Origin of the sequence: Cryobacterium melibiosiphilum (assembly GCF_003602235.1) — a bacterium.
Taxonomy (GTDB): Bacteria; Actinomycetota; Actinomycetes; order Actinomycetales; family Microbacteriaceae; genus Cryobacterium; species Cryobacterium melibiosiphilum.
In genome coordinates, this window is sequence record NZ_QZVS01000089.1 from 1 (window position 1) to 57,671 (window position 57,671).

The following is a 57,671-nucleotide window of genomic DNA, read 5'->3' on the forward strand; positions in this document are numbered from 1 at the left end:
ATAATCAGGAAAGCCACCCCTCACGGGGTGGCTTTCCTGCGTTAAGGCCACCCGCACGGGTGGCCTTTTCTGGTTTAACTAGCTGTTGGACCGGGTGGTGACTCGCCGTGTGGTCACTCACCGTGTGGTGACTCACCGTGTGGGAGCGTGCGGCTCGCTCCTCAGCTCAAACAATGGGTGGTCTGGGGGATGCCCCGCATGTGTCTGCGTGGTCACCAAACGAGGCGCGGGGCATCCCCCAGACCACCCATAACTCGACACCCCGCGAACCGCACGCACCCACACTCCACCCGCGGGGGCGGCGCTGCGCGCGCCCGTTAGGCAGGGCTGCTGGGCAGGGTGCGGGTGGCGCGAGAGGGGAACGGGTGAGGGGCGGCTAGCGGGTGGGGAAGCCGTGGGGGAGGCCCATGAGCACGGGGTCGAGGCGGGCCAGGCGCTCACGCTCGAGGAGCAGGGCGGCGTACTCGCGGTCACGGCGCACGGCGGTGACGGCCAGCAGAAATGCGATGGCCGGTGCGTGGGGCAGGGGGGAGACGAAGTGGGAGACCTCGGCGACGAGGCCGTCGGCGATGCGGGTGCGGGACTCCGGGGACAGCTTGGCTGCCTGGCCGAGGAACTGGGAAACACGGCGGGAAAGAGCATCCGGCAGACGCACGATGTCGACCGTCTCGGCCCACTGGGTCAGCTCGACCGGAACGCTGTGCACGGCCGGTGAGTGCTTGGAGACGCGCTCGTTCTGGCTGTACGTGCCGGCCAGGAGGTCGCCGAGGCGTTTGGAGCGGTTGTTGAGGAGGCCGACGGTCACGGCGATGCCGCCGAAGGTCATGTAGATCTCGAGGAGTCCGACGAGCGAGCGGATGAAGGCGTGGCGCAATTGGATGGCGCCGCCGTCGTCGCGCACGATTCGCGCGCCGATCGCGAGGCGCCCCAGGGAACGTCCGCCGGTGGCGACCTCGACGATCATCGGCACGATCAACACGGAGAGCACGAGGCCGACGATCATCAAGGCCTGCGCGAGTGCCGCGTCAAGGTACGGCCCGGCGACGACACCGACCGCGAGTGCCAGCAGCAGATAGAGAAGGAGGTAGGCGATCCAATCGATGATCGTGCCCGCCGCGCGCAAAATGACGCCGGCCGGGCGCACGTCGAGCGCGACCGCCTCTCCGGTGACGAGTTCGTCGTCGGCCTGATAGGTGGAGAATTCGTCGCGGTGATCGGTACGAGGCTCCGTCATGTCTTCCATTGAACCAGATACGATGGGGCCTGATGGATCTCGACGCATACAGTGCGGCGCATCGCGCCGAATGGGAACGCCTGGCCGACCTCGGCGCACGGCGTCGTCTGACGGGCGCAGAAGCGGATGAGCTCATCGCGCTGTACCAGTCCGGCGCGACCGAGTTGTCGGCCATCAAATCAACGTCGGGCTCGACGATCCCGGGCGATCGGCTCTCGGTACGGCTGTCGCGGGCACGGCTGCGTTTCACCGGGGCGAGCGCCAACGTGCTCTCGCAGGTGCCGCGGTTCTTCGGCGCCCAGCTGCCCGCGGCGCTCTACCGTCTGCGGTGGCTGACCCTCGCCGTGGCGCTGGTGACCGTGGTGGTTGCGGGCCTCTACGCCCTGTGGGCTCTGGGCAACCCGCAGGTGCTCGCCAACTTCGGGTCTGACGCCGACCTGACCCAGCTCGCCAACGAAGACTTCGTCGACTATTACTCGTCCAACCCGGCAGCGTCGTTCACGGGCCTGGTGTGGACCAACAACGCCTTCATCGCCGCACAGTGCATCGCCTTCGGCATCGTGGGTGTCTATGTGCCGTACATCATCCTGATGAACGCGCAGAACCTCGGGGTCACGGCCGCGGTCATGTTCTCCTACGACCAGGGCGACGTGTTCTTCCTTTACATCCTGCCCCACGGCTTGCTCGAGCTCACGGCAATCTTCGTGGCGGCGGCGGGCGGCCTGCGCATCTTCTGGTCCTGGATCGCACCGGGCACACGAACGCGCGGTCAGGCCCTTGCCGAAGACGCGCGCGCACTGTTCACGGTGGCGATTGGGCTCGTCTTTGTGCTTTTCGTGTCGGGCATCATCGAGGGTTTCGTGACCCCGCAGCCGTGGCCGTGGCCGGTTAAGATCGGCATCGGCGCGGTGGCCCTGCTCGCGTTCCTGGTGTACATGATCGTCGTCGGGGGCCGCGCCACCCGCGCCGGCGAGACGGGCGACCTTGCAGAGTTCGACGCCGGCAGCACCCGGATCTTCGCGTCCTGACCCATCGCATCCGCCGCCGCCGGCGTGAGCGCGCCTCATACGGGTGGGCGCTACGGCCGTTACCGTAGCAGGCACCCGTGTCGGGCGTGCCCACGGGCGCGACCACGGTTCAGAGGCGGCCGGCGGCCTTCAGCGCGATGTAGCGGTCGGCGAGGGCCGGCGGCAGGTCTGCGGGTGGTGCGGTGACGACATCCGCCCCCAGCTGACGGATGGCGGCCGACACGCGGGCCACGTCGAGCAGCGCCCGTTCGGCCGCCGCGGCCCGGTAGACCTCGTCGAGGGTGGCGGTCTCGCGAGCCGCGCGGGTGAAGACCGGGTCGGTGACGGATGCAACGACCACGGTGTGCCGCTGCGTCAGCTGTGGCAGCACCGACAGCAGCCCGGTGGAGGCGCCGGCCGCGTCGATCGACGTGAGCAGCACCACGAGAGCGCGCTGGCTCGTGATCGCACGCACCTGGGCGGGCACGGCCGCCCAGTCCATCTCGATGAGCTCGGGTTCGATCAGCGCCATCGTGTCGACCATCCGGCTGAGCAGCTCGGCGCCCTGGGCGCCCTGCACCCGGCCGCGCACGCGACGGTCGAAAGCGAGCATGTCGACCCGGTCCCCGGCCGGACCGGCGAGGGCGGCCAGCAGCAGGCTCGCCTCAAATGCGGTATCGAGACGGGGTTCGTCGTCGATCCGGGCCGCAGAGGTGCGCCCGGTGTCGATGAGGATCACGACCCGGCGATCGCGCTCGGGCCGCCAGGTGCGCACCATGACGTCGTTGCGTCGCGCGGTGGCCCGCCAGTCGATCGAGCGGACGTCGTCGCCGCGCACATATTCACGCAGCGAATCGAATTCGGTGCCCGGCCCACGCACCATCACGCTCGTGCGGCCATCGAGCTCTTTGAGCCGGGTGATGCGCGAGGGCAGGTGTTTGCGCGAATTGAAGGGCGGCAGCACGCGGATGTTGCCGGGCGCGGACAGCGTCGCCTGCCGGCACCAGAGACCCAGCGGCCCCGTCGAGCGCACGGTGACCCGGTCCACGCGGCGTTCCCCGCGGCGAAAGGGCGTGAGGGTCAGGGTCACCCGGCGGCGTTCCCGCGGGGGGATCGTCACGGTGCTGCGATTATTGCCGGCCCCGGCGGAGGGCTGCCACGCGTCACGTACGACGCCCCGCAGTGTGCGCTGCCCGGTGTTGGTCAGGAAGAGTTCGCTCGTCACCGATTCACCGAGGCGCACCCGGCGCGGCAGCATCCGTTGCACGGCAAGCTGTCGCGGTGAGGCGGCCAAAACCAGGTCGAGCGACCCGAGTGCCAGCGCCAGCAGCAGCCAGCCCAGCAACACCAGCACGGCGACGCCGGGTTCGTTGCCGAACAACACGATCGGCACGACGCCGAGGGCGACGAGTAAGACGAAACGTCCGGTGACGGTCACGGCGGCCTAGATCGGAACCTGGACCTGCTGCAGCACGCTCCGCAGAATCACATCGACCGAGACGCCTTCGAGCTCCGCCTCGGGGCGCAGCTGAACGCGGTGCCGCCATACCGGCAGCAGCATCGCCTGCACGTGATCGGGCGTGATGGCGTCATAGCCGCTCAGCCAGGCCCACGCCTTGGTCGCGGCGAGCAGCGCGGTCGTGCCGCGGGGGCTGACGCCGAGCTTGACCGAGGGGCTGCTGCGCGTCGCACGGGCAAGGTCGACGATATAGCCGAGCACATCGGCGCTGGCTCCGACGGCGTCGACGGATGCCTGCGCTCGGGCCAGGTCCGCCGCTCCCAGCACCGGGGTGACCCCGGCCCCGGCGAGGTCGCGGGGGTTGAACCCGGCGGCGTGCCGCCTCAGCACCTCGATCTCGTGCGGGCGGTCGGGCACGTCCAGCACGAGCTTGAGCAGGAACCGGTCCAGCTGGGCCTCGGGCAGGGAGTAGGTGCCCTCATATTCGATCGGGTTCATGGTCGCGGCGACGATGAACGGCGCCGGCAGCTCCAGGGAGACACCGTCGACGCTGACCTGGCGTTCTTCCATTGCTTCGAGCAGGGCCGACTGGGTTTTCGGGGGTGTGCGGTTGATCTCATCGGCGAGCATGATGTTGGTGAACACGGGGCCCTGGCGAAAGTCGAACTCTCCCGACTTGGCGTCGTAGACGAGGGACCCGGTCACGTCTCCCGGCATCAGGTCGGGCGTGAACTGGATCCGCTTGGTGTCCAGGCTCAGAGCATGGCTCAGGGTGCGCACGAGCAGCGTCTTGGCAACCCCGGGCACGCCCTCGAGCAGCACGTGGCCGCGGGCCAGCAGGGCGATGATGAGTCCGGTGACGGCCCCGTCCTGGCCGACGACGGCTTTGCCAACCTCGGCCCGCACCCGCGACAAGGCCGCCCGCGGGTCGGAGACGCCGGCGGCGGCATCCGCTGCCGGAGGGAGGTCGGTGGGAGCGTCAACGGATGCCCCGAGCGGGTGAGCGGGAGTGGTCATGGTTCCATTCTTCCTGTTGACGCCGGTTTTGGTGGTATCGAGGCGGGGGTGCTGGCGGTCGTCCCCGGGGCCGTCGCGTGGACGGTGGCGCGTTCGAGTTCGCGCAGCCGGTCGGTCAGGGCGATGAGGTCCCGGTCGGTCGTCGGGTCGGCACCGACGAGCACCGATCTCACTTGGTCGAGGGGGCGCCCGGTCGACGCGGCGACGGCGACCAGAACCTCATCGAGCGTCGCGCTGCGTGCCAGGCCGACCTGGCGGGCCAACCGTGCCACGGTCGCGATGCGCAGGGTGTCGAGGGCACGAAGTCGAGCGTTGCTGCGCGAGTAGAGGCGGGCCCGGCCCTCCATGGTCTCGCTGCCCTTGACCGTCACCGGCAGGTTTTCGGGCACGAGCGCGCCGAAGCGCCGCCCCCGCCAGAGCGCCGCAGTGAGGGTGGTCAGCACGAGCAGCACCAGCACCGGGGTCACCCAGCCCGGAGTGAGCTCGCCGAGCGACGGCGGCCCGGTCACGGCCACGTCCCCGAGCGTCGGCAGGTACCAGATTACGTCGTCGGTCGCTCCGAGCAGGCCCAGCGCGAGTGCGGCGTTGCCGTAGGTCGCGATTTTCTCGTTGCTGAACAGGGTTGCGTCGGCGACCAGGGTCAGCGCCGCCGAATCGTCTGCGTCGCCTTCGGCGGAACCGCTCGTGAGCTGAACGACCGAGAACCGGTCGTCTCCGCTCGGGAAACAGGCCGTGACGCCCGCCGCGCCGGGAAGTGAGCCCAGGTCGTCACCGATCTCGAGGCCGCCGGTGCCGAGGGTGCGCCCGCCGGGTGAGAGCGTCTGCGCGGCCCGGGCCGCGGGCAGCGCGCAGGTGGCGGTGAGTTCATCAGAGGACGACTCGCCCCCGAACCCCACGCCCGGCGCCAGCGCCTGCAGGGCCAGAAAATCGGGGTCGACGAGCACGGTGTTCGGCACGATGTCGGCGAGGTCGCCGTACCGCTCGGCGGTCAGAAGACCGTCGGGGTCGGTCGTGAACAGCGTCGCATCCGGGGCCGCGGATGCCGCCGCCCGAGTCTCCTCCAGGGTGTCGGTGACCGTCACGGTCACCCCCTGCTGCCGCAGCACTTCGGCGAGGGCACGCCCGCCGGCCGGGGCCGCGTTATCGGCGGCGAGTGGGCGGCCGCCGGCGCCGGTTCCGGCGGCAAAAACGGTGGCCAGCACGGCGACGAGCAGGCCGCCGACGACCGCCAGGATCCAGAACAACGAGCGCTTGCCGGCCGCGCGCAGGGTGGGGGTGGTGGCGGGCGCGTTCGCGGGGGGTGGCGCCGATGCGGGCGTGCTGAGGCGGACCGGCGAACCCGACGTCACGGTCGGGGCCGTCACGAAAGCACGCTCGCCGTGGGGGCCTCGAGGCGTGCCGGCGTGGCCACGCTCAGTTCACGTTCCAGGGCGAGCATCTGCCGGTAGCCGGCCTCGGTGCCGGGCCGATCGAGGTAGCGCACCTCGTCAAAGATGCGGGCGGCGGCGTCGAGCCGGTCGTGCGCGGATGGAAAGGCCTGCCCGGCGCGCTGGCCGAAGTCGTGCGCCGTCGTGCCGGGGGAGACGGTGAGTACCGTGCGTTCGGCGAGTCCCCGGGCCAGGGCCCGGAATATCTCGGTGCTGGCGACGCCCCAGTCGGCGCGCGCGGCGGCATCCGCTGCCGCGCGGCGCATGTCCTCGGCGCTGCGCCGGTCGTCGTCGCCGAAGAGCTCCTCGACCAGGCGGCTGCGGCGGTTGAGGCGAGGTGGTCCGAAAATCAGCCAGGCCGCGACAAGCACGGCGATCACGACGACGACCACGATCACGGGCAGCCACGCCCCGAAGGCATCGCCGCCCGGCACGGTCAGCGAGGTGAACCAGTCGATGACGGACTGCGAGAGGCGGTCGAACCACGTCGGCTGGGCGGCCTGGTAGGGCGCTTTGGCGAGCTCGTCGCGCAGCCACCGTTGGGCTTCCGCGGCGTCGGGGTCGAGGGCGCTCCGAAATGCACGCGAGACGACAGCGCCCGCGATCATGCCGTGGGACGGCTGGTCGGCGGCACGAGGTACGGGTCGGCTACCGATCCGCCGGCCTGGGCCGACTCGACGAACCGCTGCAACTCGAGGTCGAGACCCTCGGTGCGCATCCGCAGGTCGAGGTAGATGAGCACGGTCGTGGCCGACTGAACGACGGCGGCGACCGCGCCGAAGATCAGGGCGATGAACAGCGTGAGGATGTAGAGGATGACCGACGGAATATAGGCTTCCATCGCCGCGTTCGGGTCGACCAGGCCGATGGCGTACGTGAAGATGAGGCTGAGCGGCGTGGTCACGATCTGGGCGACGATGCTCACGATCAGGGCGACAAGCAGCTGGATGCCGAGGGTGCGCCAAAAGTAGCCGCGCGTGAGCCGCCACGACCGCAGCACGGCCGACCGAATGCTGAGATGTTCGAGCACGATCAGGCTCGGTACGAGGCTGGTCTTCGTCGACAGCCACAGGCCCAGGGCGAGCAGCCCCAGGCCGCCGAAGATGCCGACGATCACGCCCAGGGCCACGAAACCGTCGCCGAGAAGCACGAGCACGGTCACGAGGCCGGCCAGAACGGCCACCGCGATGAGCAACACGCCCACCAGAATCACCGTCCACAGCACGAGCACCCAGAGCCGCCTGCCGGCGATGCGCCAGAGCGCGCGCAGGGTCAGCTTCTGGCCGAGCGTCGCGCGGGCGACCTCAACGACGATGACACCCTGCAGCAGGGCAGACCCGATCAGCTGCAGGGCCAGCGGAACCAGGACGGACAGGATGATCGTCAGGGTCGCACCGGCGGTGACGGCCTCGACATCGCCGGCCGGGGCGCTGTCGATGCGGCCGAGGGACCACGCCGTCACCAGCCCGACCACGATGACGGTCACGAACGTCAGCACGGACTGGATCAGCAGGGCGCTGCCGAACGTCGCGCGGGGATTGCGGCGCAGCACCTGGAACGGGGCCCAGAGCAGGGTGCCGAAGTTGAGCGGCCGCAGCGGGATCAGTCCCGGTTTGGGCGGGGGTGCCCACGCGGGCGGCGGTCCGCCGGGGCCAGGGTAGTATCCGGCGGGCGCGTAACCGGGCGGCGGACCGTAGCCGGTAGCGGGAGCGTATGCGGGGGGCGGGCCGTAGGCATCCGGTGTCACCGGCGGTGGCGGATTCGCGCCGGGCGCGTTTTCGCCATACTTCGGCGGTGGTGTTTGGCCGGATGCCGGGGGCTGCCAGGGGTCGCTCACGGTTCAATGTTGGCATACCTTGCGCGTCGCTGTTCCGCCGGCAGGCGGATGCCCATCCTTCTCGCGGCGCTCAGCCCCTCGTGGCAGTACCCTCGGCTACGCTGGAGCGAGGGATTACAGCACTCACCGGGAGATCCGGATGATACGCCTGACCTGGAGAGAGACGTATGACTGCACGTATTTTGGTCGTCGACGATGACAACGCCCTGTCCGAAATGATCGGGATCGTCTTGAACAGCGAGGGGTTTGACCCGAGCTTCTGCGCCGACGGATCCCTCGCCCTCGATGCCTTTCGCACCGTGAAGCCCGACCTGGTGCTGCTCGATTTGATGCTGCCCGGGCTGGACGGAATCGAGGTCTGCAGCCTGATTCGCGCCGAATCCGGCACGCCCATCATCATGCTGACCGCGCGCACCGACACCACTGACGTGGTCAAGGGGCTCGAGTCCGGCGCCGATGACTACATGGTCAAGCCGTTCAACCCGAAAGAGCTCGTCGCGCGCATCCGCACCCGACTTCGCCCCACCGTCGCCGGCGGCGGCACCGACCTGCAGATCGGTGACCTCGTCGTCGACGAGGCCGGCCACGAGGTGCGCCGCGGCACGGCCCAGATCAACCTCACGCCGCTGGAATTCGACCTGCTGCTCGCGCTCGCGTCCAAGCCCCAGCAGGTGTTCACCCGAGAGATGCTCCTGGAACAGGTGTGGGGCTACCACTACAAGGCGGATACCCGCCTCGTGAACGTGCACGTTCAGCGGCTGCGTGCCAAGGTCGAGCACGATCCGGACAACCCGCGCATCGTGATGACGGTGCGCGGCGTGGGTTACCGCGCCGGCGCCGTGACTGCGCGCCCGGTCGACTAGCCCTCCGGAGACCACGATGACCCCTGGCCCCGACGGGGTGACCACCGTCCCCGACCGGGTACGCCCGGGCCCCGTTCGAGCGAACACGCACTGGCGCTTGTGGCCCGTGCTGCTCGGAAGCACCTGGCGACGGTCCCTGCAGTTTCGCACCGTGACGATCTCCGTCGTGCTGTCGGGGGTCGCGATCCTGCTGGTTGGGGTCTACATGTCCGTCAGCGTCGGCAACGACCTGTTCCAGTCCCGCCTCAGCCAGGTACTGCTCGATTCCAACCGGGCCACGAGCGCGGCCCAGGGAATCCTCGACTCCTCCGACGCCGTCGACCGGGTGCAGGTGCAGACCCTGCTCGGCGCCGCCCGCACGTCGATCACGACGACCTCATCGAGCCAGATGATCGCCGTGCTGCGGGTTCCCGGCCAGGAGTCGTCGACGGTCGCCCCCCAGGACTCCACGTTCGGGCTCTCCACCAATGTGATCTCCGACGACCTGCGCGCGTCGGTGCAGCAGAACGCCGGCGAACAGTACTGGCAGTCGGTCACCCTGCTCACCGACGACGCCGAGCAGATCCCCGGCGTCGTCGTGGGGTCCCAGATTTCCGTTCCGGTCGCCGGCCGGTACGAGCTGTACATCGGCTACAGCCTCGAAGACTCCGCGGCGACCCTGCTGTTCGTGCAGCAGACCCTGGGCTTTGCCGGGCTGGCCCTGATCGTGTTGATCGGCGCTGTCACCTGGATCGTGGTGCGGTTCGTCGTCACCCCACTCCGGGTCGCCGCGGAGACCAGCGAGAAGCTCGCCTCCGGTGACCTTGAAGTGCGCATTCCCGAAAAGGGCGAAGACGTGATCGCGACGCTGGCCCGGTCGTTCAACGGCATGGCCGACAGCCTGCAGACCCAGATTCGGGAGCTGGCTGAACTGTCGGTGGTGCAGCAGCGCTTCGTTTCGGATGTCTCCCACGAGTTGCGCACGCCCCTCACCACCATCCGCCTCGCCGGTGACGTGCTCTACGACCAGCGCGCGAGCTTCCCGCCCGCGACCGGACGCACCGCGGAACTGCTGCACACGCAGGTCGAGCGCTTCGAACTTCTGCTGAGCGACCTGCTCGAAATCAGCCGCTACGACGCCGGCTCGGTCGAGCTGGAAACCGAGCCGACCAACCTCGTGCACCTGGCCGAGGACGCCATTGACGGCTTGCGCTCGCTCGCCGAGGCCAAGGGCACGCAGTTGCAGCTGGTGGCGCCGGGCGGGTACCTGAACGCGGAGGTCGACCCCCGACGCATCCGTCGTATCGTGCACAACCTGATCGGCAACGCGATCGAGCACGGTGAAGGCAAAACCGTCGTCGTCTCCGTGGACAGCAACGCAACGGCCGTGGCGCTCGCCGTGCGCGACTACGGCATGGGAATGAGCCAGGCCACGGTCGCGCACGTCTTCGACCGGTTCTGGCGGGCCGACCCGTCGCGCCAGCGAACCCTCGGCGGCACCGGCCTGGGGCTCGCCATCGCGCGCGAAGACGCCGCCGCCCACGGTGGCTGGCTGCAGGTCTGGTCGAGCCCCGGCAACGGCTCGTGCTTTCGCCTGACGCTGCCGCGCATCGAGCTGGGCACCCTGACGGCCTCGCCGCTCCCGCTGCCCCCCGACGACGCTCCACCGGCCACGGAACAGTTCGTGGCCATCGTCGACCAGGCGCCTCGGCGGCGCTGGGGAGGACGCAATGCCTAGCCCGTCAGCACGACCTTCTCGAGGGCGCGGCCGTGGACTTCTCGCGCTGGCCGGCGTCCTGGCCCTGCTGCTCAGCGCCTGCACCGGAATTCCGCGGGGCGGCGGCGTGCACGCCGGCCAAGCCGATATCCCCGGTGACGACCCGGCTCCGGTCTTTCTGCCGTCCGGTCCGCAAAACGATGCCGGAATGGAGGACATCCTGCGCGGCTTCATCGACGCGGCGTCGAGCCCCGACGGCAACTACGACATCGCGCGGGACTACCTCACGCCCGCGTACAGCGACGACTGGAACCCGGACACCGGTGTGACCGTCGACGACGGCACCGGTCGGTCGTTCACGGTGCTCGACGAACAGACCATCCAGTTCTCCGTGCGGCCGGTGGCGGAGGTCGACGCGAGCGGCCAGTACCGCGAGATCGATTCGAGCGAGCCGGTTCCGCTGCCCTACAGCTTCGTGCGCGTCGGCGGCCAGTGGCGCATCAGCTCAGCCCCGAACGGCACAGTCATCGACGCGACAACCTTCAGCGACGTCTTCAGCGAGCAGGCGCTGTACTACTTCGATCCGAGCTTCACCTGGCTCGTGCCCGACCTGCGCTGGTTTCCGCGGGGAGCGTCGGCGCCGACGAAGATCGTGCGGGCCGTGCTCGCCGGTCCCAGTTCCTGGCTGGGCACCGCCGTGACGACGGCCTTCCCCCAGGGCACGGCGCTGACAGCGGATGCCGTGCGCGTGGTCGGTCGCGACGCCCAGGTCGACCTCAACAGCCAGGCGCTCGGCGCAGACCGCGTGGACCTGCAACGGATGCAGGCCCAACTGGCCGCGAGCCTGCCGGCCGGAACGAGCGTCACGATCACGATCGACCAGAACTCCCAGGAGATCGGCGATCTCGGGCAGAACGCCCCGATCACGAATCCCCGGGTCGATGCCCGAGCCCTGATCCTGCACGACGGGGAGTTCGGCCTCCTCGCCGCGAGCGGTGACGCCATCACCCCGCTGGCCGACCTGTCGGAGGCCGTGGTCGCCCTGGACCCGACGGCGGTCACGGTTGCCGCCGGGCACCGCCGGGCCGCGGTCCTGACCGCTGCCGGGGTGTACGCCGTGGCGGCCGGGCAGGACCCGGTGCTGCTCGACTCCCGTCCGGGCCTCATCGCGCCGTCGATCGACAGCGAAGATTTCGTCTGGACTGTGCCGGCCGCCCAACCCAACGACATCGTCGTCTACGACAGCGCCGGTGCGGCATCGTCGATCGAGTCTCCCTGGCCGGAAGCTACGGCGATCACTTCCCTCACCGTCTCCCGTGACGGCACCCGGCTCGTGGCCTTGCTGAGCACCGCGACGGAAACCCGATTCGTGGTCGCCGCCATCGAACGCAGCGCAGCGGCCCCCGTCGGCCTGGGCGCCCCGTTGCTGCTGGCCACGAATGACGGGGTACCCCTCGACGCGACCTGGATCGACGAGCTGACCGTGGCCTCGCTCACCCGGCTGCCGAGCGGCGAAGAGCGCATCATGGCCCAGCGCATCGGCGGCGAGAGCATCGATCTCGATGCTCCCGACGACACCCTGACCATCGTGGGCAGCAATTCCGTGCGGGATCTGCGTGCGCTGACCGCCGACGGCAGCCTCACGGTACAGCGCGGGGTCGGATGGCAGGAGCGCCTCGGCGCGGTCGGCCTGCTCGCCACGCAGCAGGGAATCGGCGGCTAGCAGCTCCCGCGAGCCAGTCCATCCCTCCACAGGCTGCGCCTGCGGCAACCTGTGCCCGAGCGGGACGTGGGCCGCGCCGCGACGCGGGCGCCGGGGCACACTGGCCGCATGATCCCCGATGCGGTACCCGCCGGCACCCGCCGCGCCCTGCGGGACGCCTGGGCCGTGCTGGCCCCCACCCAGTGCAGCGGTTGCGGCGCCCCCGACCGGGCGCTGTGTGCTGTCTGCCTCGAGAGCCTCACGGCCCAGCTGCACGCCTGCACCCGCGCTGATCAGACCATCTGGGCCGCCCTGGACTACTCCGGAGTCGTACGCCGGGTGCTGGCAAATTTCAAGGATGGCGGGCGCACGGATGCCGCGGCCGCGCTCGCCGTGCCGTTTCGGCAGGCCATCGTGGCGGCGCTCTCCCACCTCGGTGCGAGCGTGGGTGCGCCGACCGACGGCGGAGTACACCTCGTCACGATTCCCTCGACGGCGGTCGCTTTTCGCACTCGGGGCTACCACCCGGTTGAACTCCTGCTGCGCCGTGCCGGGCTGGTATCCACTCCTGCCCTCGGGCTGGTGACCGACACGACCGACCAGGTTGGCCTCGGCCGCGAAGACCGGGCGCGCAACAAGACCGGATCGCTGCGGGCACGTCAGGACCTGGCGTCTTTCCGGTGCCTGATCGTCGACGACATCCTCACGACCGGCGCGACCGTGCTCGAAGCGCGACGCGCCGTGCGCGCGGCCGGCGGCGAAGTTCTCGGCTTCGCCACACTGGCGGAAACACGGCTCCGGCATCCGACGCGAGACGTTCACACGAAACAGGTTGACAAAATGCGGTGACTTATTCGTGGCGCCCGGCTACGGTTGTCTTATCGGCGCGCAATGATCGCCCAGTCTCGGGCGTTCCGCCAGATCTGGAGGTCGTCATGGAAACTAACATTGTCGGACGAAACCTAGGGATCACTGATCGTTTCCGCGAGTACGCGACGGAGAAGGCCGAGAAAATCGCCGGACTCGCCGACAAGGCACTCGCTCTGGAAATCAAGGTCAGCCGGCACCACGAAAAGAATGGTGCCGCCTCCGGTAACGACCGGGTGGAACTCACACTCATCGGCAAGGGCCCGCTCGTGCGGGCCGAAGCCGACGGCTCAGACAAGTACGCCGCCTTCGATATAGCGCTCGGTCGGCTGCTCGAGCGGGTTCGTCGGGCCAAGGACCGCAAGAAGGTGCACCGCGGCGGTGCCCACCGGCCCACATCGCTGCACGACGCATCTTCCGTCGGTTTCACCGTCGTGGACATCACCCCGGCAACAACCGAGACGATGGAACGTGTGCGTACCGGCACGATTCCGATCGTGGCCACGGCGGCCCCTGAGGAGGCGACCGTGACCGATCTCGATGAGGAGTACTGCCCGGTCGTGATCCGCCGCAAGGTCTTCGCGTCGGCACCGATGACGGTGGATGACGCGCTGTACTTCATGGAACTGGTCGGTCACGACTTCTACCTGTTCCAGGACTCGGAGACCAAGCGTCCCAGCGTGGTCTATCGCCGCAAGGGTTGGGACTACGGCGTGATCGAGCTCGACGACAACGCGGAAGAGCTGCAGGAGGCGGCCACCGTCGCCCGCGAGCGCACCCACGTCGGCCAGGCACACTGACCGGCTGACCCGCTGATGGTCGGCACGGTGATCATCAGGGTGTGACCAAGTAGAATCGTTATAGTTGCTGGCTACGTCGGCGCGCGGGTCTCAACGGCCCGCGCGTCCGGCCGGACGACAGGCGCAGACAAGCGCCGTGACGACTAGTGGAGAACATCCGTGGCCTCAATTCTGGAAAAGGTTCTTCGTGTGGGCGAGGGGCGCGTACTGCGTCGCCTCGAGAACTACGCGAAGGCCATCAACGCGCTGGAGGAAGACTTCAGCCAACTCACCGACGACGAGCTGAAGAACGAAACCGTTCAGCTGCGCGAGCGCTACTCGGCCGGAGAATCGCTCGACGATCTGCTGCCCGAGGCATTCGCCGCCGTGCGTGAAGCGTCCAAGCGCACCCTGGGCCTGCGTCACTTCGACGTGCAGCTCATGGGCGGGGCCGCCCTGCACCTCGGAAACATCGCCGAGATGAAGACCGGTGAGGGCAAGACCCTCGTCGCGACGACGGCCGCGTACCTGAACGCGATCACCAGCCGTGGTGTGCACGTGATCACGGTCAACGACTATCTGGCGAGCTACCAGAGTGAGCTCATGGGCCGTGTCTTCCGAGCGCTCGGCATGACCACCGGCTGCATCGTCAGCGGTCAGACCCCGGCGCAGCGTAAGGAACAGTACGCCTGCGACATCACCTACGGCACCAACAACGAGTTCGGCTTCGACTACCTGCGCGACAACATGGCCTGGCAGACCACCGATATGGTGCAGCGCGGCCACTACTTCGCGATCGTCGACGAGGTCGACTCGATCCTCATCGACGAGGCCCGCACCCCGCTCATCATCTCCGGTCCCGCCTCGGGCGAGGCCAACCGCTGGTTCAACGAGTTTGCGAGCCTCGCCAAGCGCCTCGTACCCGACGAAGACTTCGAAGTCGACGAGAAGAAGCGCACCATCGGCGTGCTCGAGCCCGGTATCGAAAAGGTCGAGGACTACCTCGGCATCGACAACCTCTACGAGTCGGCCAACACGCCGCTGATCTCCTTCCTGAACAACGCCATCAAGGCGAACGCGCTGTTCAAGAAGGACAAGGACTACGTCGTCATGAACGGCGAGGTGCTGATCGTCGACGAACACACCGGCCGCATCCTGATGGGACGCCGGTACAACGAGGGCATCCACCAGGCCATCGAAGCCAAGGAGGGTGTCGCGGTCAAGGCCGAGAACCAGACCCTCGCCACCGTGACGCTGCAGAACTACTTCCGCCTGTACAAGAAGATCTCCGGCATGACCGGTACGGCCGAGACCGAAGCCGCCGAATTCATGAGCACCTACAAGCTCGGTGTGGTGTCCATCCCGACCAACAAGCCGATGAAGCGCATCGACCAGTCCGACCTCATCTACAAGAACGAAGAGGCCAAGTTCAACCAGGTCGTCGAAGACATCGTCGAGCGTCACGAAAACGGCCAGCCCGTGCTCGTGGGCACGACGAGCGTCGAGAAGAGCGAATATCTCTCACGCCTGCTCGCCAAGAAGGGCGTGCGCCATGAGGTCCTGAACGCCAAGAACCATGCCCGGGAGGCCGCGATCGTGGCCCAGGCCGGGCGCCTCGGCTCCGTCACCGTCGCCACCAACATGGCCGGTCGTGGCACCGACGTGATGCTCGGCGGCAACGCCGAGTTCCTCGCCGTCGCCGAGATGAACGCCAAGGGTCTCAGCCCGGTGGAAACCCCCGACGAGTACGAGTCCGCCTGGGACGATGTCTTCGCCGACGTGAAGTCGAAGGTCAACGAGGAAGCCGCCAAGGTCATCGACGCCGGCGGCCTGTATGTGCTCGGGACCGAACGCCACGAGTCCCGCCGCATCGACAACCAGCTGCGCGGCCGCAGTGGCCGTCAGGGAGACCCGGGCGAGAGCCGCTTCTACCTGTCGCTGACCGACGACCTGATGCGCCTCTTCAACGCCGGTGCCGCCGAGAGCCTCATGGGTCGTCAGGGCGTACCCGACGACATGGCGATCGAATCGAAGGTCGTGAGCCGCGCCATCCGCAGCGCCCAGGCCCAGGTCGAGGGCCGTAACGCGGAGATCCGCAAGAACGTGCTCAAGTACGACGATGTTCTCAACCGTCAGCGTGAGGCCATCTACGGTGACCGCCGTCACATTCTCGAGGGCGATGACCTGCACGAACGCACCCAGAAGTTCCTCGAGGACGTCATCGACGAGGTGCTCGACGTGCACACCGGCGAGGGCAACGGCGACGACTGGGACTTCGACGCACTGTGGACCGAGCTGCGCACCCTGTATCCGGTCGGGATCACCATCGACGAGGTCGTCTCCGAAGCGGGGGAGCGCGGGCGCATCAACCGCGACTTCATGCGCCGTGAGATCCTCTCCGACGCCAAGGTGGCCTACCAGCACCGCGAAGAGTCCCTCGGATCCCCGGCCATGCGCGAACTCGAGCGCCGCGTCGTCCTGTCGGTCATCGATCGCCGCTGGCGTGACCACCTCTATGAGATGGACTACCTGAAAGACGGCATCGGCCTGCGCGCGATGGCCCAGCGCGATCCGCTCGTGGAGTACCAGCGTGAGGGCTTCGCGATGTTCCAGCAGATGATGGGGCAGATTCGCGAGGAGACCGTCGGGTTCCTCTTCAACCTCGACGTCGAGGTCACCCAGGGCGCGGGAGCCGTGGCCGGCCCCGTCGTCGCCGCCAAGGGCCTCGCCCCGGCGGCGAGCGGCGCGGAAAAGCTGAGCTACACGGCTCCGAGCGATTCCGGCGGAGTCGAGGTGCGTAACCAGCGCGGCCAGATCCAGCAGGCAGCGACGGATCGGGCCCGCCGCACCGCTACGACGGCCGCCGCCCCCGCGCAGCCCGCAGCGGCGGAAGCGGATGCCGCGGCCCCCGGCCGCGGTGCCTTCGGGCAGAAGAGCCCCGCGTCTGCCCCCGCGGCTCCGGTCAACCGAGCCGAGCGTCGCGCCAAGAAGTAGAAACGCAGCGCCAGCTCACTCGATGCCCAACGGCTCCGTAGACCGGGGTCGCTGGGCATTGTTGTGGGCAGACGCCGGCCTGGATGACGCCGGGCTACATGACATCGATCGAGCTGGCGCGCCAGCGATTTCCCATGCCCTCGAGGCGGCACGGCCACGGCGCGGGTACGCACCCGGCTCTGCACGATCAGGACCGCCTCGATGACTCCCGCGTTGGGTTCGGTGACGATAATCCGCGCGATCGTGGTCGTGGGGATGATCGCTGCACGCTTGGTCACCGCCCGCGCGCGGTTTGCCATCACCACCCGCTTGAGGAGATTCCTGAACGCTGCATCACTGAGCCACCGAGCGAGCTGTTCGGGTTCCCTGACTCCGGCCATAGCCTCCATCACGCCGCGAGTGAGGCTCAGCAGCAGGAGTTCCGGATCAGGTAACGGGTCGTACGGGGATGGCAGACCACCGGCAGTCTTCTGCGATCCGCTCCCGTCAAGCGGAGCCACCAGAGTGAGCGGGTCAGGCGGAGCAACCGGCGGGAGGTCGGGCATAGACGGGGTGGCAGGAGTGGACGAAGATCCTGGATATCCTCGAGGCCCTGAGTAGCCCCGGGCTTTCCCGGTGCCTGATGAATCCGACGGGGGCATGACTTCTCCGATGTCCGTGACGAATGCGGTGTTGTCTGGCGGGGCGGATCGGCCACGCGGGCGGAACAAACAGGGTGATGTCGGAACATGCCGCGTGGCTGCCCCTCTCTTCGGGGGTGTGCCGACACTCAACCATCGGCAGCGCGGCATGTCGAGGGCTTTTACAACATGTGGAAAACGCAGGACCTGTGGAAAACTCGCGCGCAACTCGCCCGCGTCGAGTAGTTTCGGCGTGTGCGCTGGGACAATCTGTTCGATGATCTGGAAGGGCAGCTCGAGTACGAGCGTGATGCCGAGGACTCCAACCTGCGCGCCGAGGAAGAGCGGCTGAGGCTGGGGCGTCTTGCCCTGCGGGGACGACTGGTGAGCATTGTCGCCGATGATGCAGTCGGGGTCGTGCGGCTCGTGCTGGTTTCGGGCGACCGGCTCACGCTGCGTCCCGACGCCTTCGGGCGCGACTGGCTCGCCGCCGACCTTTTGGCGGGCGCGGCTCCCGGAGCCCAGTGTGTGGTGCCGCTGGGCGCGATTGCCGGGGTGCTGCTCCAGCCCGGGCAGGTCGAGGGGTCCCTGGCGCTCGAGGCGGAGTCATCCGCTCGACTATCGGACCGCATCGGGCTGCCGTTCGTGCTGCGCGATCTCTGTCGGCGTCGCACCAGCGTTGAGGTGCAGACCCCCACGGAGCGTCTCTACGGCACGATCGACCGCGTCGGGCGTGATCACCTCGACCTTGCGGTGCACGAGCCCGGTTCGGTGAGGCGAGCCGCAGAGGTCCACGAGGTGCGGATCGTGCCGCTGGCCCACATCGTGCTCGTGCGGCTCGGCCGCCAGGTCTGACCGGGCAGCTTGGGTGACTCCGGTGGTGTGGGCGGTGACTCAGTCGGTCTGGTCTGTGTCGCGCCCGTCGCGCATGTCAACGGGACGCAGGATGCGGCCCCCGGACAGTTCGACGATATTACTGAAATCTGACTGCTCCCACATGGCCAGCCGGCGTGCTTCTTCGTACTTGGCCTCGATATAGGACTCCAGCACGATCCGTTCCACCCGCCAGGTACCGGGGCTGCCGATGCGAATCGCGGGAAGCTCATTGGATCGCACCAGGTCGAGCGCTTCGACCGGGGAAATGGACAGGATCTCGGAGACATCGCCGAGGGTCAGGAATCTGCCCACAGCTGCGGAGTGCCCGAAATCGGTCATGGTCCGATTATGCGTCGATCGGTCTGTTTCGGCCAGTCTCAAAGATTGCCTGTGGATAACTTCCCCATGGCGCCCCGTTCACCGCCATTATGTACCGACGACATCCGCCGTGCCTTCGCGGACGAACCAACACGGACGAACCAGCACGGACGAACCAATACAAACGAAACGATACGGGTTGCACGACTACACGGGCGAGGTGGCGGCATGACGAGACCGGGCAACAGCACACGCAAGCGATTCTGGGTCGACCCGCGCTTCGCCGTCGGGCTGGTTCTTGTCGTCGCCTCCGTGGCCGGGGTATCCGCAGTGGTCGTGCGTGCTGAACGCACCACGACGGTCTACGCGGCCGGAAGCGCCCTGATCGTGGGCGATCGCCTCCACGCCGCCGACCTCGTGCTCCTCGACGTTCGGCTCGACAGCGCGGCCGACCTCTATCTGACTCCCGACCAGCTGCCGGCGGAGGGCGTGCTCGTGACCCGCACGGTAGTCGAAGGCGAGCTCGTGCCAGCATCCGCCGTCGGCGCCGTCGAGGGGGAACTCCTCACCAGCCTCGTGGTCACCCTGCGCGGCCTGCTCTCGGAGTCGGTCACCGCGGGATCCGTCGTCGACGTCTGGGCGGCCCCGCAGGAGGACAACGCGCGATTCGCACCGCCCGGTATCCTCGTGCCCGGTGCCACCGTGGTGCGCCTCGTCGAAAATACCGGCATGCTGACGTCGACGCAGACCCCGATGGTCGAAATCCTGGTGCCCAAGAGCGCGGTGTCGACCGTGCTGGAAGCGATCGCGAACGATGACGCAGTGTCGATCGTGGCCGTCAATACCGACGTCGACGCCACGATCCCCGGGGGCGAGTGACCGTGGCGACCCTCGCCCTGGCCCTCGACCGCCGCACCGAAGACCGACTGCTGGCCGACATCGTCGAGTATGGCCACACGGTGCTCGCCCGGGCGGATACCGCGCAGGCTTTGCTCGACGCGTTCCACCGGGCCGATGACCCGATCAGGCCGCAAATCGTGATCGTGCGGGCACGCCGCATGCTGCTCACCGCCGAGCTGATCGCCGCCTGTGACGAGCGAGGCATCCGTGTGCTCGCCCTGGCTTCGGGCGCCCAGGACCGTCGTCACGCGGCGGCCCTCGGCCTCTACGAGGTGCTCGACGAGAGCACGGCCTGGCCGCAGATCGAGGCCGTCTTGCGGGCGGGAGTGGTTGTGCCGCCGCGGGTGGGCGGGCCCCAGCGCTCGATCGCCGCACCCGGAAGAGTGATCGCCGTTTGGGGGCCGACCGGTGCCCCCGGACGCACGACGCTCGCGATCAACATCGCCGCCGAGATCGCCGCGGCCGGGCACACCGTGGTGCTCGCCGACGCGGACACCTACAGCGGCTCGGTCGCGCCGAGCCTCGGCATGCTCGACGAAGCCCCCGGCTTCGCCGCCGCGTGCCGGCTGGCGGGCTCGGACAGCCTGACCCCCGCGGAACTGGAACGCATCGCCCAGCGGTACAACTCTCCGCGCGGCGCGTTCTGGGTACTGACCGGCATCGGGCGGCCGTCGCGGTGGCCCGAGCTGTCGGCTGAACGAGTGACGCGCACCATCGATTCCCTGCGCCACTTCGCCGATTACACCGTCATCGACGTCGGCTTCAACCTGGAAAGCGACGAAGAGATCTCCAGCGACCTGTTCGCTCCGCGGCGCAATGCGGCGACCCTCACCGCGTTGAAGGCGGCGGATCATGTTGTCGCGTGTGGGCTGGCCGACCCGGTCGGCCTGGCCCGGTTCCTGCGCGCCTGGGTGGATCTGGCCGAGGTCGTCGGTGACGGCCAGGTGAGCGTGATCATGAATCGGGTGCGGGCCAGCGCAATCGGGCTGAATCCGCACGGTCAGGTGTTGGCCGCCCTGCGGCGTTTCGGAGCCATCGACGATCCCGTGCTGGTACCGCACGACCAGGCGGGCACGGATGCCGCGGTACTCACGGGTCGCACCCTGCGCGATGCCGCGCCGAAGTCGCCGGCGCGGGCGAGCATCCGTCGTTTTGTGCAGGCCGAACTGTTGCGCGCGGTGAACCAGACGGCCCCGGTGGCCCGCACGCGTTCGCTGGGCTGGCGGCGTGTCCTCACGGCTCGCGCGAATGCCGCACGATCTTAACAAGCGGCGCCCTGGCGGCTCGCCCGCGGCGCAGGTGGACGCCAGCGGCCCGTTGTGACCTGATCGTGACCGCCCCGAAACATTCGGGCAACATGGGTGACATCGGGGCGAAACCCAATCGACATAATCGCTAACCCGGCTAACTACCGTTTTGACACGGCCCCGCGGGCTGCCCGATACTGCGGATATGAATCCGCTTCGTAGTCGCCTGCTGATCGCATCCTCCCTTGTCGCCCTCACGGTCGTAGCTCTGAGCGGATGCGCCGCCACGGCAACCGACACCGCCAACGAGAACACCACGGTCACCATCGGCACGCTGCGCGGCCAGCCGCACTTCTACCAGCCCTTCCTCTACGAGGACTTCGCGGCCGACGGCGTGACCTACGAGGTCGTCACGCTCGACACCACCCCCGCCCTGAACGACGCCCTGATCAGCGGTGCGGTCGACTTCGCCATCACCGGGGTGACCCCGACGATCTCGTCGATCGCCCAGGGTCGCGAGCTCACAATCGTGGCCGCGGCCGCCGACGGCGGCAGCGGCTTCATCGGCAACGACACCATCGAGACCCTCGACGACCTCGTCGGCAAGACCGTCGGCTACATCCAGGGCAGCGCGCAGGAGGTCGTGATGCGGCTGATCCTGGCCGACGCCGGCATCGACCCCGAGACTCTCGACCTCGTGGTCGTTCCGGTGCCGGACATGGCCAGCGCCTTCGCCACCGGTGATGTCGATGCCTTTTTCGGGGTTGAGATCGGGGCATCCATCGCCGTGCAGAACGGCGGCCACGAACTCGCCGACGTCTACGACACCCCGGTCGGCAAGGTCAACATCGGCCTCGTGACAACGCAGGACCTGATCGACTCCGATCCCGACCTCGTGCAGAGCGTCGTCGACACCCACAGCGAAACGATCGACTACATGGTCGCGAACCAGACCGAGTGGCTCACCGAGATGGTGAACACCTTCGGCGGCGACCAGGCCGTGCTCGAGTCGGCCCTCGACAACTTCTGGATGCGCGCGGACCTGCCGGTCGAGTACCAGGACCAGCTCGAGGTGCTCGCCACCGAAATGCTCGGCCTCGGCCTGATCGAATCAGCGCCGACCGTGGCCGACCTCGTCGACACCACCTTCATCGACGCCGTTCCGGCCGCGTAAGACTGCATGTCGACACGCACGCGCGCGCCGGGCCAGGGTCTGGCCCGCACGATCCTGCTCGGGATCCCGGTGCCGGTGCTCGTCGTCGTGCTCTGGCACTTCGGCGTCACCTACCAGTGGGAGCTGGTCTTCGGCATACGGATGGGGTTTCTGCCCTACCCGGCCGACGTTGCGGTGAGCCTCTGGGACTTCGCCTTTGGTGGCCTGCGCAACGACGCCTTCAGCGGGGAACTGTGGGTCAACCTCGCGGCGAGTGTCGGCCGGGTCGCGGCCGGCTTCGCGCTCGCCGCGGTGCTGGCGATCCCGCTGGGCATCTTCATGGGCCGGTTCTATGTCGTCAACTCGCTCTTCGACGCGCTGATCAACCTGCTGCGTCCGATCCCGGCAACGGCGTGGGTGCCGCTCGTCGCGCTGCTGATCGGCATCGGCGACCAGGCCACGATCTTCCTGATCACCCTCTCCGCCTTCTTCCCGATCGTGCTCGGCACAATCAGCGGTGCCCGCCAGGTGCCGCCACGCCTGATCGAGGGCGCCCAAATGCTGGGGAGTAGCCCGCTGCGGATCCTCTACCAGGTGGTGGTTCCCGCATCCGCTCCCGCGATCATCAACGGGCTGCGCATCGGACTCGGACTCGCCTGGGTTGTGCTCGTGCTCGGGGAGACGGTCGGCGTGCGGGTCGGACTCGGCGCCACGATCAGCCTCGCCCGCGACATCGTGCGCACCGACCTCATCGTGGTCGGCATGATCTGCATCGGCCTGGCCGGATATCTGTCCGATCGCCTGCTCGTCTGGCTGTTCCAGATCGTGTTCCGTGGCCGCCCCCTGATGAAGTGACCCCGGTGTTGACGGGACCCCGGCGTGAGCCGGACCGCATTCATGACGAACCGAAAGGAGCCTGACGTGAGCATCCCCACCGCCGCGACCCTGACCCGCACCGAACGGCAGGCCGACATCCGCATCAACGGCCTGGCCAAGAGCTACGGCCTGCCGGGGCACGAGGTGCTGGCGATGAGCGACGTCACACTCGACGTGGCCTCGGGTGAATTCGTGGCGGTCGTGGGGGCGAGCGGATGCGGCAAGAGCACGCTCCTGCGCATCCTCGCGGGCTTCGAGAAACCCAGCACCGGCTCTGTACTCGTGGGCGGCACCCCGGTCACTGGCCCCGGCTCTGACCGAGGCGTGGTCTTTCAGGACTACGGCCTCTTTCCCTGGCTGACCGTGCGGGAAAATGTCGCCTACGGCCCCCGGCAGCACGGCGTCTCTCGCCGGGCAGCACGCGAGACGGCCGACGAGTTTCTGGCCCTCGTCGGGCTGACGCGCTCGGCCGGGAAGTTCCCCGGCCAGCTCTCGGGCGGGATGCAGCAGCGGGTCGCGATCGCCCGGGTGCTCGCCAACAACCCCGCCGTGCTGCTCATGGACGAACCTTTCGGCGCGCTCGATGCGCTCACCCGCACCGATTTGCAGGCCGAACTGCGTCGCATCCATCGGGCCAATGCCGCGACCGTGCTCTTCGTGACGCACAGCATCGAGGAGGCCGTTTACCTGGCCGACCGGGTCGTGGTGATGACCGGGGGAGCCGCGCACGGCGTTCCCGGCCACATCCGTCAGATCGTGCCGGTGAACCTCGGGGACAATCGCGACCCGTCGTCGTCGGAGTTCAACGCGGTGAAGCGGATGATCGCCGACCTCGTGCACGAGGGCAGCGACCACGTCTGACGAGCCCGATCCGCGTGCCCCGCGGTCGCCACCCGCCCCGCGCGCCCGTAGGCTACTGAGTGTGTCGACTCTCAGTGATCTCGTACTAGCCCAGGGCCGCAGCACCGCCGAAGACGTCGACTGGCTGCACATGCTCGTCGCCGACGGCCAGCTGCTCGCCGACCTCGCCTTCGCCGACATCGTCGTGTGGGTGCCGAACGAAAGCGGCAGCTTCGTCGCCGTGGCGCACGCGCGCCCGTCGAGTGCCGCCACGCTGTTCTACCGCGACTTCGTCGGCCAGAACATCAAGGTCGAGTGGCGCCAACAGGTCACCGAAGCCTTCGAGACGGCCAAGATCGTCGACACCACTGCACCCGACTGGTACGAGGAGACCCCGACCCGGGTGCGTGCGATTCCCGTGCTGCGCCGCCTGAGCTCGGCCGGAGCGCAGGTCGCCGAGGTTCCCGTTGCCGTGCTGACCCGGCACACGAACCTGAGTGAGGCGCGCACCCCCAGTCGTCAGGAAATCACCTTCAACGACTGCGCGAACGACCTGTTCGACATGATCGCGTCGGGGGACTTTCCCGACCTCGGCGCCCCGACCGGCCCGCGCCGCGGCGCGCCCCGTGCCTCCGACGGGCTCATCCGTCTCGACGCCGACGGCATCACGACCTTCGCGAGCCCCAACGCCCTGTCCGCGTTCAACCGCATGGGCTTCGCCGATGAGCTCGAGGGTGAGTCCCTCGCCGAGGTGACGACCGGCCTGCTGACCGGAATGGCCGTTGTCGACGAGTCGCTGCCGCTCGTCGTCACCGGCCGGGCGCCCTGGCGCACGGACATCGAAGCTCGCGGGGTGACCGTGTCGCTGCGCGCGATTCCGATCCGCAACCGCGGGCAGCGCACCGGAGCGATCGTGCTCTCCCGCGACGTGACCGAACTGCGGCACCAGGAACGCGAACTCATCACCAAGGACGCGACCATCCGCGAGATCCACCACCGGGTCAAGAACAACCTGCAGACGGTCGCCTCGCTGCTGCGCATCCAGGCTCGCCGCACCCACTCCGACACCGCCCGCGAGGCCCTCACCCAGGCCATGCGGCGGGTGGCGGCCATTGCCGTGGTGCACGACACCCTGTCTGAGGGCCTCAGCCAGATCGTCGACTTCGACGCCGTCTTCGAACGGGTGCTGTTGCTCACGGTCGAGGTTGCCTCCGCCCACAACACGACCGTGCACCCGAAGTCCTCGGGCAGCTTCGGAACCCTGCCGAGCGCCTATGCGACCCCGCTCGCGCTCGTGCTCACCGAACTCGTCACGAATGCCGTCGAGCACGGCCTCGCCGGCCGTGAGGGCGAGGTGTCCATCGAGGCACACCGCAGCAGCGAGACCCTGACCGTGCTGGTGCGGGATACCGGCGCCGGCCTGCCCGAGGGAAAGGTCGGTTCGGGCCTCGGCACCCAGATCGTGCGCACCCTGATCCAGGGCGAACTCGGCGGCACCATCGACTGGCACACCATGATGGGCAGCGGCACCGAGGTCACGATCGAGATTCCGCTGCGCTTCATGCAGGAAGGGTAACCGCGCGACGAGCGGGCTTGGGGTGGTTCCTGCCCATCCCGAGGTCACCCGGAAACCCGGGCGCGCCGCATCCGCTGCCTCGAGGGTCGGCTGGGTGCTGCGCGGGTGCTGCGCCGTTGCGCGGTAGGCGTGCGTGCCACCCGCGCAGCGGCGCACTACCCGCGCTCGATGTGGGGGGCGGTTTCGAGGCTTGTTCCGGGCCCGCTGCGCGGGTGCTGTGCCTTTGCGCGGGTGCTGCGCCGCTACGCGGTAGGTGCGCCAGTGGCCTCGGGGTCGGCTGGGCGCTGCATGGCAGGTGCCGGCGCGCATGCTCGGTCGGGGTAGTTGGTCGACGGATGCCGCGCCCGGGTACCAAAAAACCAGCCGGCACCGCCCCGTGGGGTGGTTTCGACTGGTTGAGTGGGCGCAGCGCGGGGCTGCGGGGCGGTGCTAGGAGGCGCGGCGGGCGCGGGCGGCGCGGCGCTTGAGGGCGCGGCGCTCGTCTTCGCTGAGGCCACCCCAGACTCCGGAGTCCTGACCGGTTTCGAGGGCGTACTGCAGGCACACCTCGGTGACGTTGCAGCGGGCGCAGACGGACTTTGCCTTTTCGATCTGGTCCACAGCGGGACCGGTGTTGCCGACCGGGAAGAAGAGCTCGGGGTCTGCGGTCAAGCAGGCTGCTTTGTCGCGCCAGTCCATTGAATTGCTCCTTTATTGCGGGGGGTGCACGGCCGAATGGCCAGAGTTGCGGGGTGAGCCCGGTCGGAGGAAAACCGTGAGGATCGGCGCACGAAGAAGCCACTGCAACGACACAGGGTCTGTGGGCCAGAGTTTGTCTCTGGATCAGAGTTTGTGTGGTGTAGTGGCTGTGCTGGTGATCTGCTTACGTCTCTGTGAGCGTCAACCGGGCTATGAATATAGTCCCATAATAGAAGAATCAAATCAATAGTTTTGTATGGGATTTCTCTGTGAACAGCCAGTCACCCCGGCCTCCGGAGGTCGGATCCGCGGCACCGGAACCGCGACGAGCGTTCGGCCTGCGCGTGCTCACCGTCATTCTGGCGCTCGAAGCGCTGCTGCTGTGGGGTGTGACGGCATGGCTCGTCGTGGAGCTGCTCACCGAAACCCCGACGTCCCTCGGCGGGGCCTTCGCCCTGCTCGGGCTCTCCGCGCTCGCGGCGGTGTGGGTCAGCCTCATCGCGGTCAACCTGCCGCGGCGCCGGTCCTGGACCCGCGGCGGTGCGCTCACCTGGCAGCTCGTGCAGATCATGGTCGCCATCGGTGCGTTCCAAGGTATCTACGCCCGTCCCGACGTCGGCTGGGGACTCCTCGCCCCGTCGCTCGTCGTGATCGTGCTGCTGTTCACCCGCGCCGTGGTCGCCGAGACAACCCCGGAGGCGCTGTACCCCGACGACGCTGACGACCGGGCCTGACGCCAGACCGGGCCTGCAGGCCCCCAGGGCCTCAACAGCGGCCGCGCGCCGCCGAATCGTGCCTCAGGCGTCGATGCCGAGCTTCTTGCGCAGGCTGGCCACGTGGCCGGTCGCCTTCACGTTGTACAGGGCGAGCTGCACGATGCCGGCCTCGTCGATGACGAAGGTCGAGCGCAGCACCCCGGTCACGATCTTGCCGTAGAGGTTCTTCTCGCCCCAGGTGCCGTAGGCGTGGTGCACGTCGAGAGCGGTATCACTGAGCAGCGGAAAGTTGACGGCGTCGTGCTCCTGGAATTGCTTGAGTTTGGCGGGGGTGTCCTTCGACAGCCCGAGGACCTGGTAGCCGGCCGAGGCGAGCGAACCGAGGTTGTCGCGAAAGTCGCAGGCCTGCGTCGTGCAGCCGGGGGTCATGGCGGCCGGGTAGAAGTACACCACGACCTTCTGGCCGGCAAAGTCGGCCAGCGAGACGGATGCCCCGTCCTGGTCGGTCAGCGTGAACTGGGGGGCCGTGTCGCCGGCCGAAAGGCGTGTTGAATCCGTCATGACTCCACGGTAGCCGCTCTCGAAGCGAGCGCTCAGCCCGGGCCGGAGTCGGTCAGCTCTACCCGGACTCAGCCATCGGAGGCGATGCACACCGATTCAGCGCCGAGGGAGAGGCCATCGGCGGTGCCGCGGAAGGTGAGCCAGCGCAGGGAATCCGATTCATCCTGCTGGGTATACCTGTCGGTACCCATCGCCCGGTCGGTCGCCACGAACCCCAGGTCGGTCCACGACCGGATGAGGGCGTCGGCGGGGGCCATCGGACTGTCGGTGATCTCGAAGATCGGCAGCACGACGGAACCGCGCACATGCTCGCCCGGCTCGGATTCGCAGGCCGTGATCGCCACCGTAGGCACGCCGCGGATGCCTGCCGTGTCGCCCGCGTCGGCGAGCAGCTCGGTCACCCGCACCACGTCTGCCTGCAGCTGCTGATCGGCCGCGTCGCGGGCGCGGGCGTCGGCTTCGGGGTCGTCGGGGGCAGCATCCGTCGCTTCAGGCTGTGGGGCGTCGACGTAGTCGTCAGGCGTCGGCGAGCCCAACGCCAACCCGATGAAGCCGTCTCGTTCGTAGTCGCTCCCGTTCGTCGGGGCCAGCACCGTGAACGATGCCCGCGGCACGCCCGACCCCGCCGGCTGCGCGGTCTCGAAGTCCGTGAGGAGCTCGGTGATCGCCTGTGCGCTCTGGGGCGTTTGTGCCAGGACCCGCAGCGAGGGCCGCCACGTCGACGCCGCGCCGGGCGCTTCGGGGGAACGTTGGCCGGAGTACGTCAGATCGTCGACGTCGGTCCGAGTGGCCAACTCGCTCAGCAGCGATGACAGTCCCGGTGACGGCGACGCGGCCGTCGTCGTCACGCTGCTCGTGGCGCCCGAGGGCGCCCTCGCCGTCACGGTCACGGCCGACAGCGCGCCGGTTGCGAACTGTGGGAGGGTTCGCAGCTCGGCGATCACGGAGCCCAGTGCGTCCGGCGACTCCACTGTGAGGGTCGTCGGTGTCGCGCCGTCCGCCACGGTGACCCGCGTGGCATGCTCAACCTGCCGCAGCGTGAGGGCGGCATCGGCCAGCTCCCCGGCCCTTGTCTGGGCCGTCGCGCGGGCCATCTCGCGGGTCGTCATCCCCACGGCCTCGCCCGCGTGGAGGGCGAGCACGATGTCGGCGCCAGTGCCGGCGGCCGGCAGGCGCACGATTGCCGTTGCGTCCACGCTTTCTCGAGCGGATGCGACGTGGCCCGCGACCGTCTCCGCCAGCGGAGCGAAGTCGGCGGCATCCGCTTCGATCTTCACCTCGATGGACGCGGTCCAGAAGTCGTTCAGGGCGGAAAACGCCGAGGCCTCGAGCGGTGTGATCTGCGCCGTCGCCGAGGTCACGCCGGCGGTCGCGCGGATCGCCTCGACGGCGTCGTCCACAGCCGTGGTCACGGAATCGGGCGAAGTCGGGGCCAGCAAACTGCAGCCGGAGAGCGCGACGGCCAGCGCGAGCAGGGCTGCGAGGCGTGCCAGAAGCCGCCCAGGCCAACGAAACACGTCGATCAGCGGGCCGGCGCGAACGTGGCGAGCAGACGCTGCAGGGAATCCAGTCGCACCTGACCGACCTCGCCGAGTTCTCCGGCCTCGACCGCCTCGATGATCGCGCAGTCCGGTGAATCCGGCAGGTGCGTGCAGCCGCGCGGGCAGCGCTCGGCGATCGTGGCGAGGTCGGTGAAAGCTTTGAGAATGTTGTCAGTGTTGATGTGCCCCAGACCGAAGGAGCGCACGCCGGGGGTATCGATGACCCAGCCGCGGCCGGCATCCGTTTCGAGGCGCAGCGACACCGTCGACGACGAGGTGTGGCGCCCGCGCCCGGTGACGGTGTTCACGACGCCGATGGCCCGGTTGGTGCCGGGAACGAGCGCGTTCACGAGGGTCGACTTGCCGACCCCCGAGTGGCCGACGAAGACGGTGTCGTGACCGACCAGGGCCGCACTGATCTCCTCGAGCGGGATATGGTCCTCACGGCTGCGGAACACCGGCAGGTCGAGGCCGGCGAAGTTGCTGAGAAACTCCGCCGGGTCGGCGAGGTCGGTCTTGGTGATGCAGAGGATGGGGGAGACCCCGGCGTCATAGGCGGCGACCAGGTAGCGGTCGACGAGGCGGATGCGAGGCTCCGGGTTGGCCGCGGCGACGACGATGAGCATCTGGTCGGCGTTGGCCACGATCACCCGCTCGACGGCGTCTGTGTCGTCGGCGCTGCGACGCAGCAGGGTGCGGCGCTCGACGATGCGTACGATGCGAGCGAGGGTGCCCTCGTCGCCGCTGGTGTTGCCCACGATGTCGACCTGGTCGCCGTTGACGACGGCCTTCTTGCGCAGCTCGCTCGCGCGTGCAACGGTCACCCGGTGCTCGGTCGGAAGGTTCTCGTCGAGCAGTACGGTGTAGCGGCCGCGGTCCACCGTGAGGATGCGCCCGGTCACGGCGTTCTCGTGCTGCGGCCGGGTCTTGGACCGAGGCTTCGTGCCCTTGCGCCCGGGGCGCACGCGCACGTCGGACTCGTCGTACTGCGGTTCGTCCTCGTCGGGCGTCGCCCACCAGGCTTCGGCCTGGTCGCCCGAGTCCCCGGCCGGAGTGTTTCGGCCCGGCATCTAGAGGGTGGCCTCCGGCAACAGGGCGTGCCACAGCTCCGGAAACTGGGGGAGCGTCTTGGCCGTGGTCGCAATGTTCTCCACGAGCACCCCGGGAACCGCGAGGCCGATGAGTGCGCCGGCCGTGGCCATCCGGTGGTCGTCGTAGCTCTTCCATTCGCCGCCGGTGAGCGGTTGCGGCACGATGTGCAGGCCGTCGGGCAGCTCCGTGACGTTGCCGCCGAGGCGGTTGATCTCGGTGGCGAGGGCTTCGAGGCGGTTCGATTCGTGGTGGCGCAGGTGGCCGATGCCGGTGATCGTGCTCGGCGAATCGGCGAGGGCGGCGAGGGCCACGAGCGTCGGTGCGAGCTCGCCGCCGGTCGACAGGTCGAGCTCAACACCATGGATGCCGTCGCCCCCGGTGACCGTGAGGCGATCGCCTTCAAGGGTCACGTGTGCGCCGAACAGGGGCAGCAGGGTGGCGAGGTCGGCGCCGACCTGGGTCGTGCTCGCCGGCCAACCGGCGATGGTGACGCTGCCGCCGGCCACGAGGGCTGCGGCGAGGAACGGGGCCGCGTTGGACAGGTCTGGTTCGATGTCGACGTCGGCGCCACGGATCGGGCCGGGCTGCACAACCCACTCTCCGACGGCGGGACTGGTGACCGTGACGCCGCGGGCGGCAAGGGTGGCGATGGTCATCTCGATGTGCGGCAGGCTCGGCAGACGCTCCCCGGAGTGGGTGAGGTGCAGCCCCTCGTCGAACCGCGCGGCGGCCAGCAGCAGCCCGGAGACGAACTGGCTCGAGGCGCCGGCGTCGATCGTGACGTCGCCGCCGGTGACGGCGCCGCGGCCGTGCACGGTGAAGGGCAGGGCGCGGCGGCCGTCGTCGTTGATGTCGGCACCGAGATCGCGCAGAGCGGTGATCATGGTCGCCATCGGGCGGCGGCGGGCGGCCGCATCGCCGTCGAAAGTCGTGGGGCCGAGGGCCAGGGCGGCGAGCGGGGGAAGAAAACGCATCACTGTGCCGGCAAGGCCGCAATCGACTGTCGTGGAGCCGAGGAGTTCCCCGGGGGTGACCTTCAGGTCGGCTCCGAAGGCTCCATCGCCTTCCACCTGCTCGATCGTGGTGCCCATCTGCCGCAGGGCGTCGACCATCAGGTCGCTATCCCGCGAGTGCAGCGGTGCGCGCAACAGCGACGGTTCGGCGGCGAGGGCGGAGAGCACGAGCTCACGGTTCGTCAGCGATTTCGAGCCCGGGAGGGAAACCGTGCACGCCACGGGACCGGAGGCCGTGGGAGCCGGCCACCAGGCATCCGCTTCGAGCGGCACATTGTCGCCGTAAGGATCGAACTCCGGCTTGGAATATCTCGAGATCAACATCGGTTATCAGAATAGTCGGAAAGATTTGATCTGGAGGAGGTGTCGTCGTGGCAACTGCAGTCTTAGAACGACCCAGCTCGGCGGCGCCTCGCGGCATCCGTTCGCGCGATATCAGCATTCGCGGCTTAGAATTGCCGGTAATGACAACAGATACACCGGTTCCCGAGCAGTCGAGCGTGCCCCGGACAACACCCGAAGCCGCAGCGACGCTGACCCGCGACCTGTTCGAAGAGCAGGCGATGCCGTTCATCGACCAACTCTATGCCGCGGCAATGCGTATGACGCGCAACCCGTCCGACGCGCAGGACCTCGTGCAGGAGACCTTCGTCAAGGCGTTCGCCGCGTTCGCGCAGTTCGAACAGGGCACCAACCTCAAAGCGTGGCTGTACCGGATCCTCACGAATACCTTCATCAACCAGTACCGCAAGAAGCAGCGCGAGCCGTATCAGGGCACGATCGACGACCTTGAAGACTGGCAGATGGGCGGCGCCGAATCGACGACCGCAATGTCGGGCCGGTCCGCCGAGGCCGAAGCGATCGACCACCTGCCCGACAGCGCCGTGAAAGACGCCCTGCAGTCGATTCCCGAAGATTTCCGCCTCGCCGTGTATTTTGCCGACGTCGAGGGCTTCTCCTACCAGGAGATCGCTGAAATCATGAAAACACCCATTGGCACCGTGATGAGCCGCCTGCACCGAGGCCGTCGGCTCCTTCGCGACCTGCTGGCCGGATACGCGCAGGAGCGCGGACTCGGCCGGTCAGCGAGCCAGAACGACACTGTCCCGAGCGCCACTGGGGCTGTCCCGAACAATACTGGGAGCTCAAAACCATGACCGATTGCGGATGCACCAAAGCACAAGCCGAACTCGAAGAGTACCTGCACCACGAACTGTGCGGCGCGGATGCCGCCGACATCCAGGCGCACCTCGCGGGGTGTGAAGATTGCGCCTCGGAACACCTCGTTGGGCGCACGTTGACCGAAGCGGTGCAGCGTGCCTGCAAGGAGACCGCCCCCGAAGACCTGCGCGACCAGGTGCTCGCCCGCCTGCGCGCGCTGCAGTCTGCCCACTAGCGCCCAGACTCCCCGCACAGAGACTGCGCCGGTAGCGGATGCCGCGGGTCGCGCCCCCGGGCTGGCGCAACACCCGCGCAACTCTCGAATGGCTCGCTGGCCCGGTGGCGCAACCACCGCGTAGCGGCGCAACTCCCGCGTTCGGCACGCGGATGTTCCGGGCTGGCTTGTGCGCGGCGGCGAAACTACCGCGCAGTGGCGCAGCACCCGTGTGGCGCCGCGGGCATGGCGGGGCGGCTACTCCGTGTCTGAGCTCGCGGAGCCGGCCGCGGTCGGGTCCGACGCGGTCTCGGTGGCGACACCACCGAGCTGGAACATCGCACCGGTGGGGTCGGCGACCTGGGCGAAAACGCCGAACTCCGAGTCCCAGGGTTCGCGCAGGATGCGGCCGCCCAGCTCGACGACCCGTGCCGCCGCCGCCGGGACATCCGCTACCCCGAGGTAGAGCTGCCAGTGTGACGGAACGCCCTCGGGGAGGGTCGCGTGTGCGTCGTAGACACCGCCGACCATGGTGCCTTCCTCGCCGAAGGTGCTGTAGCGAAACTCCATCGTGTCGCTCAGGGGCGTGAGGTTCCACCCGAAGACGGTCCGGTAGAACGCGAGCGCCGCGTCGTAGTCGCGGGTGTTGAGCTCGTGCCAGACCGGCGAGCCATGCTCGTTGTTGACCTCGAAACCGGCGTGCTCGGCGGATTCCCAGAGGCCGATTGCGGCACCGGTCGGGTCGAGGATCATGGCCATGCGCCCCTGATCGCCTACGGTCATCGGCTCCATGAGGATCTGCGCGCCGGCGGCTCGGGCGGATGCCGCGGCGCCGTCGACGTCGTCGACGGCGAGGTAGGTGGTCCAGACGTCCGGAAAGGTCGAGTCCGGCAGCTGCCGGGCCAGGCCGGCGACCTGTGCGTCACCCTTCCAGAAGGTGATGTAGTTGCCGTATTCCTCACCGGACTCCGTGGCGGTCCAGCCGAAGAGAGCGCTGTAGAAGGCCTTCGAACGGTCGACGTCGGAACTCATGAGGTCGACCCAGCACGGTTCGCCGGGAGTGAATGCGTCGGGGGTGGGCATCGAGATCCTCCTCAGATGGTGCGTCGAAAGATGGCCTGTCGAATCAGATGGCCTCGAACCAGATGGGCGGTCGAATTCGTCGGACTGTCGGATTCGATCATCGTACAAAGAAACCCGTGGGCCGGGGGCGTCGACGTGTCGACAACCCCGGCCCACGGGTCGGATGGTGCGGGCGTGCTGTTACAGGGTCAGTGCGTTACGCATCAACTCGGCCTGCTCCGTTGCGTGACGCTTGGCCGACCCGGCGGCCGGGGAGGCCGACGCGGCACGGGAGAACAGGCGCACCGGGCGCGGGCCCAGCTTGTTGGTCTCCAGGTAGAAGAAGGGCCACGCGCCCTGGTTCTCCGGTTCGTCCTGCACCCACGCCAGTTCGGCGTTCGGGTACTGCTCGGCCACGGCCTTGAGCTCGGCGGCGGGAAGAGGGTAGAACTGCTCGACGCGCACGAGCGCGATCTCGGGGTTCGGGTTCTTCTCGAGATCGTTGAGCAGATCGTAGTAGAGCTTGCCCGAGTGGAACAGCACCCGCTTCACGGCGGCCTTGTCCTGGATGCGAGCATCGTCGATGACCGGCTCGAACTTGCCGCTGGTCAGGTCGGCGACGGAGCTCGTCGCTCCACGCAGGCGCAGCATCGACTTCGGGGTGAAGACGATGAGCGGACGGCGGGGGCGCATGTAGGCCTGGCGACGCAACAGGTGGAAGTACGACGCCGGGGTCGACGGCCGTGCCACGGTCATGTTTTCTTCGGCACAGAGCTGCAGGAACCGCTCGATTCGAGCGGACGAGTGGTCGGGTCCCTGACCCTCATACCCGTGCGGCAGCAGCAGGACGACGGATGACCGCTGCCCCCACTTCTGCTCGGCGCTCGACACGAACTGGTCGATGATCGTCTGGGCACCGTTGGCGAAGTCACCGAACTGGGCCTCCCAGAGCACGAGGGCGTCGGCACGTTCCACCGAGTAGCCGTACTCGAAGCCCATGGCCGCGTACTCGCTGAGCAGCGAGTCGTAGATCCAGAACCTGGCCTGGTTGTCTTTCAGGTTCGCGAGCGGCAGCCATTCCTGGCCGTTGACCCGGTCGTGCAGCACAGCGTGGCGCTGCACGAAGGTGCCGCGGCGGGCGTCCTGGCCGGCGAAGCGCACCGGGGTGCCCTCCACGAGCAGCGAGCCGAGGGCGAGCAGCTCACCGAAGCTCCAGTCGATGTTGCCGTTGCGGCTCATGTCGAGGCGCTTCTGCAACAGCTGCTGCAGCTTGTTGTGCACCGTGAAGCCGGCGGGCTTGTTGTTGAAGGCGTCACCGATGAGGTGGATCACCGACTCCGGCACTCCGGTGGATGCCGGTTCGCCGGCGGAATCCTCGCGGGCCTTCGCCTCGGCATCCGCCTTGGCCGCCGCGGCGACCTCGGCGGTGATGATTGGGATCGACGCGGTCTGCGCGGCGTGCGTCTCCATGAACGCGCGTTCCAGGCGGTCCTGGAAGTCGCGGTGGGCAGCCTCGTACTCTTCTTCCGTGATGTCGCCACGTCCGACGAGCGCTTCGGTGTACAACTTGCGAACGGAGCGTTTGGCTTCGATCAGGTTGTACATCAACGGCTGCGTCATCGAGGGGTCGTCGCCCTCGTTGTGGCCGCGGCGACGGTAGCAGATGAGGTCGACGACGACATCCTTCTTGAACTCCTGGCGATACTCGAACGCGAGCTCCGCGGCCCGAACCACGGCTTCGGGGTCATCCCCGTTGACGTGGAAGATCGGCGCCTGGATCGTCTTGGCCACGTCGGTCGAGTAGATCGAGGTGCGGGCGTCACCGGGCAGGGTCGTGAAACCGAGTTGGTTGTTCACCACAATGTGGATCGTGCCGCCGGTACGGTAGCCGCGCAGCTGGGACATTTGCAGGGTTTCGAGCACAACACCCTGGCCGGCCATGGCCGCGTCGCCGTGGATGAGGATCGGCAGCGTCGAGAAGGTGCCGATCGGCTTGCGGTCCTGCTTGGCGCGCACGATGCCCTCGAGCACGCCGTCGCCGGCCTCGAGGTGCGAGGGGTTCGCGGCCAGCGAGACCGGGATCTCCACGCCGCCCTCGCCACGGAAGGTGCCCATGGTACCGAGGTGGTACTTCACGTCGCCGGAGCCGTGCTGCGTGCGCGGGTCCTGCGTTCCTTCGAACTCGCGGAAGATCTGTCCGTAGGTCTTGCCGGCGATGTTGGTGAGCACGTTCAGGCGACCACGGTGGGCCATGCCGATGGCGACCTCGTCGAGGCCGGCATCCGCTGAACTCTGCAGGATGGAATCGAGCAGCGGAATCGTGGACTCACCGCCCTCGAGGCTGAAGCGCTTCTGGCCCACGTACTTGGTCTGCAGGAAGGTCTCGAAGGCCTCGGCCTCATTGAGCTTGCCGAGGATGCGCATCTGCTCGTGATGGGTCGGCTTGACGTACGCCTTCTCCATCTTCTCCTGCACCCACTTGCGCTGGGCCGGGTCCTGGATGTGCATGTACTCGATGCCCGTGGTGCGGCAATACGAGTCACGCAGCACGCCGAGGATGTCGCGGAGCAGCATCTGACGCTGGTTTCCGAAGCCGCCGGTCACGAACGAGCGATCGAGGTCCCAGAAGGTGAGGCCGTGGGTCGCGATGTCGAGGTCGGGGTGGCTGCGCTGCATGTATTCGAGCGGGTCGATGTCGGCCATCAGGTGGCCGCGCACGCGGAACGAGTTGATGAGTTCCTGCACGCGGGCGGTCTTGTCGACGGCGCTCGCGAGGTCGACGCTGATGTCCGGCGCCCAGTGGATCGGGTCGTACGGGATGCGCAGCGCGGAGAAGATCTCCTCGTAGAAGTTGTGCTGGCCGATCAGCAGCTCGTGCACGATCTTGAGGAACTCGCCCGAACCGGCGCCCTGGATGACGCGGTGGTCATAGGTGCTGGTGAGCGTGATGGTCTTCGAGATCGCCAGGCCGGTGAGGGTCTTGATGCTCGCACCCTGGAACTCCGCCGGATAGTCGAGGGCGCCGGCGCCGATGATGCAGCCCTGGCCCTTCATCAGGCGCGGCACGGAATGCACGGTGCCGATGCCGCCCGGGTTGGTCAGCGACAGGGTCGCACCGGCGAAGTCGTCGGCGGTGAGCTTGTTCTGGCGGGCCCGGGCGACGAGGTCTTCGTAGGCGGCGAGGAACTCGCCGAAGGTCATCGTGTCGGCACGCTTGATGGCCGGCACGAGCAGCGCACGGCTGCCGTCGGGCTTGGGCATGTCGATGGCCAGACCCATGCCGATGTGGGCGGGAGCGATCACGGACGGCTTGCCGTTGACCTCGTCGTAGTAGACGTTCTGGCTCGGGAACATCTTCAAGGCCCGAATCAACGCCCAACCGATGAGGTGTGTGAAGCTGACCTTGCCGCCGCGCGCACGCTTGAGGTGGTTGTTGATGACGATGCGGTTGTCGATCAGCAGCTTCGCCGGAATGGTGCGCACGCTCGTCGCGGTCGGCACGGTGAGGCTCGCGGCCATATTGGTGGCGAGCGACTTGGCCATGCCGCGCAGCGGCGAGACGACGTCTTCACGCACCGGAGCGGTCGCGTCGGCGACCACTGCCTGCGGCTTGGTGATCGGGGCATCGGCCGGAACGGGCTTGGGCTTGGCCGCGATCGACGTGGTGCGCGCCGTCGGCTGGCCGTCCGGGGCCGGGGCCGAGACAGGCGCTGCGGCGACGGGCGCTGCGGGAGCTGCTGCTGCGGGAGCCGGCGCGACGGGGGCCGCGGGGGCGGCTGCCGGAGCAGCTGGCGACGACGCGGTCTGGTGGTAGCTCTCGAGCACCGGCCACCACGATTCGTCAACCGAGTTCTTATCGACGAGGTACCTTTCGTACAACTCATCTACGAGCCACTCGTTTGCACCGAATTCACCCGACGTCGTTTCGTCGGAGGTTCCACCGGTTACCTGGCTTGACACCTACCGATCACCCACTCTCTGCGTTGATTTTGGATGCCCGAGCGTTCAGACGGCCGGGTCAGTTCTGCACGACCAGCCTAATCCCATCCGAAGCGGCTGCGGGCACCCGCGTGGGGCGCTAGCTTTATTTGTATGCGGTTCTATGGAACAATCCCCAGCCACGATCTGACGTACTCCGACGTTTTTCTGGTCCCCGGGCAATCCGACGTGCACAGTCGTCTCGACGTGTCGCTGGCTCCCCAGGACGGCAGCGGCGGCAGCATCCCCATCGTCTCCTCGAACATGAACTCGGTGACCGGCCCGCGCCTGGCCGCCAGTCTCGCCCGTCGCGGCGGACTCGGCGTGTTGCCGCAGGATATGCACCTGCAGGACCTGGATGCGGCCATCCGCTGGGTGAAAGCCCAGTCCGTGAGCTTCGACACCCCGTTCAGCTTCGGACCCGAGGACACCGTCGAGATGGCTCTGCGCCAGGTTCCGGCCGTCGACGGCCAGGGCATCGTCATTCACGATTCTCACGGTGACTACCTCGGCTGCATCGTCGCCTCGAGGCTTCGCAGCGCCCTGCCCGACGCCCTGCTCGGTGACCTGCTGCACGGCGCCCTGCCGTCCCTGGACGCCGACGACATCGACGGGCCGCGCCGGGCCTTCGACGTGATGACCGCCGCAGACCTGGATTTTGCGCCGGTGCTGCACCACGGCGCGGTCGTGGGCACCCTCAGCCGCAAGAGCGCCCTGCGCTCGACGCTCTACCAGAGCGCCGTCGACGCGCACGGTCGACTGCGCGTCGCCGCCGCGATCGGCATCAACGGGGATGTCGCGGCGAAGGCCCGGGCGTTCGCCGCGGCCGGCGTCGACGTGCTCGTCATCGATACCGCCCACGGCCACCAGAGCGGAATGCTGCGCGCGATCGGCATTGTCGCCGACCTGAACCTCGGCCTGCCGATCGTGGCCGGTAACGTCGTGACCGCCGATGCCGTGCGCGACCTCGTGGGTGCGGGCGCGACGATCGTGAAGGTCGGCGTCGGGCCCGGTGCCATGTGCACCACCCGCATGATGACGGCGGTCGGGCGCCCGCAGTTCTCGGCCGTGCTCGAGACCGCGACGACGGCTCACGAGCTCGGCGCCCATGTCTGGGCCGACGGCGGCGTGCGATATCCGCGCGACGTCGCCCTCGCCCTGGCCGCCGGTGCCAGCGCGGTGATGATCGGTTCCTGGTTTGCCGGCACCGTCGAAGCGCCGGGAACTCTGAATTCGGATGCCTCGGGCGCGCTGTACAAGGAAAGCTGGGGCATGGCATCGACCAAGGCCGTGCAGGAACGGTTCGAGCGCCTCGACCCCTATGAGCTCGCTCGCAAGACGCTGTTTGCCGAGGGGATTTCGAGCTCGAAGATCTATCTCGACCCGCTGCGGCCATCCGTCGAAGACCTGCTCGACATGATCACGTCGGGGGTGCGCAGCTCGTTCACCTATGCCGGGGCGAGCACCGTCGAGGAGTTCCATACCAAGGCACTCGTCGGCATCCAGTCGGCTGCCGGTTACGAGGAGGGCAAGGCGCTGCCGGTTTCCTGGTGACCACACCCTAATGGGGGTGCTGGTGAAGCGGTATAGTGGGAGGAATAATGGACGACCCCCCCACGGCCCCGGCCCTCCTCTTTTCCTGCCCCTCTCGCCGATTCGGACGCCGCGGTTTCGGACGACATGACTGAGTGGTTGATGCTCGGCTTCGGCCTGTTGCTCACCGTCGGCACCGGACTCTTCGTGGCGAGCGAATTCGCGCTCGTCAACCTCGATCGCTCCGACCTCGAAGCTCGCCGTGACCGGGGCGAAACGCGTCTGGGCATGACCATCGCTGCCCTCAAGATCACCTCGACCCATCTGTCGAGCGCGCAGCTGGGCATCACGCTCACGACTCTGCTCACGGGCTACGCGATGGAACCGGCGATCAGTACCCTGCTCTTCACTCCGCTGACGGCCGTGGGCTTGCCGGAGGGGACCGTGCCGGTGGTCGCCACGACGGTCGCGATCGTGGTCGCCACCCTGCTGTCGATGATCGTGGGGGAGCTCGTTCCGAAGAACTTCGCCCTCGCGCTGCCGATCCAGACCGCCCAGCTCGTCATCCCGTTCCAGACGGTTTTCACGACGGTGTTCAAGCCCGCCGTGCTGCTGCTCAACGGCAGCGCCAACGGGCTGCTCCGCGCCATCGGAATCGAGCCGAAAGAGGAACTCTCCGGCGCTCGCACGGCCGAGGAACTGTCGTCGCTCGTGCGACGTTCCGCCAGCGCCGGGCTGCTCGAGAAGGACACGGCGACGCTGCTGCACCGTACGCTGCTGTTCTCGGGCCACGACGCGTCCGACGTGATGACCCCGCGCCCACGCGTGGCGAGCGTGCAGCGAACCGACTCCGCCCAGGCGGTCATCGAGCTCACCCGGGCGACCGGCTATTCCCGGTTCCCCGTGATCGACGAGAGCATGGACGACGTGGTCGGCGTCGTGCACGTCAAGCAGGCCGTCGCGGTGCCCCGGCATCGCCGCCTCGATGTACCGGTGTCGGCGCTTCAGACCGAGCCGCTGCGAGTGCCTGAAACCATGAAACTCGACGGGCTGCTCAGCGAGCTGCGCGGTCGCGGCTACCAGATGGCGATCGTCGTCGATGAATACGGGGGCACGGCGGGTGTCGCGACCCTCGAAGACCTCGTGGAAGAACTGGTCGGTGAGGTCGCCGACGAGCACGACCGGGCGCGCGCGGGCGTCGTGCGATCGACCGACTCGATCGCTTTTCCCGGCCTGCTGCGCCCCGACGAACTGCTCGAACGTACCGGGCTGGTGGTTCCCGAGGATGGCCCGTACGAGACCGTGGCCGGGTTCATGATGAGTCTGCTCGGGCGGCTTCCCGTCGTCGGTGACAGCGTGACCCTGACCGGTGGTGAGCTGACCGTCGAACGACTCGAAGGCCGGCGCGTCGACCGGCTGCGGTACACGCCGGCGCCCATCCCGGTTGTGGTTGCCGAACCGCCGAAGAAGAACCGCAGTATTAACAAGAATGAGGTGACAACCCGATGAGCGACTGGGCAGGATTGGCCTGGCTGGTCGTATTGCTCGCGGCGAACGCCTTTTTCGTCGGAGCGGAATTCGCGGTGATCTCCGCGCGGCGGTCGCAGATCGAGCCGCTCGCCGAAGCGGGCAAGCGGAGTGCCAAGACGGCGCTCTGGGCGATGGAACACGCCACCCAGATGCTCGCGACGACGCAGCTGGGCATCACCGTGTGTTCCCTGCTGATCCTGAACGTCTCCGAGCCGGCAATCCACCACCTGTTGGAGGGGCCGCTGGCCCTCACCGGGATTCCGGAAGAGTACATCGGCACCATCGCCTTCATCGTGGCGCTGCTCGTCGTGTCATACCTCCACGTCGTCTTCGGCGAGATGGTGCCGAAAAACCTGTCGTTCTCGATCCCCGACCGAGCCGTGCTGCTGCTCGCCCCACCGTTGGTCTTCGTCGGACAGGTCTTCCGGCCGGTCATCGTCGCCCTGAACGCGACCGCGAACGGCGTGCTGCGGTTGTTCGGGGTGCAGCCCAAAAATGAGGCGACGAGCGCCTACACTCTCGACGAGGTCGCCACCATCGTCACGCAGTCCACCCGGGAGGGCATCCTGGCCGACGGCACCGGTGCCCTCAACGCGACCTTCGAGTTCACCACCCGCAAGGTGCGCGACGTGGTCGTGGCCCGCGACAAACTGATCAGCCTGCCGGACAACGCGACCCCCGAAGACGTCGAGCGGGCCGTGACCCGCTACGGTTTCTCCCGTTACGTGGTCGTCGATCCGAGCGGCGACCCGACCGGTTTTGTGCACCTCAAGGACATCATCGACCTCGACACGGACTCCCCGTCCGCTCCGGGCACCAAGACCGGAGCATTCTGGCAGCCGATCCCGGCCAAACGCATCCGCCAGCTGGTGTCGATCTTCGAAGACACCGACCTGGAAGATGCCCTGGCCACGATGCGGCGCTCGGGGGCGCACCTGGCACGGTCCTTCACCGCGCAGGGCGAGACGACCGGGGTGCTCTTTCTCGAGGACATCATCGAGGAACTCGTCGGCGAAGTGCAGGACGCCACCCGCCGCGACTGACGTGGTCGGGCAGCCCGACGCGCACGATTCGCTCTATCGTAGATTTCATGGTGAATCCGTCGACGTGGCAGGAATGGTCGGCCGCGCAGGCGCGGGCGTGGATCGCCGTTCCCGGGCCCGCCGACGACAAGTACTCCCGCGGTGTGCTCGGAATCTGCACGGGGTCGCCCGAATACCCCGGGGCGGCCGTGCTCGGGGTACAGGCGGCCGCCCGCACGGGCGTGGGCATGATCCGCTACGTCGGCCCGGCCGCGGCCGCACAGCTCGTGCTGGCCCGCCGACCCGAAGTGGTCGTCGGCCCGGGCCGGGTGCAGGCGTGGCTGCTCGGCTCCGGCATGAACGGCGACGCGCTGGACGCTGAGGCCGCGGCCACCCTCCTGTCGGCCGCAGCCTCCGGGGTCCCCGTCGTGTGTGACGCGGGCGCCCTCGACTATGCCCGGCGGTCCACCGGGCCCACCGTCATCACGCCGCACTTTCGTGAGCTTGCCAGCCTGCTGGCGCGAGCGGGCACATCCGTCACCCCCGCCACGATCGCACGGGCCCCGGGGGAGTGGGCGGGCCGCGCCGCCGAACTGCTCGGCGTAACCGTGCTGCTGAAAGGGTCGGTGACCTATATCGCGCACCCGGCCGGCGCCCGGTTCACCGTCTCCGATTCACCGTCCTGGCTCGCCACGGCCGGCGCCGGCGATGTGCTCGGCGGCATCCTCGGCGCGCTCCTGGCCACCCACAGCGACCGGCTGCAGACGGATGCCGCGGCGCTGCACGCGGGGGACGCCCTGCCCGCACTCGCCGCTGTGGCTGCCACTGCCGCGTGGCTGCACGCCGAAGCCGCCCGGCGGGCATCCGCCGGCGGCCCGATCGTCGCCCTCGACGTGGCCGACGCGGTGCCGGCCACCATCGCCGCGCTGCTCTCGGGCGCCGGGGGCCCGTGCTGACCCTTCGGCGCGCGACCGTGCTCAGCAGCGCGTTCGTGCTCGTGCACGCCGTGTTGATCGTGCTCGCGCTGACCGGCCCGAACGGGCCGCTCGGCGACGTGCGAGCCGTCTACCTCGGCTGGGCGCAGGCCGCATCGTCCGGCGGCGGGCTGCCCGCGATCACGACTGATTTCGTCTACCCCGTGCTGGCGGCAGTGCCCATCCTCGGGGCCCTGGCATTCGGCGACAACGCGTACGTGGCGACCTGGCTCGGCCTCGTCACGCTCGGCAATGCCGGTGCGTTCGCGGTGCTGTTGCACCACGCACGGCGGGCGCCCGACCGTCGCGTCGAGGGAGCCGCCTGGTGGTGGCTCGGCTTTCTGCTGCTGCTCGGTCCGATCGCGGTAGGACGCATCGACGCCATCACGGTACCGCTGGCGATCGTGGGCTTGCTCTGGGTGAGCACCCGACCGGTGTGGGCGACGATCCTGCTGACCGTCGCGACCTGGGTCAAGGTCTGGCCGGCCGCGGTGATCGCCGCGCTGCTGGTCGCCAGCGCTCATCGAGCCTGCGTCTTTCGCGTCGCGCTCGTCACGAGCGCTGTCATCGCGGCAGTGGCCGTCGGGCTGAGCCTGGCACTCGGCAGCCCGCCGCACGTGCTGAGCTTCATCGGCGAGCAGACCGGGCGGGGCATCCAGATCGAGTCCCCGGTAGCCGGGCTGTGGATGTGGCAGGCCGCGGCGGGGATCCCGGGAATCACGATCTACTACGACTTCGACATTCTCACGTACCAGATCACGTGGCCGGGAACGACCGTGGCCGCAGCCCTGATGACCCCGCTGCTCGCGCTCGCGGCCTCGGGCGTACTGCTCATCGGGGTGCGCGCGCAGCGCCGTGGCGTGGACTGGACGCGATTGTTCCCGACCCTCGTGCTCGCCCTCGTGCTCGTGCTGGTGCTGGCCAACAAGGTGGGATCCCCCCAGTTCACCAGCTGGCTGGCCGCGCCCTTCATCCTCGGCCTCGTGCTCGAGACGCGGGCCTGGCGGCTGCCGGCCGCGCTGGGACTCGCTATCGCCGGCCTCACCCAGGTCGTCTATCCGTTCTTCTACGACACGCTGCTCGCGGCCGATCCACTGCTCGTGACGGTGCTCACCGTGCGCAACCTGCTCGAGGTCGTGCTGCTCGGCTGGGCCCTGCACCGGCTCTGGACGTACGCTGGCAGTGCCGCGCAGAACGGGCCGCCGGCGGCATCCGTCATCGGCGGGTCCACGAGAAATTGGAGAACATGATGCTTGTAGCTTTTTCCGTCGCTCCCAGCGGTACGGGCCGCGCCGACGGCTCGGTGCACGATGCGGTCGCGGCTGCCGTGCGCGTCGTGCGGGAATCCGGCCTGCCCAACCACACCGGCTCCATGTTCACCGAAATCGAGGGCGAATGGGACGAGGTCATGGCCGTCGTGAAGGCGGCGACGGATGCCGTGGCCCCGTTCGGTTCCCGCGTCTCCCTCGTGCTGAAGGCCGACATCCGCCCGGGTTTCACGGGGGAGATCACCGCCAAGGTCGAACGCCTCGAGGCCGAGCTCACCCGGCACTAGCCTGCTGAAACAGAGCTGGGCGTAAGGTTAATACATGCCCCTCACTGTTGACGGGTCGGCGCGCGTCTCGCCGACCCGTATTCGTCTTGCCCTGCTCGCCCTCGCGCTCGGTGGTTTCGCGATCGGATCCACCGAATTCGTCGCGATGGGCCTGCTGCCCAACCTGGCGGCTGACCTGTTGCCCGGGCTGTACGCGAGCTCACCGGATGCCGCCAACGCCCAGGCGGGCTGGTTGATCTCCGCCTACGCCCTCGGTGTGGTGGTCGGGGCGCCGACAATCGCAGCTGCGGCTGCTCGCTGGCCGCGAAAGCAGCTGTTGCTGGTGCTGCTGACGGCCTTCACCCTCGGCACGATCGCTTCGGCGCTGCTGCCGACCTTCGAACTCGTGCTCGGCGCGCGCTTTCTTGCCGCGCTCCCGCACGGCGCCTACTTCGGCATCGCCTCCCTCGTCGCGGCCGAACTGATGGGGCCGGGCAAACGTGCCCGAGGCATTGCCCTCGTGTTGTCGGGCCTCACGATCGCCAACGTGATTGGCGTTCCCGCCCTCACCTGGGTCGGTCAGACCTTCGGCTGGCGCTCGGCCTACCTGGTCGTGGCTGCGATCTTCGCCACGACATTCCTGGCGGTCTGGGCCGTCGTGCCGCGCCAGGCCGGCAACCCGCTCGTGACGATGCGCACTGAGCTGCAGGCGTTCCGCCACTCGCAGGTGTGGGTGACCCTGTCGATCGGTGCGATCGGCTTCGGCGGCCTCTTCGCCGTCTATTCCTACGTTGCCCCGCTCGTCATCGAGGTCACCGAACTCGGCGACGGCGCCGTACCGCTCGTGCTCGTCGTCGTCGGACTCGGCATGACCGTGGGTATCTTTGCCGGCGGGGCGATGGCGGACTGGAGCGTGCGCCGCAGCATGATCATCGCGTTCGGCGTCTTGATCGGTGCGCTCGTTCTGCTGGCCTTCTCGGCACAGTTTGTTGCCGGACTGCTCGTGGGCCTGTTCCTGATCGGTGCGTCCGCGCAGGCCCTGTCGCCGACCATTCAGGCCCGACTGATGGATGTCGCGCACGAGAGCCAGTCGTTGGCGGCGGCGCTCAACCACTCGTCCCTCAACATTGGAAACGCGGTGGGCGCGGCGCTCGGTGGCGCGGCGATCGCGAGTGGCTTCGGCTACATCGCACCGATCTGGATCGGCGTGGCCCTCAGCGTGATCGGGCTGGCCCTCACCCTCGTGACGTTCCGGATCGACCGGAACCGTCGTCGTCGGGGAGTGCACGTGCCCTACGGGACCCAGGCCATCGAGGTCGTCGGCCGGCGCAGGTAAGCGGCCAGAGCAAATAAGGCCAGAGGGGCGCAGTGCAGCCTCTGCCAGATGCGGCGCGCTCTCGGTTTCCCCCTCGAGCGCGCCCCCCTGCTGGTGGTGCTGATTGCTTGTACCTGGTTGTGCTTGGTGCTGGTTAGTCCGTCTGAAGCAGGATGCCGTCGTGGATGGCGCGCTTACGCAGGGCGACCTTGGTGCCCACGTCGTAGCCGGCCAGACGGTACTTCTCGCGAATCCGCTTGAGGTACGACTTCGCGGTCTCCTCGGAAATGCCGAGCTGGTAGGCGACGGCCTTGACCGGCTCGCCGGCACCGTAGAGTGCCATGACGCGACGCTCTTGGGCGCTCAGCCGCGGGGAACCGCCATCATCGTTCGCCGAGGAGTTGAGCGCGTAGTCCAACTCGGCCGAAATGTACGACTTGCCGTTGTACGCGGCGCGAATCGCGTCGACGATCATGCTGGCTTCTTCGCTCTTGACCAGGTATCCCAGGGCGCCCGCGGCCAGAGCTTCGCGCACCAGGGCCGGCTCGGAATAGGTGCTCATGAGCACGGTCTTCACGCCGGTGGTCTTCAGCGTGGAGATCTTGAGGGAGACCGGGATGTTGTCCTTGAGGTCGAGATCGAGCAAGACCACGTCGACGGGAAACTCGGGGTGCGTGAGCAGTTCCGGCCAGGTGGTGACGGCGGCGACCATTTCAATGTCGTCGGCCGCACCGCGAATCCATTCAGTGAGAGCCCCCAGCAGCATTCGATGATCATCAACGAGTGCCAGGCGGATGGGCCGGTGGTTGTTAGTCACTATCGGTGTGTTCGTCACTTATTGCCTCCTATATACTCTGCACCCTATCGCCATTTGGCCGCCTTTCAGGCATCTGCGGGGTTATCCACGCTGCATTCGATATCAACTCGTAAACTGCCCTCCCGGTTGGAGTCCACATGCGGGCCGACCATGCGGATCGCCTGCCATGTTTCCGGGTCGACTCGGCGTCTACGGACACCGGTCGTGGTCAGCTCGATGGGAAAACGAACCTTTTGGTAGGTTGTGACGCCGTGCAGCGGTGCGATCGGACCGAGGGTCAGTTTGACCGTCGTGGCCCCGACGGTGTCGCCCACCAGCAGCCAGATTGTCAGCAGCAGGGCGTCGCGCTGGCTGGGGGACAATAACCCGGCCAGCCCGGTCGGATCGATCAGTGTGACGGCCGGATCGAGAAACTCCGACTCGGTCACGGCATGGTGCAGCCACGTCTCGGTGCGTCCCTCGATGAGGTGCAGGCGCAGTTGCGTCGCGAGGCTGGCGGCCGTATTGGCGGTGTGCGGGGCCAGCGGCAGTGGGGTGCGGGCCTGGGCCACATCGTCGAGGAGCGTCTCCGCGTCGAGGTCGAGTCTGGCCAGCTGCTCCGACGCGAGCATGCCCACCGCAAAGCGCGGCTGGGAGACGGTGCTCTGAACCAGCACGAGGTCGAGTTCGCGCGTGACCATGCGGCGGAACGCCCGGGCGACGGCAACACCGACGAAGGGAGGGATGACGGCGAGGGCAATCGTGAGGATGCCGGGGGCGAGGGTGAGCGGATGCGCCGCGCGGTCCTCGGCGAGCACCGCGACCGTCAGCGCCGCGCCCAGGCCGACGGCGGCCAGGAGCACCTGACGAGCCGCGCGAAGCGTGACGAGGGACATGAGTAGTGCCCCGACGGCGGGGGCTGCGGTGGGAAAGATGCCCTGCCCGGCCAGCCCCCAGCATCCGGCCAGATCGAGGGCGACGATGAGGGCGCTGCCGGCGAGAACGGCGCTGAAGAGCCACGACGGCATCGCGGTGGCGAGGCGCCGGGCCGTCGTGTGGGTCAGCACGCCGAGGGCGATCAGCAGGAGCCAGGCGGCGATGCTCGCGGGCGGCACCGGCTGTTCCGACCATTCCTGGATGAAACGACCGAGCAGGAACAGTGCGACGCAGGCGCCGCTCAGGGTGAGGCCGAGGCCGAGGTGTCGACCGCCGAGGCCGTTCTGGTCGGCCAGGACCGTGTCAACCGTGTGGTCGGTGTGCGGTCGGAGCGGGGGACGGATACGTCGGCTCATTTCGGCACCTCCAGCACGACGGTCGTTCCCGATCCGGGTGACGAAAACAGCCGGGCATTTCCGCCGACGTCGCGCAGGCGGGCCACGACCGATTCCGCGAACCCGAGGCGCTCACTGCCGATTTTTCCGAGGTCGAAGCCAACTCCCGCGTCGGTGACCATCGCCCGCACCGTGGTCTCGTCGTCGGTGATGGTGACGTCGGCGCGCTTCACCCCGGAATGACGACGCACGTTTTCGAGGCACTCACCGAGGGCGAGCAGGAAGGAGTCGAGCACGTTGCTCGGCAGCAGCACCTGTCCGCTGCCGTGCCAGTCGACCTCGAGGCCCATGCGTCCGAAGCGCTGGCGCACCGACTCGAGGGTGTTGCCGAGGCTGGATTCGGTCGCCGGCTCGAGGGTGTACACCCCGGAACGGCGGGGTGTGGGCAGGCCGCCGAGGCGCAGCTGGCGCAGCAGCCGGGCGTCGTCGCCGGCCTGCTGGCGCAGGGCTTCCGGATTCACCCCGACGCCGGAGTGTGCCAGGAGGGTGAGGGTCGCCAGCACGGTGTCGTGCAGCAGCCGGGCGTCCTGGCGGCGCTGGGCTTCGAGTTCGCTGGCGTGCCGTTCCGCGCGGTGGGCGCGGCCGATCGCGGCAATGCGGTGCAGCACGCGCGGCACGCTCTGACTGACCCACCAGCCGAGCAGGGACGTCGCCAGCCAGCCGGTGGCGGCAAGGTAGAGCGGAAACAGCGAACTCGGGGCGGCAACCGCGACGGCCAGGACCACCCCAATCGTGGTGCTGAAGAGCGCGAGGAGCAGGATGATGCGCGCGCGGCTGACCACGAGCACGGCGGCGACGGAACCCATCGCGCCGGCGGCGATGATACTGATGGCCGATTCCTCCGCGACGTTCAGGGCCTGACCCGGATGGCTGCCGAACCCGAGCAGGAGGATCGTCGCCAGCCCCGTCAGCACGGTACAGATGACCCAGCGCAGCGCCCCGGTCTGGCCCAGCAGGTACTGGCCGCCGGCCATTGCGAGCACGAGCAGGATGCACGACACCAGGACATCGCCGCCCACCGCACTCGGCACCAGCAGGCAGAGCACGGCGGTGACCGACCCGGCGAGGCCGGCGGACTGCGTTATGCGGCGCAGCATCCGGTCGCGTTCCTTGAAAATGCGTTGCATCGTGCCACGTCCCGTGGTTCATGATCGAGGGGTCCCCAAGATAAGGGGCCCACCTGCACCATATCGGGAAGTCTGCGTTCTGGGGCGGGTTGCTTGCGCGTCGCTGGCCGGGGCGGGTCAGTGGAGCAGTCGGCGCAATTGGGCGCTGACGGCATCGTTCTCGATGAGAAATCCATCGTGTCCGTAGGGTGACGCGAGCACGACGGCTTCGTCTCCGTCGAGCGTGTTCGCCACGTGCTCGGCGATCACGTGTTGCCCCTCGATGGGAAACAGGCGGTCGCTGTCGATGCCCACGACCAGGGTCTCGGCCTGGATCATCGACAGGGCGGATGCGACCCCGCCGCGTCCGCGGCCGACGTCATGGGAGTTCATCGCCTCGACGAGCACGATGTAGCTGTTGGCGTCGAAGCGTCGGGTGAACTTGTTGCCGTGAAAGTCGAGGTAGGACTCGACGGCGAACCGGCCGCCCGAGCCGAGCGGGCTGATCGGGCTCTGCCAGTCGCGTTCGAACCGCGCGTTCAGCTCGGCGCGACTGCGGTAGTTGAGCAGCGCCATCCGTCGGGCGAGGGCAAGACCGCGCGTGGGGCCGTCGCCGTCGGCGGCGTCGTAATAGTCGCCGCCGCGAAAGAGCGGATCGGTGCGCACCGCCTCGATCTGCACCGAGTTGAGGGCGATCTGGTCGGCGGTCGTCTCGGGGGGCGCCGCCAGGATCGCGAGGCGGGTCACCCGCTCGGGCTGTCCGATGGCCCATTCGAGGGCGTGCATGCCGCCCATCGACCCGCCGACGACGGCCGCCCAGCGGTCGATGCCGAGGGTGTCGCTGAACGCGACCTGCGCGGCGACCTGGTCGCGGATGGTCAGGTACGGAAAGCGGTTCGCCCATTCGAAGCCGTCGGGGGCGAGTGACGAGGGCCCGGTGCTGCCCTGGCAGCCGCCGAGCATGTTGGGGGCCACGACGAACCACTGGTCGGTGTCGAGGGCGAGTCCGGGACCGACGATGCCGCCCCACCAGCCGTCCGTCGCGTGGCCGTTGCCGTCGGGGCCGACGAGGTGGCTGTCGCCGGTCAGGGCATGCAGCACGAGCACGGCGTTGTCGCGTTCGGGGGAGAGGGTGCCCCAGGTCTCGTAGGCGATTCGGGCGCGCGGCAGGCTGCCGCCGGCCTCGAAGTGCAGGGCGCCGAGGGTGCTGAAGTTGCGGTGCCCGACCCGGTCACCGTCGCGCCAGGCGCCGGTGGCCGGTGGCTTGCCAATGAGCGACCGCGCCTCAGCCTCGGTGACGAAGCTGGAGGGGACCGTGTCTTCCGAGATTTGCCATTCCATAGGGTTACATTCTGGCGGGGGATCGAATCCCCCGCCGAATGTTACGTCTTCTGGCGCTGTCGGGTTCTCTCTGGCGGATGCGGCGGTGCGGCTCAGTCGGTGATGTCGCTGCGCGCGGCGGCACGGGAGGCCGTCGTGACGGCGGCGGCCGCGGAGAGCCCGGCCTCGAGGTCGGCTATCAGGTCGGCGATATTTTCGATGCCGACCGACAGGCGCACGAGCCCGGGGGTGACGCCCGCGGTCAGCTGCTGCTCGGGGGTGAGCTGGGCGTGGGTCGTCGACGCGGGGTGGATCACGAGCGAGCGCACATCACCGATGTTGGCGAGGTGGCTGAACAGCGTGAGGTTGTCGACCAGGGCGCGGCCGGCATCCACTCCGCCGGTGAGCTCGAAGGACAGCACCGCGCCGACGCCGAGCGGCGCGTAGCGGTTCGCGGCGGCATACCACGGGCTCGACGGCAGCCCGGCATAGTTCACCGAGGCGATATCGGGGTGGGCTTCGAGCCATTCGGCGATGAGCTGGGCGTTCTGCACGTGTCGTTCGATGCGCAGGCTGAGTGTTTCGATGCCCTGAATGAGCTGCCAGGCGCTTGCCGGGGCGATGGCGGAGCCGAAGTCGCGCAGCAGCTGCACGCGGGCCTTGATGATGTACGCGAGGCCGTCACCGAGCACGGTCGTGTAGCTGGCGCCGTGGTACGACGGGTCGGGTTCGGTCAGCCCGGGAAACTTCTCGACGTTCTTGGACCACTCGAACGTGCCGCCGTCGACCAGCACGCCGCCGATGATGGTGCCGTGGCCGCCCAGGAACTTGGTCGCGGAGTGCACGATGATGTCGGCGCCGTGCTCGAACGGGCGGATCAGGTAGGGGGTCGCGATCGTGTTGTCGACGATCAGCGGAACGCCCGCGGCGTGGGCGACGTCGGCCACGAGGCGGATGTCGAGCACGTTGATCTGCGGGTTGCCGATCGTCTCGGCGAAGAACAGCTTCGTGTTCGGGCGCACCGCGCGGCGCCATTCCTCGGCGTCGTCCTGATTCTCGACGAAGGTGGTTTCGATGCCGAGCTTGGCGAGGCTGTACTTGAAGAGGTTGTAGGTGCCGCCGTAGATCGAGCTCGAGGACACGATGTGGTCGCCGGCCTGGGCGATGTTGAGCACGGCGAAGTTGGATGCCGACTGGCCGGATGCGAGCAAGAGCGCACCGGTGCCGCCTTCGAGGGCGGCGACGCGTTCCTCCACGACGGCCTGGGTCGGGTTCTGGATGCGGGTATAAATGTTGCCGAATTCGGCGAGGGCGAACAGGTTTTGGGCGTGCTCGGCGCTGTTGAACACGTAGGAGGTGGTCTGGTAGATCGGTGTGGCCCGGGCGTTGGTGACGGGATCGGGGCGGGCACCCGAATGAACCTGCTTGGTTTCGAATTTCCAGGCGGAAGTGTCGCTCATGTGTGGTCTCCCTGACAGTGAGCGTGGACCATCCATCGCTCCACGTGCGAGCATAAACACGGTGCCGCGGGGCCACAATGGTGCCCGCAACACGGCGTCATCTGGCCCGGCGGCGGCGCCGGAAACCTACTTGCGGTCGTGATGTGGCAGCACGATCGTGCCCGTCGGTGTCGCCGCGGTGGGCCGGAACAGCCATCGGGCGCGGGGCTCGACCAGCGGGCGAAAAACGCGCTTCACGATCCGTTGGGACAGCGCGAGGGAGATCAGCACGCTCAGCACGATCAGGGCCGGAAGCAGCCAGCCCGGCTGGGGTCCCTCGAGCAACCCGGTCTCCCGCAGCGGGTAGAGCACAAAACTGTGCAGGAGATAGATGTACATCGTTGCCGCGCCGAGCGGGGTGAACCACACCGTGCGGCGGGGGATCAGCATCAGGAAGGCCACGATAAGCGCGAAGGCCAGCAGCATCAGGCCGAGGCGGATGCCGCCGGCCCAGAGCTGGTCGTAGCCGAAGAGGGCGTACGCCTCGTCGTAGAGGAAGAAACTGCGCACCCGCAGGTCGCGGAGGCCCTCGATGAAGATCACACAGACGAGGAATAGAGCGGCAAAGAGAGCGATCGCCCCGGCTCGCCACTGCCAAACCGCCCGGGCGTGTAGCTCGAGCCAGTCGCCGGTCAGCTGCCACTGGCGCAGTTTCCAGCCGAACACGAAGAACGGGAGCAGGCCGATCGTGCGGGACAGCGCGAAGGTGCTGTCGATCTGCTCGACGTAGCCGGCGCCGATGGAGACGACGATGCTGATGAGCAGTGGGTAGCGCAGCAGCACCAGGTAGGGCAACAGGATGCGCCAGACGAGCAGGGCGAGCAGAAACCACAGCGTCCACGAGGCGCTCGAGTAGTCGAGTTGGAACGGTGCCCCGAGCAACCAGCGGATGGTCGTCCAGATCGTCTCGAAGACCACGAAGGGAAAGACCAGGTCGGTGAGCAGCCGGTGCAGCTGCCGCGTGCCGGGCGGACCGGACTTCGCGAAGTATCCGCTGACGGCGACGAACACCGGCACGTGGAACGCATAGATGAAGAGGTACGTCGCGTAGGCAGTGTCGGAGTCGCCGATGAGCTTCAGGATGGCGTGCCCGACGACCATCAGGGTGATGGCGATCCAGCGGGCGTTATCCCAGAGCGGGACGCGGCGGCCGTGGCTCGGCGGGGCGACCGGAGGCATGGACGGGTGCGGGATGCGGGGGACGGCGCTCATCCGTTCCATTGTGCCGCCAGAATGGGGGAATGGAAACTCGACGAGCAGTTGTGACCGGAGCAAGTTCGGGAATTGGAGCGGCCACCGTGCGCCTGTTCCGGCAGCACGGCTGGCAGGTGGTGGGGGTCGCTCGGCGCGCCGATCGACTGGCGGCGCTCGCCGCGGAGACCGGGTGCGACGTGTTCACGGCCGATCTGACGCGGCAGCAGGACGTGGATTCACTGCGGGACTACCTCGCGGCATCCGGTGCCGTGCACGTTCTGGTGAACAATGCCGGCGGTGCGAAGGGCCTCGACTCGGTCGAGGCGTCGAGCATCGACGACTGGGCCTGGATGTACGAGATCAACGTGCTCGCGGTCAAGCGCATGACGAGCGCGATGTTGCCGCTGCTGCGGGCGTCGATAGCCGCTGAAGGCGGTTCGGCCGACATCGTCACGGTCACCTCGATCGCCGGTCACGTCGCGTACCTCGGTGGGGGAGGGTACAACGCCGCGAAGTTCGCGGCGCACGCGATGACCGAGGTGTTGCGACTCGAGCTGAACGGCGAGCCGATCCGGGTGATCGAGATCGCGCCCGGCATGGTCAAGACCGACGAATTCGGGCTCGTGCGGTTCGACGGCGACGAGGAGAAGGCGGCGGCGGCGTATGTGGGCGTGGCGAACCCGCTGACGGCGGAGGACATCGCCGAGACCATCGTCTCGGCTGTGGAGCTCCCGGCGCACGTGAACCTCGACCTGATCACGATCAAGCCGGTCGCGCAGGCGGCGCCGACCCGCATCGCCCGTGGGCCGCTGATTCCCCGCGCGGACTAGTTCGCTGCGCGCGGGCCAGCACGGCACGGAGGGCGCCAGCGACGGATGTCGCGGCGCAAGTCCCGCGCAGCGGCGCAGTGTGCACGCGGGCAGGGGCAGAGCGGTCCGCATGCTGGAGTCGCCGCGATCTCTGTGAGCCCGCCGTTCGCCCCACTGTTAACGACCGCGAGAGCGGGCGAATCGTCGCTCAGACAGTGTCCAAGCGACGGTTCACCCGCTCTCGCGAGATCACACGTGGTGCGGTGTGCGGGTTGTGCGGGTAGTGCTGTGTGGCTAGTGCTCCACGGCCTTTTCGGCTCCGTGGCCGGTGAGTGAACGCACGGCCATTTCGGCGGCCAGGTGCGGGTCTTCACGACGGCTGCTGGTGACCGTGCCGAGCCAGCCGAGGAAGAAGCCGAGCGGGATCGAGATGATGCCCGGGTTCTTCAGCGGGAAGATGGCGAAGTCGACGCCCTCGCCGAACATGGAGGTCGGCTCGCTCGAGAACACCGGGGAGAAGATGATCAGCAGAACGGCCGAAGCCAGTCCGCCGTACATGCTCCACACGGCGCCGCGGGTGCTGAAGTTCTTCCAGAACAGCGAGTACAGGATGGTCGGCAGGTTGGCGCTCGCCGCGACGGCGAAGGCCAGGGCGACCAGGAAGGCGATGTTCTGCCCCTGCACGCCGATACCACCGGCGATAGCGAGAATTCCGATGACGATCACCGTGCGACGGGCAACCTTGACTTCGGCGTCGGGGGTGGCCTTGCCCTTCTTGATGACGCTCGCGTAGATGTCGTGAGCGAAGGACGTGGCCGCCGTGATCGTGATGCCGGCGACCACCGCGAGGATCGTCGCGAAGGCGATCGCCGAGATGAAGCCGAGCAGGATCGGTCCACCGAGTGCGAGCGAGAGCAGCGGGGCGGCCGAGTTCACGCCACCGGGAGCGGCGAGGATGGTTTCGCCACCGACGAGGGCCGCGGCACCGAAGCCGAGGACCAGGGTGAAGACGTAGAACCCGCCGATGAGCCAGATGGCCCAGACGACGCTCTTGCGGGCTTCCTTCGCGGTCGGAACCGTGTAGAAACGCATGAGCACGTGGGGGAGACCGGCGGTACCGAGCACGAGCGCGATGGCGAGGGAGATGAAGTCGAGCGGGTTGGCTCCGTATGCGAGCCCCGGCGCCAGGATGGCGGCGGCGGGTTCGTGGGTGGAGTTCTCCACGGCACTGGCCAGCACGGTGGAGAGATTGAACCCGTTGAGCACGAGCACCCAGATGGTCATACCGAAGGCGCCGATGATGAGCAGGAACGCCTTGATGATCTGCACCCAGGTGGTGCCCTTCATGCCACCGACCAGTACGTAGACGATCATCAGGATGCCGACGACCGAGACGACGATGGACTGGCCGAGCTTGTCGTTGATACCGAGCAGCAGCGACACGAGTCCGCCGGCGCCGGCCATCTGGGCCAGCAGGTAGAAGAAGCACACGGCGAGGGTGGTCGTGGCTGCGGCAACCCGCACGGGGCCCTGCTTCAGACGGAAGGAGAGCACATCGGCCATGGTGAACTTGCCGGTGTTGCGCATCAGCTCGGCAACGAGCAGAAGGGCGACGAGCCAGGCGACCAGGAAGCCGATGGAATACAGGAATCCGTCGTATCCGTTGACCGCGATCGCCCCGACAATGCCGAGGAACGATGCCGCCGACAGGTAGTCGCCGGCGATGGCGAACCCGTTCTGGGTTCCGGTGAAGGAGCGGCCACCGGTGTAGTAATCGGCCGCGCTCTTGTTATTGCGACCGGCACGGATGACCACGATCATGGTCACCGCGACGAACGCGAGGAAAATCGAGATGTTGAGAACGGGGTTGTTCTCGGTCGTGGCGTCTACGGCCATCTGGATCAGTGGGGCGCTCATGACTTGGCCAATCCTGCACGACGGTCGATCTCGGACTGTTCGGATGCGGTCGTCCCCGCGCGCTCCATGGCTTCAAGCTTGGTGCGCATGGCGAGGCTGAGCGGGTCGAGGCGGCGGTTCGCGAAGGACACGTACCACATGGTGATGATGAAAGTCGTGGCGACCTGGGCAAGCCCGAGTACCAGACCGAGGTTGATCAGCCCGAACACCGGGATCGCCATGACGGACGGCGCGTAGGCCGCCATCAGGACGAAACCGAAGTACCACACCAGGAAGAATGCGGTGAGGGGGAAGACAAATCGACGGTGTCGGCTCTGCAGTTCAAGGAACTGGGCCGATTCCTCAATTTCTAGGTAGTCGATCTTCGACTTTGAAGAGCTGACCGGTGTTGCGTCATTCATGGAATCTCCTGTCTTGCTTCGTTGCGTACAAAAGGGGGTAAATCCAGGGGGTGGAACTCAGGGTTGGTGCTGTGGTGCGGCGGCGTGAACCGCGAGTCGAAGGGCATCCAGGACGGTGGGGTCCTCGATGGTCGGGGGAACCGTGTACGGCTCCCCGTCAACGATCTGCCGAATGGTCTTGCGCAGAATCTTTCCCGAACGGGTCTTGGGGAGGCGGTCGAGAATGGTCACGTCGCGGAATGCGGCGACGGGGCCGACGTGCTCGCGCACGAGGCTGACGAGTTCTCGGGCCAGGGTGTCATGGTCAATGGTTTCGCCGGCCTTGAGGGTGACGAAGCCGGCAGCGCGCTGGCCTTTCAGGGCGTCGTGCACGCCGAGAACGGCGCACTCGGCAACGGACGGATGAAGGGTAAGCACCTCCTCGAGGGAACCGGTCGACAGGCGGTGCCCGGCGACGTTGATCACGTCGTCGGTGCGGCCCATCACGAACAGGTACCCGTCTTCATCGAAGTGTCCTGAGTCACCCGTAGCGTAGTAGCCGGGGAAGGCACTGAGATAGGCGCTGGCGAACCTTTCTTCGCTTCCCCATACCCCCAGAAGGGCCCCGGGCGGCAGCGGCAGGCGGATGGCGATATTGCCGTCCTTGCCGGCCTTCGTGATGCGCTTGCCCTTGGAGTCGAGGATGTCGATGGCATAGCCGGGTACCGGAACGGTGGCCGAGCCGGGCTTGGTGGGCAGGGCTTCGATCCCGAGCGGGTTGGCGGCGATGGCCCAGCCCGTTTCGGTCTGCCACCAGTGGTCGACGACGGGGCAGTGCAGCCCGTCGTTGGCCCAGTGGAAGGTTTCGGGGTCGAGGCGCTCACCGGCGAGGAACAGGGCGGTGAGGCTCGAGACGTCGTAGTTCTTCAGTTCGAGGAACTCGGGGTCGACCCGGCGAATGGCGCGGATGGCGGTCGGCGCGGTGAAGAGCACCTGCACCTTGTACTCGTTGACGACCCGCCAGAAGGCGCCGGCGTCGGGGGTGCCGATCGGTTTGCCCTCGTAGATGACGGTGGTCGCGCCGACGAGGAGCGGGGCGTAAACGATGTAGGAATGCCCCACGACCCAGCCGACGTCCGAGGCCGCCCAGTAGACATCGCCCGCGTGCACGTTGTAGATGTTGCTCATCGACCAGTTGAGGGCGACGGCGTGGCCGCCGTTGTCGCGCACGATTCCCTTGGGGTTTCCCGTGGTGCCCGAGGTGTACAGGATGTAAAGCGGGTCGTCGGAGCGCAGGCTGACCGGATCGGCGGGAGCAGCGGCATCCTCTTCGGTGGCCCAGTCGAGCCAGACGGTCTCGCCGGGGCCGGTGAAGTCGGCGGCACTGCCCGGAATGGATTCCCGGTCGCGCACGATGACGGTGCGCACCGATCCGGCGCTGAGGGTAAGGGCCTTCTGCACGAGGGGCAGGTATTCCACGACTCGTCCGGGCTCGAGGCCGCCGGAGGACGTGACGATGACGGAGGGGCGGGCGTCGTCGATGCGCACGGCCAGTTCGGTGGCCGCGAAGCCGCCGAAGACGACCGAGTGGATGGCGCCGATGCGCGCGCAGGCGAGCATGGCGACGATGGCCTCGGGGATCATCGGCAGGTAGATGATGACGCGGTCGCCCTTGCCGACGCCGTTGGCGCGCAGCGCCCCGGCGAACTTGGCAACGCGGCCGAGGAGTTCGTGGTAGGTCAGCGACAGTTTGGTGCCGGTCATTGCGGAGTCGTAGATGAGCGCGGTCTGGTTGCCGCGGCCCGCGATCACGTGACGGTCGAGGGCGTTGTAGCTGGTGTTGAGCTCGCCTTCCGGAAACCAGCGCGCGGAGCCGGCCGTCGACGAGGATGCGGCCAGCGCGGTGCGCGGCGGAACGAACCAGTCGATGCCCTGGGCCGCGTTCAGCCAGAAGGACTCGGGTTCGTCGATGCTCTGCTGCCAGGTCTCGCGGTAGCTGCGTGGTTCGTCGATCATGTTGAACCTCTCCATTGAAGTTTCTGTATACAAACAACGGTGAAAGTATTGCATACAACCGGGGTGAGGGGAATAGGATCAGTCTTGTGTA

At 67.9% G+C, this 57,671-nt stretch carries 48 protein-coding genes and 1 pseudogene; 25 read left to right on the top strand and 24 right to left on the bottom strand.

Going from position 1 to position 57,671, the window contains the following annotated elements:
- Positions 1-376: 376 nt before the first annotated feature.
- A complete protein-coding gene (locus tag D6T64_RS14055) occupies positions 377-1,234 on the bottom strand; it encodes an RDD family protein (RefSeq protein ID WP_119975314.1) in 858 nt (285 codons plus the stop codon).
- Positions 1,235-1,266: 32 nt separating this feature from the next.
- Here D6T64_RS14055 and D6T64_RS14060 point away from each other — a divergent pair, with 32 nt between their 5' ends.
- Positions 1,267-2,262, top strand: a complete 996-nt coding sequence (locus tag D6T64_RS14060) for a stage II sporulation protein M (RefSeq protein WP_119975315.1) — start codon at positions 1,267-1,269, stop codon at positions 2,260-2,262.
- Between the two features lie 109 nt (positions 2,263-2,371).
- Here D6T64_RS14060 and D6T64_RS14065 read toward each other — a convergent pair whose 3' ends face one another.
- The 5 genes from D6T64_RS14065 to D6T64_RS14085 are packed head-to-tail and all read right to left on the bottom strand — an operon-like array spanning position 2,372 to position 7,981.
- Entirely contained in the window at positions 2,372-3,679 is a 1,308-nt protein-coding gene (locus D6T64_RS14065) for a DUF58 domain-containing protein (protein WP_119975316.1), read from the bottom strand.
- Positions 3,680-3,685: 6 nt separating this feature from the next.
- Complete coding sequence (locus D6T64_RS14070) at positions 3,686-4,717, bottom strand: AAA family ATPase (RefSeq protein WP_119975317.1); 1,032 nt, start codon at positions 4,715-4,717, stop codon at positions 3,686-3,688.
- The gene (locus D6T64_RS14075; protein ID WP_119975318.1) at positions 4,714-6,081 is read right to left on the bottom strand and encodes a DUF4350 domain-containing protein; all 1,368 of its coding nucleotides are present in this window, start codon (positions 6,079-6,081) and stop codon (positions 4,714-4,716) included. The genes D6T64_RS14070 and D6T64_RS14075 overlap by 4 nt, the downstream gene beginning before the upstream one ends.
- A complete protein-coding gene (locus tag D6T64_RS14080; protein ID WP_119975319.1) occupies positions 6,078-6,752 on the bottom strand; it encodes a DUF4129 domain-containing protein in 675 nt (224 codons plus the stop codon). Before D6T64_RS14080 ends, D6T64_RS14075 begins: the two co-directional genes overlap by 4 nt.
- Positions 6,749-7,981: a hypothetical protein gene (locus D6T64_RS14085; RefSeq protein ID WP_147364577.1), complete on the bottom strand. Its 1,233-nt coding sequence runs from the start codon at positions 7,979-7,981 to the stop codon at positions 6,749-6,751. The genes D6T64_RS14080 and D6T64_RS14085 overlap by 4 nt, the downstream gene beginning before the upstream one ends.
- Before the next feature lie 167 nt (positions 7,982-8,148).
- On the opposite strand from D6T64_RS14085, the gene mtrA reads away from it, so the two are divergent.
- The 6 genes from mtrA (at position 8,149) to secA (ending at position 16,882) form a co-directional block, all read left to right on the top strand.
- Complete coding sequence (gene mtrA / locus D6T64_RS14090; RefSeq protein ID WP_119975321.1) at positions 8,149-8,844, top strand: MtrAB system response regulator MtrA; 696 nt, start codon at positions 8,149-8,151, stop codon at positions 8,842-8,844.
- Positions 8,845-8,860: 16 nt separating this feature from the next.
- Entirely contained in the window at positions 8,861-10,561 is a 1,701-nt protein-coding gene (mtrB, locus tag D6T64_RS14095; protein WP_119975322.1) for an MtrAB system histidine kinase MtrB, read from the top strand.
- Positions 10,554-12,263 (top strand): LpqB family beta-propeller domain-containing protein, encoded by a 1,710-nt coding sequence (locus tag D6T64_RS14100; protein WP_119975323.1) that lies wholly within the window; start codon positions 10,554-10,556, stop codon positions 12,261-12,263. Before mtrB ends, D6T64_RS14100 begins: the two co-directional genes overlap by 8 nt.
- 108 nt (positions 12,264-12,371) lie before the next feature.
- Entirely contained in the window at positions 12,372-13,091 is a 720-nt protein-coding gene (locus D6T64_RS14105) for a ComF family protein (protein WP_119975324.1), read from the top strand.
- A gap of 86 nt (positions 13,092-13,177) precedes the next feature.
- Complete coding sequence (hpf, locus tag D6T64_RS14110; RefSeq protein ID WP_119975325.1) at positions 13,178-13,909, top strand: ribosome hibernation-promoting factor, HPF/YfiA family; 732 nt, start codon at positions 13,178-13,180, stop codon at positions 13,907-13,909.
- A gap of 159 nt (positions 13,910-14,068) precedes the next feature.
- Positions 14,069-16,882, top strand: coding sequence for a preprotein translocase subunit SecA (gene secA, locus D6T64_RS14115; protein WP_119975326.1), 2,814 nt, complete (start codon positions 14,069-14,071; stop codon positions 16,880-16,882).
- Between the two features lie 209 nt (positions 16,883-17,091).
- Here the strand turns inward: secA and D6T64_RS23525 are convergent.
- Positions 17,092-17,673: pseudogene (locus D6T64_RS23525) on the bottom strand (Rv3235 family protein); the annotation flags it as partial.
- An 84-nt stretch (positions 17,674-17,757) separates the two neighbouring features.
- On the opposite strand from D6T64_RS23525, the gene D6T64_RS14125 reads away from it, so the two are divergent.
- Positions 17,758-18,357 carry a hypothetical protein gene (locus tag D6T64_RS14125; RefSeq protein WP_119975327.1) on the top strand — a complete coding sequence of 200 codons (600 nt, stop codon included), beginning with the start codon at positions 17,758-17,760 and terminating at the stop codon, positions 18,355-18,357.
- A gap of 39 nt (positions 18,358-18,396) precedes the next feature.
- Here the strand turns inward: D6T64_RS14125 and D6T64_RS14130 are convergent, their stop codons facing one another.
- On the bottom strand, positions 18,397-18,717 hold the full coding sequence (locus D6T64_RS14130) for a helix-turn-helix domain-containing protein (RefSeq protein ID WP_119975328.1): 321 nt from the start codon (positions 18,715-18,717) through the stop codon (positions 18,397-18,399).
- A gap of 207 nt (positions 18,718-18,924) precedes the next feature.
- Between D6T64_RS14130 and D6T64_RS14135 the strand changes: the two genes are divergently transcribed.
- From D6T64_RS14135 to D6T64_RS14160, 6 genes are all read left to right on the top strand, one after another.
- Positions 18,925-19,575, top strand: a complete 651-nt coding sequence (locus tag D6T64_RS14135; RefSeq protein ID WP_119975329.1) for a hypothetical protein — start codon at positions 18,925-18,927, stop codon at positions 19,573-19,575.
- Positions 19,572-20,861 carry an AAA family ATPase gene (locus tag D6T64_RS14140; protein ID WP_199719171.1) on the top strand — a complete coding sequence of 430 codons (1,290 nt, stop codon included), beginning with the start codon at positions 19,572-19,574 and terminating at the stop codon, positions 20,859-20,861. The genes D6T64_RS14135 and D6T64_RS14140 overlap by 4 nt, the downstream gene beginning before the upstream one ends.
- Before the next feature lie 187 nt (positions 20,862-21,048).
- Positions 21,049-22,017 (top strand): ABC transporter substrate-binding protein, encoded by a 969-nt coding sequence (locus D6T64_RS14145; RefSeq protein WP_119975330.1) that lies wholly within the window; start codon positions 21,049-21,051, stop codon positions 22,015-22,017.
- Between the two features lie 6 nt (positions 22,018-22,023).
- Positions 22,024-22,851: an ABC transporter permease gene (locus D6T64_RS14150; protein WP_119975331.1), complete on the top strand. Its 828-nt coding sequence runs from the start codon at positions 22,024-22,026 to the stop codon at positions 22,849-22,851.
- Positions 22,852-22,917: 66 nt separating this feature from the next.
- Complete coding sequence (locus D6T64_RS14155) at positions 22,918-23,733, top strand: ABC transporter ATP-binding protein (RefSeq protein ID WP_233551177.1); 816 nt, start codon at positions 22,918-22,920, stop codon at positions 23,731-23,733.
- A 61-nt stretch (positions 23,734-23,794) separates the two neighbouring features.
- Complete coding sequence (locus D6T64_RS14160) at positions 23,795-25,288, top strand: sensor histidine kinase (RefSeq protein ID WP_119975332.1); 1,494 nt, start codon at positions 23,795-23,797, stop codon at positions 25,286-25,288.
- Positions 25,289-25,717: 429 nt separating this feature from the next.
- Here D6T64_RS14160 and D6T64_RS14165 read toward each other — a convergent pair whose 3' ends face one another.
- A complete protein-coding gene (locus tag D6T64_RS14165; RefSeq protein ID WP_035837005.1) occupies positions 25,718-25,966 on the bottom strand; it encodes a WhiB family transcriptional regulator in 249 nt (82 codons plus the stop codon).
- A 269-nt stretch (positions 25,967-26,235) separates the two neighbouring features.
- Between D6T64_RS14165 and D6T64_RS14170 the strand changes: the two genes are divergently transcribed.
- Complete coding sequence (locus D6T64_RS14170; RefSeq protein ID WP_233551178.1) at positions 26,236-26,700, top strand: hypothetical protein; 465 nt, start codon at positions 26,236-26,238, stop codon at positions 26,698-26,700.
- A 63-nt stretch (positions 26,701-26,763) separates the two neighbouring features.
- Here the strand turns inward: D6T64_RS14170 and bcp are convergent, their stop codons facing one another.
- The 4 genes from bcp to aroA form a co-directional block, all read right to left on the bottom strand.
- Positions 26,764-27,243 (bottom strand): thioredoxin-dependent thiol peroxidase, encoded by a 480-nt coding sequence (gene bcp, locus D6T64_RS14175; protein ID WP_119975333.1) that lies wholly within the window; start codon positions 27,241-27,243, stop codon positions 26,764-26,766.
- 68 nt (positions 27,244-27,311) lie between these two features.
- Complete coding sequence (locus D6T64_RS14180) at positions 27,312-28,655, bottom strand: hypothetical protein (RefSeq protein ID WP_147364578.1); 1,344 nt, start codon at positions 28,653-28,655, stop codon at positions 27,312-27,314.
- Positions 28,656-28,765: 110 nt separating this feature from the next.
- Positions 28,766-29,854 carry a ribosome small subunit-dependent GTPase A gene (gene rsgA, locus D6T64_RS14185; RefSeq protein WP_119975335.1) on the bottom strand — a complete coding sequence of 363 codons (1,089 nt, stop codon included), beginning with the start codon at positions 29,852-29,854 and terminating at the stop codon, positions 28,766-28,768.
- Positions 29,855-31,213: a 3-phosphoshikimate 1-carboxyvinyltransferase gene (aroA, locus tag D6T64_RS14190; protein WP_119975336.1), complete on the bottom strand. Its 1,359-nt coding sequence runs from the start codon at positions 31,211-31,213 to the stop codon at positions 29,855-29,857. It lies immediately after the preceding gene.
- Positions 31,214-31,353: 140 nt separating this feature from the next.
- Here aroA and D6T64_RS14195 point away from each other — a divergent pair, with 140 nt between their 5' ends.
- Both D6T64_RS14195 and D6T64_RS14200 read left to right on the top strand, forming a co-directional pair.
- Positions 31,354-32,046 carry a sigma-70 family RNA polymerase sigma factor gene (locus D6T64_RS14195; RefSeq protein ID WP_119975337.1) on the top strand — a complete coding sequence of 231 codons (693 nt, stop codon included), beginning with the start codon at positions 31,354-31,356 and terminating at the stop codon, positions 32,044-32,046.
- Positions 32,043-32,285 (top strand): zf-HC2 domain-containing protein, encoded by a 243-nt coding sequence (locus D6T64_RS14200; RefSeq protein ID WP_119975338.1) that lies wholly within the window; start codon positions 32,043-32,045, stop codon positions 32,283-32,285. The genes D6T64_RS14195 and D6T64_RS14200 overlap by 4 nt, the downstream gene beginning before the upstream one ends.
- A 237-nt stretch (positions 32,286-32,522) precedes the next feature.
- Here the strand turns inward: D6T64_RS14200 and D6T64_RS14205 are convergent, their stop codons facing one another.
- Both D6T64_RS14205 and D6T64_RS14210 read right to left on the bottom strand, forming a co-directional pair.
- On the bottom strand, positions 32,523-33,347 hold the full coding sequence (locus tag D6T64_RS14205; RefSeq protein WP_119975339.1) for a VOC family protein: 825 nt from the start codon (positions 33,345-33,347) through the stop codon (positions 32,523-32,525).
- Positions 33,348-33,527: 180 nt separating this feature from the next.
- Positions 33,528-37,286, bottom strand: a complete 3,759-nt coding sequence (locus D6T64_RS14210; RefSeq protein ID WP_119975340.1) for a multifunctional oxoglutarate decarboxylase/oxoglutarate dehydrogenase thiamine pyrophosphate-binding subunit/dihydrolipoyllysine-residue succinyltransferase subunit — start codon at positions 37,284-37,286, stop codon at positions 33,528-33,530.
- Between the two features lie 132 nt (positions 37,287-37,418).
- Here D6T64_RS14210 and guaB1 point away from each other — a divergent pair, with 132 nt between their 5' ends.
- The 7 genes from guaB1 to D6T64_RS14245 all read left to right on the top strand — a co-directional run bounded on the left by guaB1 (position 37,419) and on the right by D6T64_RS14245 (position 45,233).
- Positions 37,419-38,858: a GMP reductase gene (gene guaB1 / locus D6T64_RS14215; protein WP_119975341.1), complete on the top strand. Its 1,440-nt coding sequence runs from the start codon at positions 37,419-37,421 to the stop codon at positions 38,856-38,858.
- Positions 38,859-38,984: 126 nt separating this feature from the next.
- Positions 38,985-40,346, top strand: a complete 1,362-nt coding sequence (locus D6T64_RS14220) for a hemolysin family protein (protein WP_119975342.1) — start codon at positions 38,985-38,987, stop codon at positions 40,344-40,346.
- The gene (locus tag D6T64_RS14225; protein ID WP_119975343.1) at positions 40,343-41,410 is read left to right on the top strand and encodes a hemolysin family protein; all 1,068 of its coding nucleotides are present in this window, start codon (positions 40,343-40,345) and stop codon (positions 41,408-41,410) included. The genes D6T64_RS14220 and D6T64_RS14225 overlap by 4 nt, the downstream gene beginning before the upstream one ends.
- 47 nt (positions 41,411-41,457) lie before the next feature.
- Positions 41,458-42,345 (top strand): ADP-dependent NAD(P)H-hydrate dehydratase, encoded by an 888-nt coding sequence (locus D6T64_RS14230; protein ID WP_119975344.1) that lies wholly within the window; start codon positions 41,458-41,460, stop codon positions 42,343-42,345.
- Positions 42,339-43,613 (top strand): glycosyltransferase 87 family protein, encoded by a 1,275-nt coding sequence (locus D6T64_RS14235; protein WP_233551179.1) that lies wholly within the window; start codon positions 42,339-42,341, stop codon positions 43,611-43,613. Before D6T64_RS14230 ends, D6T64_RS14235 begins: the two co-directional genes overlap by 7 nt.
- Positions 43,613-43,918 (top strand): thiamine-binding protein, encoded by a 306-nt coding sequence (locus tag D6T64_RS14240; RefSeq protein ID WP_119975424.1) that lies wholly within the window; start codon positions 43,613-43,615, stop codon positions 43,916-43,918. Before D6T64_RS14235 ends, D6T64_RS14240 begins: the two co-directional genes overlap by 1 nt.
- Positions 43,919-43,952: 34 nt before the next feature.
- On the top strand, positions 43,953-45,233 hold the full coding sequence (locus D6T64_RS14245; protein WP_119975345.1) for an MFS transporter: 1,281 nt from the start codon (positions 43,953-43,955) through the stop codon (positions 45,231-45,233).
- Between the two features lie 133 nt (positions 45,234-45,366).
- Here D6T64_RS14245 and D6T64_RS14250 read toward each other — a convergent pair whose 3' ends face one another.
- From D6T64_RS14250 to D6T64_RS14275, 6 genes are all read right to left on the bottom strand, one after another.
- A complete protein-coding gene (locus tag D6T64_RS14250) occupies positions 45,367-46,029 on the bottom strand; it encodes a response regulator transcription factor (protein ID WP_119975346.1) in 663 nt (220 codons plus the stop codon).
- A 65-nt stretch (positions 46,030-46,094) separates the two neighbouring features.
- The gene (locus D6T64_RS14255) at positions 46,095-47,300 is read right to left on the bottom strand and encodes a hypothetical protein (protein WP_119975347.1); all 1,206 of its coding nucleotides are present in this window, start codon (positions 47,298-47,300) and stop codon (positions 46,095-46,097) included.
- Positions 47,297-48,466, bottom strand: coding sequence for a sensor histidine kinase (locus D6T64_RS14260; protein ID WP_119975348.1), 1,170 nt, complete (start codon positions 48,464-48,466; stop codon positions 47,297-47,299). The genes D6T64_RS14255 and D6T64_RS14260 overlap by 4 nt, the downstream gene beginning before the upstream one ends.
- 117 nt (positions 48,467-48,583) lie before the next feature.
- On the bottom strand, positions 48,584-49,786 hold the full coding sequence (gene metX, locus D6T64_RS14265; RefSeq protein ID WP_119975349.1) for a homoserine O-acetyltransferase MetX: 1,203 nt from the start codon (positions 49,784-49,786) through the stop codon (positions 48,584-48,586).
- A 92-nt stretch (positions 49,787-49,878) separates the two neighbouring features.
- Positions 49,879-51,225, bottom strand: a complete 1,347-nt coding sequence (locus tag D6T64_RS14270; RefSeq protein ID WP_119975350.1) for a bifunctional o-acetylhomoserine/o-acetylserine sulfhydrylase — start codon at positions 51,223-51,225, stop codon at positions 49,879-49,881.
- A gap of 126 nt (positions 51,226-51,351) precedes the next feature.
- Positions 51,352-52,476 carry an acyltransferase family protein gene (locus tag D6T64_RS14275; RefSeq protein ID WP_233551180.1) on the bottom strand — a complete coding sequence of 375 codons (1,125 nt, stop codon included), beginning with the start codon at positions 52,474-52,476 and terminating at the stop codon, positions 51,352-51,354.
- 29 nt (positions 52,477-52,505) lie between these two features.
- Between D6T64_RS14275 and D6T64_RS14280 the strand changes: the two genes are divergently transcribed.
- Positions 52,506-53,288, top strand: coding sequence for an SDR family oxidoreductase (locus D6T64_RS14280; RefSeq protein WP_119975351.1), 783 nt, complete (start codon positions 52,506-52,508; stop codon positions 53,286-53,288).
- Between the two features lie 273 nt (positions 53,289-53,561).
- Here D6T64_RS14280 and D6T64_RS14285 read toward each other — a convergent pair whose 3' ends face one another.
- The 3 genes from D6T64_RS14285 to D6T64_RS14295 are packed head-to-tail and all read right to left on the bottom strand — an operon-like array spanning position 53,562 to position 57,580.
- A complete protein-coding gene (locus D6T64_RS14285; RefSeq protein ID WP_119975352.1) occupies positions 53,562-55,184 on the bottom strand; it encodes a solute symporter family protein in 1,623 nt (540 codons plus the stop codon).
- A complete protein-coding gene (locus tag D6T64_RS14290) occupies positions 55,181-55,585 on the bottom strand; it encodes a DUF485 domain-containing protein (RefSeq protein ID WP_119975353.1) in 405 nt (134 codons plus the stop codon). Before D6T64_RS14290 ends, D6T64_RS14285 begins: the two co-directional genes overlap by 4 nt.
- A 57-nt stretch (positions 55,586-55,642) precedes the next feature.
- Complete coding sequence (locus tag D6T64_RS14295) at positions 55,643-57,580, bottom strand: AMP-binding protein (RefSeq protein WP_119975426.1); 1,938 nt, start codon at positions 57,578-57,580, stop codon at positions 55,643-55,645.
- Between the last annotated feature and the right edge of the window lie 91 nt (positions 57,581-57,671).

Bases quoted from the DNA above. Each gene is read 5' to 3' on its own strand.
- D6T64_RS14055 (WP_119975314.1), bottom strand. From the start codon at position 1,234: ATGACGGAGCCTCGTACCGATCACCGCGACGAATTCTCCACCTATCAG.
- D6T64_RS14060 (WP_119975315.1), top strand. From the start codon at position 1,267: ATGGATCTCGACGCATACAGTGCGGCGCATCGCGCCGAATGGGAACGC.
- D6T64_RS14070 (WP_119975317.1), bottom strand. From the start codon at position 4,717: ATGACCACTCCCGCTCACCCGCTCGGGGCATCCGTTGACGCTCCCACC.
- D6T64_RS14080 (WP_119975319.1), bottom strand. From the start codon at position 6,752: ATGATCGCGGGCGCTGTCGTCTCGCGTGCATTTCGGAGCGCCCTCGAC.
- mtrA (WP_119975321.1), top strand. From the start codon at position 8,149: ATGACTGCACGTATTTTGGTCGTCGACGATGACAACGCCCTGTCCGAA.
- mtrB (WP_119975322.1), top strand. From the start codon at position 8,861: ATGACCCCTGGCCCCGACGGGGTGACCACCGTCCCCGACCGGGTACGC.
- D6T64_RS14100 (WP_119975323.1), top strand. From the start codon at position 10,554: ATGCCTAGCCCGTCAGCACGACCTTCTCGAGGGCGCGGCCGTGGACTT.
- D6T64_RS14105 (WP_119975324.1), top strand. From the start codon at position 12,372: ATGATCCCCGATGCGGTACCCGCCGGCACCCGCCGCGCCCTGCGGGAC.
- hpf (WP_119975325.1), top strand. From the start codon at position 13,178: ATGGAAACTAACATTGTCGGACGAAACCTAGGGATCACTGATCGTTTC.
- D6T64_RS14130 (WP_119975328.1), bottom strand. From the start codon at position 18,717: ATGACCGATTTCGGGCACTCCGCAGCTGTGGGCAGATTCCTGACCCTC.
- D6T64_RS14135 (WP_119975329.1), top strand. From the start codon at position 18,925: ATGACGAGACCGGGCAACAGCACACGCAAGCGATTCTGGGTCGACCCG.
- D6T64_RS14145 (WP_119975330.1), top strand. From the start codon at position 21,049: ATGAATCCGCTTCGTAGTCGCCTGCTGATCGCATCCTCCCTTGTCGCC.
- D6T64_RS14150 (WP_119975331.1), top strand. From the start codon at position 22,024: ATGTCGACACGCACGCGCGCGCCGGGCCAGGGTCTGGCCCGCACGATC.
- D6T64_RS14165 (WP_035837005.1), bottom strand. From the start codon at position 25,966: ATGGACTGGCGCGACAAAGCAGCCTGCTTGACCGCAGACCCCGAGCTC.
- bcp (WP_119975333.1), bottom strand. From the start codon at position 27,243: ATGACGGATTCAACACGCCTTTCGGCCGGCGACACGGCCCCCCAGTTC.
- rsgA (WP_119975335.1), bottom strand. From the start codon at position 29,854: ATGCCGGGCCGAAACACTCCGGCCGGGGACTCGGGCGACCAGGCCGAA.
- aroA (WP_119975336.1), bottom strand. From the start codon at position 31,213: ATGTTGATCTCGAGATATTCCAAGCCGGAGTTCGATCCTTACGGCGAC.
- D6T64_RS14195 (WP_119975337.1), top strand. From the start codon at position 31,354: ATGACAACAGATACACCGGTTCCCGAGCAGTCGAGCGTGCCCCGGACA.
- D6T64_RS14200 (WP_119975338.1), top strand. From the start codon at position 32,043: ATGACCGATTGCGGATGCACCAAAGCACAAGCCGAACTCGAAGAGTAC.
- D6T64_RS14205 (WP_119975339.1), bottom strand. From the start codon at position 33,347: ATGCCCACCCCCGACGCATTCACTCCCGGCGAACCGTGCTGGGTCGAC.
- guaB1 (WP_119975341.1), top strand. From the start codon at position 37,419: ATGCGGTTCTATGGAACAATCCCCAGCCACGATCTGACGTACTCCGAC.
- D6T64_RS14220 (WP_119975342.1), top strand. From the start codon at position 38,985: ATGACTGAGTGGTTGATGCTCGGCTTCGGCCTGTTGCTCACCGTCGGC.
- D6T64_RS14225 (WP_119975343.1), top strand. From the start codon at position 40,343: ATGAGCGACTGGGCAGGATTGGCCTGGCTGGTCGTATTGCTCGCGGCG.
- D6T64_RS14230 (WP_119975344.1), top strand. From the start codon at position 41,458: ATGGTGAATCCGTCGACGTGGCAGGAATGGTCGGCCGCGCAGGCGCGG.
- D6T64_RS14240 (WP_119975424.1), top strand. From the start codon at position 43,613: ATGCTTGTAGCTTTTTCCGTCGCTCCCAGCGGTACGGGCCGCGCCGAC.
- D6T64_RS14245 (WP_119975345.1), top strand. From the start codon at position 43,953: ATGCCCCTCACTGTTGACGGGTCGGCGCGCGTCTCGCCGACCCGTATT.
- D6T64_RS14255 (WP_119975347.1), bottom strand. From the start codon at position 47,300: ATGAGCCGACGTATCCGTCCCCCGCTCCGACCGCACACCGACCACACG.
- D6T64_RS14260 (WP_119975348.1), bottom strand. From the start codon at position 48,466: ATGCAACGCATTTTCAAGGAACGCGACCGGATGCTGCGCCGCATAACG.
- metX (WP_119975349.1), bottom strand. From the start codon at position 49,786: ATGGAATGGCAAATCTCGGAAGACACGGTCCCCTCCAGCTTCGTCACC.
- D6T64_RS14270 (WP_119975350.1), bottom strand. From the start codon at position 51,225: ATGAGCGACACTTCCGCCTGGAAATTCGAAACCAAGCAGGTTCATTCG.
- D6T64_RS14275 (WP_233551180.1), bottom strand. From the start codon at position 52,476: ATGAGCGCCGTCCCCCGCATCCCGCACCCGTCCATGCCTCCGGTCGCC.
- D6T64_RS14280 (WP_119975351.1), top strand. From the start codon at position 52,506: ATGGAAACTCGACGAGCAGTTGTGACCGGAGCAAGTTCGGGAATTGGA.
- D6T64_RS14285 (WP_119975352.1), bottom strand. From the start codon at position 55,184: ATGAGCGCCCCACTGATCCAGATGGCCGTAGACGCCACGACCGAGAAC.
- D6T64_RS14290 (WP_119975353.1), bottom strand. From the start codon at position 55,585: ATGAATGACGCAACACCGGTCAGCTCTTCAAAGTCGAAGATCGACTAC.
- D6T64_RS14295 (WP_119975426.1), bottom strand. From the start codon at position 57,580: ATGATCGACGAACCACGCAGCTACCGCGAGACCTGGCAGCAGAGCATC.